This window comes from Actinacidiphila acidipaludis, from assembly GCF_019890725.1.
Classification (GTDB): domain Bacteria; phylum Actinomycetota; class Actinomycetes; order Streptomycetales; family Streptomycetaceae; genus Actinacidiphila; species Actinacidiphila acidipaludis.
Map to the genome: position 1 here is coordinate 1 of NZ_JAINZZ010000004.1, position 57,671 is coordinate 57,671.

At 74.0% G+C, this 57,671-nt stretch carries 43 protein-coding genes and 2 tRNA genes (1 of these 45 running past the window's edge); 13 read left to right on the forward strand and 32 right to left on the reverse strand.

All coding sequences use genetic code 11. The features are described 5' to 3' along the window. The first annotated feature begins 274 nt into the window (after positions 1–274). Positions 275–688 (forward strand): Fur family transcriptional regulator, encoded by a 414-nt coding sequence (locus K7862_RS04685; protein ID WP_222960934.1) that lies wholly within the window; start codon positions 275–277, stop codon positions 686–688. On the opposite strand, the gene K7862_RS04690 is transcribed toward K7862_RS04685, so the two are convergent. The 5 genes from K7862_RS04690 to K7862_RS04710 all read right to left on the reverse strand — a co-directional run bounded on the left by K7862_RS04690 (position 655) and on the right by K7862_RS04710 (position 7,388). Further along, positions 655–1,977, reverse strand: a complete 1,323-nt coding sequence (locus K7862_RS04690) for a HEAT repeat domain-containing protein (RefSeq protein WP_308011840.1) — start codon at positions 1,975–1,977, stop codon at positions 655–657. The genes K7862_RS04685 and K7862_RS04690 overlap by 34 nt on opposite strands. A 174-nt stretch (positions 1,978–2,151) precedes the next feature. Next, positions 2,152–2,225: transfer RNA gene (locus K7862_RS04695), tRNA-Met, on the reverse strand. A gap of 118 nt (positions 2,226–2,343) precedes the next feature. Next, complete coding sequence (locus tag K7862_RS04700; protein ID WP_222960941.1) at positions 2,344–4,221, reverse strand: tetratricopeptide repeat protein; 1,878 nt, start codon at positions 4,219–4,221, stop codon at positions 2,344–2,346. A gap of 168 nt (positions 4,222–4,389) precedes the next feature. Then, a tRNA-Met gene (locus tag K7862_RS04705) sits at positions 4,390–4,463 on the reverse strand. Positions 4,464–4,505: 42 nt separating this feature from the next. Beyond that, positions 4,506–7,388: a UPF0182 family membrane protein gene (locus tag K7862_RS04710; protein ID WP_222961330.1), complete on the reverse strand. Its 2,883-nt coding sequence runs from the start codon at positions 7,386–7,388 to the stop codon at positions 4,506–4,508. A 129-nt stretch (positions 7,389–7,517) separates the two neighbouring features. Between K7862_RS04710 and K7862_RS04715 the strand changes: the two genes are divergently transcribed. Continuing rightward, positions 7,518–8,069 carry a PPA1309 family protein gene (locus K7862_RS04715; RefSeq protein WP_222960942.1) on the forward strand — a complete coding sequence of 184 codons (552 nt, stop codon included), beginning with the start codon at positions 7,518–7,520 and terminating at the stop codon, positions 8,067–8,069. A gap of 87 nt (positions 8,070–8,156) precedes the next feature. On the opposite strand, the gene K7862_RS04720 is transcribed toward K7862_RS04715, so the two are convergent. From K7862_RS04720 to K7862_RS04735, 4 genes are all read right to left on the reverse strand, one after another. Then, complete coding sequence (locus K7862_RS04720) at positions 8,157–9,230, reverse strand: YlbL family protein (protein WP_222960943.1); 1,074 nt, start codon at positions 9,228–9,230, stop codon at positions 8,157–8,159. A 52-nt stretch (positions 9,231–9,282) separates the two neighbouring features. After that, the gene (locus K7862_RS04725) at positions 9,283–9,669 is read right to left on the reverse strand and encodes a hypothetical protein (RefSeq protein ID WP_222961363.1); all 387 of its coding nucleotides are present in this window, start codon (positions 9,667–9,669) and stop codon (positions 9,283–9,285) included. 274 nt (positions 9,670–9,943) lie between these two features. Further along, complete coding sequence (locus tag K7862_RS04730; protein ID WP_222960944.1) at positions 9,944–10,405, reverse strand: molybdenum cofactor biosynthesis protein MoaE; 462 nt, start codon at positions 10,403–10,405, stop codon at positions 9,944–9,946. Between the two features lie 225 nt (positions 10,406–10,630). Next, the gene (locus K7862_RS04735; protein WP_222960945.1) at positions 10,631–11,734 is read right to left on the reverse strand and encodes an SDR family oxidoreductase; all 1,104 of its coding nucleotides are present in this window, start codon (positions 11,732–11,734) and stop codon (positions 10,631–10,633) included. A 115-nt stretch (positions 11,735–11,849) separates the two neighbouring features. On the opposite strand from K7862_RS04735, the gene K7862_RS04740 reads away from it, so the two are divergent. Then, a complete protein-coding gene (locus K7862_RS04740; protein ID WP_222960947.1) occupies positions 11,850–13,445 on the forward strand; it encodes a zinc-dependent metalloprotease in 1,596 nt (531 codons plus the stop codon). After that, positions 13,442–13,972, forward strand: coding sequence for an NUDIX hydrolase (locus tag K7862_RS04745; protein WP_222960949.1), 531 nt, complete (start codon positions 13,442–13,444; stop codon positions 13,970–13,972). The genes K7862_RS04740 and K7862_RS04745 overlap by 4 nt, the downstream gene beginning before the upstream one ends. A 61-nt stretch (positions 13,973–14,033) precedes the next feature. Here K7862_RS04745 and K7862_RS04750 read toward each other — a convergent pair whose 3' ends face one another. From K7862_RS04750 to K7862_RS04765, 4 genes are all read right to left on the reverse strand, one after another. Further along, the gene (locus tag K7862_RS04750; RefSeq protein WP_222960951.1) at positions 14,034–14,798 is read right to left on the reverse strand and encodes an AIM24 family protein; all 765 of its coding nucleotides are present in this window, start codon (positions 14,796–14,798) and stop codon (positions 14,034–14,036) included. A gap of 15 nt (positions 14,799–14,813) precedes the next feature. Beyond that, positions 14,814–15,497, reverse strand: coding sequence for an AIM24 family protein (locus tag K7862_RS04755; protein WP_222960953.1), 684 nt, complete (start codon positions 15,495–15,497; stop codon positions 14,814–14,816). A gap of 6 nt (positions 15,498–15,503) precedes the next feature. Then, on the reverse strand, positions 15,504–17,186 hold the full coding sequence (locus K7862_RS04760; RefSeq protein ID WP_222960955.1) for a TerD family protein: 1,683 nt from the start codon (positions 17,184–17,186) through the stop codon (positions 15,504–15,506). Positions 17,187–17,402: 216 nt separating this feature from the next. Further along, positions 17,403–17,984, reverse strand: coding sequence for a M48 metallopeptidase family protein (locus K7862_RS04765; RefSeq protein WP_222960958.1), 582 nt, complete (start codon positions 17,982–17,984; stop codon positions 17,403–17,405). A 453-nt stretch (positions 17,985–18,437) separates the two neighbouring features. Here K7862_RS04765 and K7862_RS04770 point away from each other — a divergent pair, with 453 nt between their 5' ends. Both K7862_RS04770 and K7862_RS04775 read left to right on the forward strand, forming a co-directional pair. Next, entirely contained in the window at positions 18,438–19,871 is a 1,434-nt protein-coding gene (locus K7862_RS04770) for a TOMM precursor leader peptide-binding protein (RefSeq protein ID WP_262412681.1), read from the forward strand. Positions 19,872–19,895: 24 nt separating this feature from the next. Further along, entirely contained in the window at positions 19,896–21,245 is a 1,350-nt protein-coding gene (locus tag K7862_RS04775) for an ABC1 kinase family protein (protein WP_222960960.1), read from the forward strand. A gap of 40 nt (positions 21,246–21,285) precedes the next feature. On the opposite strand, the gene K7862_RS04780 is transcribed toward K7862_RS04775, so the two are convergent. From K7862_RS04780 to K7862_RS04800, 5 genes are all read right to left on the reverse strand, one after another. Continuing rightward, positions 21,286–21,477: a hypothetical protein gene (locus K7862_RS04780; RefSeq protein WP_222960962.1), complete on the reverse strand. Its 192-nt coding sequence runs from the start codon at positions 21,475–21,477 to the stop codon at positions 21,286–21,288. A gap of 190 nt (positions 21,478–21,667) precedes the next feature. Then, positions 21,668–21,994 carry a putative WhiB-interacting protein gene (locus K7862_RS04785; protein WP_222960965.1) on the reverse strand — a complete coding sequence of 109 codons (327 nt, stop codon included), beginning with the start codon at positions 21,992–21,994 and terminating at the stop codon, positions 21,668–21,670. Next, positions 21,991–22,350, reverse strand: coding sequence for a WhiB family transcriptional regulator (locus K7862_RS04790; protein WP_372461502.1), 360 nt, complete (start codon positions 22,348–22,350; stop codon positions 21,991–21,993). Before K7862_RS04790 ends, K7862_RS04785 begins: the two co-directional genes overlap by 4 nt. Before the next feature lie 136 nt (positions 22,351–22,486). After that, complete coding sequence (locus K7862_RS04795) at positions 22,487–22,825, reverse strand: hypothetical protein (protein WP_222960968.1); 339 nt, start codon at positions 22,823–22,825, stop codon at positions 22,487–22,489. A 196-nt stretch (positions 22,826–23,021) separates the two neighbouring features. Then, positions 23,022–25,220, reverse strand: a complete 2,199-nt coding sequence (locus K7862_RS04800) for an ATP-dependent DNA helicase UvrD2 (RefSeq protein WP_308011841.1) — start codon at positions 25,218–25,220, stop codon at positions 23,022–23,024. Positions 25,221–25,367: 147 nt separating this feature from the next. Between K7862_RS04800 and K7862_RS04805 the strand changes: the two genes are divergently transcribed. Then, positions 25,368–25,625, forward strand: coding sequence for a mycoredoxin (locus K7862_RS04805; RefSeq protein ID WP_222960969.1), 258 nt, complete (start codon positions 25,368–25,370; stop codon positions 25,623–25,625). A 33-nt stretch (positions 25,626–25,658) separates the two neighbouring features. Here K7862_RS04805 and nudC read toward each other — a convergent pair whose 3' ends face one another. The 6 genes from nudC to K7862_RS04835 all read right to left on the reverse strand — a co-directional run bounded on the left by nudC (position 25,659) and on the right by K7862_RS04835 (position 36,959). Further along, complete coding sequence (gene nudC / locus K7862_RS04810; protein WP_262412682.1) at positions 25,659–26,597, reverse strand: NAD(+) diphosphatase; 939 nt, start codon at positions 26,595–26,597, stop codon at positions 25,659–25,661. A gap of 103 nt (positions 26,598–26,700) precedes the next feature. Then, positions 26,701–28,125 (reverse strand): M20/M25/M40 family metallo-hydrolase, encoded by a 1,425-nt coding sequence (locus tag K7862_RS04815; protein ID WP_222960970.1) that lies wholly within the window; start codon positions 28,123–28,125, stop codon positions 26,701–26,703. Between the two features lie 184 nt (positions 28,126–28,309). Further along, on the reverse strand, positions 28,310–31,663 hold the full coding sequence (locus K7862_RS04820) for an ATP-dependent helicase (RefSeq protein ID WP_222960972.1): 3,354 nt from the start codon (positions 31,661–31,663) through the stop codon (positions 28,310–28,312). A gap of 131 nt (positions 31,664–31,794) precedes the next feature. Next, on the reverse strand, positions 31,795–32,589 hold the full coding sequence (locus K7862_RS04825; RefSeq protein WP_222960973.1) for a hypothetical protein: 795 nt from the start codon (positions 32,587–32,589) through the stop codon (positions 31,795–31,797). A gap of 241 nt (positions 32,590–32,830) precedes the next feature. Continuing rightward, positions 32,831–36,367, reverse strand: a complete 3,537-nt coding sequence (locus K7862_RS04830) for an ATP-dependent helicase (RefSeq protein ID WP_222960974.1) — start codon at positions 36,365–36,367, stop codon at positions 32,831–32,833. Between the two features lie 205 nt (positions 36,368–36,572). Continuing rightward, positions 36,573–36,959, reverse strand: coding sequence for an MGMT family protein (locus tag K7862_RS04835; RefSeq protein ID WP_372461503.1), 387 nt, complete (start codon positions 36,957–36,959; stop codon positions 36,573–36,575). Positions 36,960–37,222: 263 nt separating this feature from the next. Here K7862_RS04835 and K7862_RS04840 point away from each other — a divergent pair, with 263 nt between their 5' ends. Both K7862_RS04840 and K7862_RS04845 read left to right on the forward strand, forming a co-directional pair. Next, positions 37,223–40,093, forward strand: coding sequence for a flippase-like domain-containing protein (locus K7862_RS04840; RefSeq protein WP_222960976.1), 2,871 nt, complete (start codon positions 37,223–37,225; stop codon positions 40,091–40,093). A 193-nt stretch (positions 40,094–40,286) separates the two neighbouring features. Next, positions 40,287–42,887 (forward strand): ligand-binding sensor domain-containing protein, encoded by a 2,601-nt coding sequence (locus K7862_RS04845; protein WP_222960980.1) that lies wholly within the window; start codon positions 40,287–40,289, stop codon positions 42,885–42,887. A gap of 112 nt (positions 42,888–42,999) precedes the next feature. On the opposite strand, the gene K7862_RS38165 is transcribed toward K7862_RS04845, so the two are convergent. Beyond that, complete coding sequence (locus tag K7862_RS38165) at positions 43,000–43,938, reverse strand: FG-GAP repeat domain-containing protein (RefSeq protein WP_308011842.1); 939 nt, start codon at positions 43,936–43,938, stop codon at positions 43,000–43,002. Positions 43,939–44,375: 437 nt separating this feature from the next. Here K7862_RS38165 and K7862_RS04855 point away from each other — a divergent pair, with 437 nt between their 5' ends. From K7862_RS04855 to K7862_RS04870, 4 genes are all read left to right on the forward strand, one after another. Next, positions 44,376–45,047 (forward strand): hypothetical protein, encoded by a 672-nt coding sequence (locus K7862_RS04855; protein ID WP_222960982.1) that lies wholly within the window; start codon positions 44,376–44,378, stop codon positions 45,045–45,047. Next, positions 45,035–46,105 (forward strand): hypothetical protein, encoded by a 1,071-nt coding sequence (locus tag K7862_RS04860; protein ID WP_222960985.1) that lies wholly within the window; start codon positions 45,035–45,037, stop codon positions 46,103–46,105. Before K7862_RS04855 ends, K7862_RS04860 begins: the two co-directional genes overlap by 13 nt. Positions 46,106–46,229: 124 nt before the next feature. Beyond that, entirely contained in the window at positions 46,230–46,808 is a 579-nt protein-coding gene (locus tag K7862_RS04865; protein ID WP_262412683.1) for a carbonic anhydrase, read from the forward strand. Between the two features lie 57 nt (positions 46,809–46,865). Then, the gene (locus K7862_RS04870) at positions 46,866–47,918 is read left to right on the forward strand and encodes an MBL fold metallo-hydrolase (protein WP_222960988.1); all 1,053 of its coding nucleotides are present in this window, start codon (positions 46,866–46,868) and stop codon (positions 47,916–47,918) included. A gap of 89 nt (positions 47,919–48,007) precedes the next feature. Here the strand turns inward: K7862_RS04870 and moeZ are convergent, their stop codons facing one another. The 7 genes from moeZ to K7862_RS04905 all read right to left on the reverse strand — a co-directional run. Next, positions 48,008–49,186: an adenylyltransferase/sulfurtransferase MoeZ gene (moeZ, locus tag K7862_RS04875; protein ID WP_222960990.1), complete on the reverse strand. Its 1,179-nt coding sequence runs from the start codon at positions 49,184–49,186 to the stop codon at positions 48,008–48,010. A gap of 192 nt (positions 49,187–49,378) precedes the next feature. Beyond that, a complete protein-coding gene (locus K7862_RS04880; RefSeq protein WP_222960992.1) occupies positions 49,379–50,227 on the reverse strand; it encodes a spherulation-specific family 4 protein in 849 nt (282 codons plus the stop codon). Next, positions 50,215–51,126 carry an NAD-dependent epimerase/dehydratase family protein gene (locus K7862_RS04885; RefSeq protein ID WP_222960994.1) on the reverse strand — a complete coding sequence of 304 codons (912 nt, stop codon included), beginning with the start codon at positions 51,124–51,126 and terminating at the stop codon, positions 50,215–50,217. Before K7862_RS04885 ends, K7862_RS04880 begins: the two co-directional genes overlap by 13 nt. Before the next feature lie 115 nt (positions 51,127–51,241). Beyond that, positions 51,242–53,032: a hypothetical protein gene (locus tag K7862_RS04890; protein WP_222960996.1), complete on the reverse strand. Its 1,791-nt coding sequence runs from the start codon at positions 53,030–53,032 to the stop codon at positions 51,242–51,244. A gap of 152 nt (positions 53,033–53,184) precedes the next feature. Next, complete coding sequence (locus K7862_RS04895) at positions 53,185–54,855, reverse strand: DUF3492 domain-containing protein (RefSeq protein ID WP_222960999.1); 1,671 nt, start codon at positions 54,853–54,855, stop codon at positions 53,185–53,187. Positions 54,856–55,025: 170 nt separating this feature from the next. Then, positions 55,026–56,855 carry an ABC transporter ATP-binding protein gene (locus tag K7862_RS04900; protein ID WP_222961001.1) on the reverse strand — a complete coding sequence of 610 codons (1,830 nt, stop codon included), beginning with the start codon at positions 56,853–56,855 and terminating at the stop codon, positions 55,026–55,028. Continuing rightward, a protein-coding gene (locus K7862_RS04905) for an ABC transporter permease (RefSeq protein ID WP_372461511.1) crosses the window boundary here: on the reverse strand, positions 56,852–57,671 show its 3' portion. The gene runs 170 nt beyond the window's last position; the window shows 820 of its 990 coding nt (coding positions 171–990); its start codon lies beyond the right edge, outside the window; the stop codon is at positions 56,852–56,854. The genes K7862_RS04900 and K7862_RS04905 overlap by 4 nt, the downstream gene beginning before the upstream one ends.

The window sequence follows — 57,671 nt, forward strand, 5'->3', positions numbered from 1 at the left end:
GGCCTCGCGCCTGACCGGCGCCGCCCCGCGAACGACCCCGCGACCGGCCGCGACAACGGACGATGGGGCCGGAGCCCTCTGGCGTCCGGCCCCATCGGCCTGGTCGGTCAAGCGGTTGGTCAGGTGCGGAGGGCCTTGGACCGCGACCTCCACTCACTTGCCGTTGTCGGCTCTCGCCGTGAACACGATCCTACGATAGACACTGTCTAAGTCAAGAGGCTGACCAGTCACAGATCTATTCGCTTCCAGGACCTGCGCTGTTAAGGTGATACACATGAGCGACCTCCTGGAACGCCTGCGCGAGCGCGGATGGCGCATGACCGCCCAGCGGCGTGTCGTGGCCGAGGTCCTCGACGGCCAGCACGTGCACCTCACCGCCGACGAGGTCCACGCCCGGGCGACCGAGCGGCTCCCGGAGATCTCCCGGGCGACCGTCTACAACACGCTCGGCGAGATGGTCAGCATCGGCGAGGTCATCGAGGTCGCCACCGACGGCCGGGCCAAGCGCTACGACCCCAACGCCCACCGGCCGCACCAGCACCTGGTCTGCTCCCGCTGCGGCACCATCCGCGACGTCCACCCGCAGGGCGATCCGCTCGCCGCGCTGCCCGCGAGCGAACGGTTCGGCTTCGCGGTGTCCACCGTCGAGGTCACCTACCGCGGCGTCTGCCCGGACTGCGCCGCGTAGGGCTCCGCGACCCGCGCCGAACGCCGCGCGCCGATCCGCTCGGCCAGCCTCCGCACCGCCGGTTCGGTACGGGTGCGGCCGATCCACAGCGTCTCCGGCGGCACGTCGTGCGGCACCCGGCCCAGCCCCTCGAACGCCTCCCGCGCCACGACCGCGTCCGGATCGTTGGCCAGCGGACCCAGCAGCGCCACGAGTTCGCCCAGCGCGGCCAGCCGGGCCACACCTCGCGCCGCCGCCCGCCGCACCTGCGGATGCGGGCTGCCCAGCAGGCCGGCCAGCAGCCCGGCGTCCGAGGCGTCCCCGCACTCGCCGAGCCCCACCGCCAGTCCCGCCACCAGCCGCGGCGCCGCTCCCCCGGCCTTGAGCGCCTTGCGCAACTGCGCCCGGTAGACCTCCACCGGCGGCTCGCCGCGCTGGTACAGCGTCCAGCGGGCCTGCACCCGCACCATCCTGGCCCGGTCCGCCAGCAGCGGCACCAGGTGCTTGGCCGGGACGTCCGCCGGCAGCGCGGCCACCGCCAACTCCCGGACTCCGGCGCCCTTCGCGGTCAGCAGCCGGCCCGCCTGTGCGGGGTCCAGCTCCAGCAGCCGCTGCGCACACAGCCGCCGGCACACCTGGTCGCCGTCGTACAGCGCTGCCCGCAGCAGATCGCCGGGCACGTAGTCCCCCAGGTCCAGGGCGAGTTCGACGCCGAACCGGCGGGCCGGCGGATCGGCGTCCGCCGCCAGGGCGCGCACCGCGCGGCGGTGCGGGGCCGATCCCAGGGCGGTCCGGTAGTCGGCCAGCAGGCCACCGGCCCGGCTGCGGCCCTCCAGGCGCAGCAGCACCCGGACCGCCGCGGCCACCTCGTCGGGGGCGCTGCGCACCATCAGGGCGGCCGCGGCCCGCCGGCGGACCTCCGGCGTCCAGTCGTCGGTGCGCAGGGCGAGCGCCGCGGCGGCGAGCGGCCCGCCGCAGCCGGCCAGCCCCTCCACCGCGGCCTGCCGGGTCCGGCCGCGGGCGTCGAGCGCGTCCAGGAACAGGTGCAGCGGTCCGGGCGCGCCGGTCACCGGCGGGCCGGGGCGGGCGTGCCGGTCGAGCAGCAGGAGCAGCCGGGCGGGAGCGGCGGACAGGGCGTCCAGCGCCGCGCCGCGGGCGGCGGAGGGGCCGGTGGTGACCACCGCGCGCAACTGGGTGAGGAGGTGGCGCACGTCCTCGGGCCGACCGGCGGTGGCCGCGGCGCACCAGGCAGCCCAGCTCCCGCTGTCCACGGTCAGGGCCGTGGCCCGCCCCCGCCGTCTGCGCAGCACTACCGCCTCCAGGCTCGGCCCGGCCGTCGTACGTTCCCAGGATCGCGCGCCGCACCGCCCCGGGCCAGGCGGGTTGCCCGGACTTTGCCCGAAGTGTGACGAAGGAAAAGACAGAAGGGGCAGAAGGAACGGAGAAGGCCCGGAAACCTGGGTTTCCGGGCCTTGTCCTTGCAGTAGCGGGGACAGGATTTGAACCTGCGACCTCTGGGTTATGAGCCCAGCGAGCTACCGAGCTGCTCCACCCCGCGTCGTTGTGTGTTCACTGTATCCCACCCCGGAGCGGGGGCCAAATCCCTTTCCCCGGGGCCAGGACCCGCTGCCAGGACCCGCGGCCAGGACCCGGGCCCCGGAGCGGCGCCCCGGGGCTCAGGCTGTCAGCTCGTGGGTGACCGCCTCGCGCAGACGGGTGGCCCGCTCCGCGACGGGAGCCGGCCCGCAGGCGATGGCCCGCGCGCACCACGACTGCGCCTCGGCCAGGGCCCCGCGCCGGGCGGCCAGCAGCGCCAGCCGCAGTGCCGCCCTGCCGTGCCCGGCGTCGGCCGCGCGGGTCCACCACTCGGCGGCCTCGCGCTCGCTCCCCGCGCGCGCCAGCAGCAGCCCGAGGTTGAACGCGCCGTTGCGCGATCCGGCCTCGGCGGCCAGCCGGTACCAGTGCCCGGCGTCCTCGGCGTCCCCCCGCTTGGCCGCGCGCATACCGAGCCGCACCTGGGCCCGGCGGTGTCCCTGGCGGGCCGCCCGCTCGTACCACTCCTCGGCCTCCTCGCCCACACCTTCCGCGGCGCCCTCGCCCGCCTGCTCCAACGCGGCGTCGAGCAGCGCGCCCAGCCGGAACGCCGCCTCCGGGCTGCCGCCCCCGGCCGCGCACCGCAGGTGGCGCTCGGCGCCGTGGTGGTCGCCCTCGCGCTGCAGGGCGATGGCCACCTGCAGGGCCGCCTCGGCGTGCCCGGCGGCCGCGGCCCGCTCGTACCAGCCGCGGGCGGCGTCGTCCTCGCCCCGGCCGGCGTGCAGGATGCCCAGGTTGAAGGCCGCGTCGATGCTGCCCGCCTCGGCCGCCTTGGAGAACCACGGCTCGGCGCCCGCCGCGTCGCCGCGCTGGAGCAGCAGCACCGCCAGCGCGTTCGCCGCCTCGCGGTGCCCGGCGTAGGCCGCCTTGCGGTACCACTGCTCGGCCTGGGTGCCGCGGCCCTGGCCCGCGCAGAGCAGGCCGAGGTTGTACGCGCCGTTGACGTCGCCGGCCTCCATGGCCGTGCGGTACCACCGCTCGGCGGTCTGCGTCTCGCCCTCCTGGGCGTGCAGCGCGCCGAGCGCGTTCGCGGCCTGGCCGTCGCCGGCCTGGGCCGCCCGCCGCCACCAGGTGGCGGCCTGGTCGACGTCGCCGGCGTCGCGCAGCAGGAAGCCGAGGGCGCAGGCCGCCCTGGCCTCGCCGTCGCGCGCCGCCGTGAGGTACCAGCGCTGGGCCTCGGCGGTCTCGCCGCGCTCCTCCAGCAGCGTGCCGAGCCGCAGCGCGGCCCTGCGGTGGCGGCGCGCCGCGGCCTGGCGGTACCACTGCTCGGCCTCGTGGGTCTGCCCGCGGTCCGCGCAGATGCGGGCCAGCCGGTAGGACGCCTCGCGGTGGCCGTGCTCGGCGGCGACCCGGAACCACTGCTCCGCGCCGTCCTCCTGGCGGTGCTCGATCAGGTCGGCCAGCGCGTAAGCGCCGAGGGTGTGCCCGGCCTCGGCGGACTGCCGCAGCCAGTACTCCGCGCCCGGCTCGTCGCCGCGCTCGCGGTAGTGGCGGCCGAGCGCGTGGGCGGCGGCGGCCGAGCCCGCGACGGCCGCTATCCGCCACCAGCCGGCCGCCTCGTCGGCGTAGCCGCGCTGGTGCAGGAGCAGGGCCAGGTTGTTGGCGGCCGCTCGGTCGCCGTGCTGGACGGCGGCGCGCAGGAAGGGCTCCGCGCCGTCGAGGTCGCCGCGGCGCAGCAGCAGGGTGCCCAGGGCGCTCATCGCGGCCGGGTCGCCCTGCTCGGCGGCACGGCGGTGCCGCGCCTCGATCTCGGCCTCCTCGCGCATGGCGAGGGTCTCCTCGTCGGGCAGTTCGCTGATCAGCGCCGGAACGGCGGTGTCGTCACCGCCGGCCTCGGCCGTGCGCGGTGCGGGAAGCAGCTCGGCCACGGTCGCGGGCAGCGACGGACCGCCCGCCGACCCATGACCTCCATGGATCTGACGAGTGTTCAGCAGCCTTGCACCATCCCCCATGAGCTCCATCGTCGCACCACCCGATACCGGCGTACACCCGGTATACCGCATGCCAGTCAGTCTCTTCGGCGTTTTGTCGACTTCCCGATATGACGTCACGTCAAACCCTTGACGCCGAAGATCCCCCAGAAAAGTGAAGAGGCCCGGAGTCAGTTGACTCCGGGCCTCTTCATGCAGTAGCGGGGACAGGATTTGAACCTGCGACCTCTGGGTTATGAGCCCAGCGAGCTACCGAGCTGCTCCACCCCGCGTCGTGTGCGACAACTGTACCACGACGCGGGGATGAGCCCTGGTCAGCGCTTGATCGCGCCCTTCTCCGCGGCCTGCGCCCGCTTCAGCGCGTCGGCCAGCCGCTTCTGGGCGTCGCCGTACGCCGACCAGTCGCCCTTCTGCATCGCCTTCTGCCCGTCGTCGTACGCCTGCTGCGCGTCGGCCAGCGCCTTCTGCAGGTCCGAGGTGCTGCCGGCGGGCGCGGACGGCGGCGGTTGCGCGGTGCCCGCGCCGGGTGAACCGGCTTCCGTCGGCGGCGACCCGCCGGCGGTGAAGACCGTGTCGAGGGCCTCGTCGAGGGTGTCCTTGAAGGCCATCTGGCCGTCGAAGTCCACCAGGACCTTCTGCAGCGACGGGTAGTTGGTGTCCGCACCGCGTACATAGACCGGCTCCACGTAGAGCAGGCCGCCGTCGAGCGGAATGGTGAGCAGGTTGCCGTACTCGACCGTGGAGTCGCCGCGTTTGAGGAGGTTCAGGTCGGGGGCGAAGTTCCGGTCGGAGTTGAACTTGCTCTGCACCTGCTGGGGACCCTCGACTCCCGAGTTGAGGGGGAGTTTGAGGATCCGCATCTTCCCGTAGTCCGGGCTGGTGGCGTCCGCGTCGACGGCCATGAACGACGCGAGGTTGTCCCGGCTGGTCGGCGTGAACGTCGTCGTCAGCGAGAACGTCTGGCTGTCCTGCCCGGGCATCTTCATGCTCAGGTAGTACGGCGGGACGGCCTTGCCCGACTTCGACGCCGGGTCGTCCGGCACCTGCCAGACCTCGCTGCCGCTGTAGAACTGGCCGGCGGTGGTGACGTGGTACTTCGCCAGCAGCTGCCGCTGCACCTTGAACAGGTCCTGCGGGTAGCGCAGGTGGGACAGCAGGTCCGGCGAGATCGCGCTCTTCGGCTTGACGGTGTGCGGGAACGCCTTCATCCAGGTCTTGAGGACCGGGTCCTTGGTGTCCCACTGGTAGAGCGTGACCGTGCCGTCGTACGCGTCGACCGTCGCCTTGACGGAGTTGCGGATGTAGTTGACCTGGTTCTGGTGGGAGACCACAGCCCGCTCGTCGTCGGTCAGCGAGTCGGCGGTGGTGTCGCCGAGCGTGGTCCGCGAGGCGTACGGATAGCCGTTGGTGGTCGTGTAGGCGTCGACGATCCACTGCACCCTGCCGTCGACCACCGCGGGGTACGGGTCCCCGTCGATCGTCAGCCAGGGGGCGACCGCCTCCACCCGCTCCTTGGGCGTGCGGTTGTACAGGATCTTCGAACCGTGGCCTATCGCCCCCGAGTAGAGGATCTGCGGCTCGCCGAAGGTCACCGCGTACGCGGCCCGGGTCACCGGGTTGTCGAGGCTGACCCCGCCCTTGCCGCTGTAGCTGGTGGTGCGTTCGCCGTTCTTGTCGGCGAAATCCAGCTCCTTGGTGGGCCCGCCGACGATCGAGTACTGCGTCGTCTGCTCGCCGAAGTAGATCTGCTGGTTGTACGGGCCGAAACTGCCCTTGGTCGGCAGGCTCTGCTCGGTGTACACGGGCTGGCCGACGGGGTCGGTGCCGGTGGCGGTCGTCCCCTTCGCCGCTATGACGCCGTAGCCGTGCGTGTACTTGAAGTGGTCGTTGATCCAGTTGTTCTCGGGGATGCCGCTGATGTTCAGCTCCCGCGCGCCCACCACCGTGTCCTGCTCCTTGCCGTCGACGGTGTACCGGTCGACGTCGAGGGTGGAGGGGAACGAGTAGTACCCGCGGGACTGCTGCATCTGCTGGAACGTCGGCGAGACCACGTTCGGGTCCAGCACGCGGACCGAGGCGGCGCTCGCCACGTCCTTGCGCAGCGACGCCTTGTCCGTGCCGCTCTTGCCGGAGTAGTCCGACACCTGGCTGCCGTCGATGCCGTAGGCGGCGCGCGTGGCGTCGATGTTCTTCTGGATGTACGGCGCTTCCTTGGCCGCCTCGTTGGGCTGCACCTGGAACTTCTGCACGATCGCCGGGTACAGCCCGCCGATGAGGATCGCGGACAGCACCATCAGGCCGAAGCCGATCATCGGCAGCGACCAGGTGCGGCGCCACAGCGTCGCGAAGAACAGCAGCGCGCAGATCACGGCGATGCAGAACAGGATCGTCTTGGCCGGCAGGTACGCGTTGGCGTCGACGTAGCGCAGCCCGGTCCAGTTGTCGGTGGACCTCAGGCCACTGGACTTCACCGCGAGGCCGTAGCGGTCGAGCCAGTAGGCGACCGCCTTCAGCGAGACGAATAGGCCGAGCAGCACCGACAGGTGCCCGGTGGCCGCCGCGGTCGCCCGCCCGCCCGGCGAGGTGATCCGCAGGCCGCCGTACAGGTAGTGCACGACCGCGGCCGCCACCAGCGACAGCAGCACCGCGGCGAAGCCGAAGTCGAGCAGGAAGCGGTACCAGGGCAGGTCGAAGGCGTAGAAGGAGACGTCCTTGTGGAACTGCGGGTCCTTGAGGTGGAAGGACGTGGCGTTGGTGGTGAGCAGCCACAGCCGCCAGTGCGCCGAGGCCGCGCCGCCGGCGATGAGCCCGACCACCGCGCAGACCGCCAGCAGCACCCACGTCTTGTACGGGGCTATGCCCATCCGGTAGCGGTCGAGGCTCTGCTGCTCCACCGACATCGCGCTCAGCGGCGGCCGCAGCCGGTGCGCGAGGTAGATGTTCGCCCCGACCACGAGCGCCATCAGCAGGCCGAAGACGCAGAACAGCCCCACCTTGGTCCACAGCATGGTGCTGAAGACCGACGAGAAGTGCACCGAGCGGTACCAGAGCCAGTCCGTCCAGATCCCGGCGAACATCACGAACGCGATCATCAGGACGGCGAGCAGGCCCACCGTGACGAGCAGCGACCGTGCGCCCCGGGACGGGCGGCCCACCCTCACCCGGGGTCCGGACGGCCCCCCGCCGCGGTCCGGCATCTGGAATACCAACGTGTGCACCTCGACGTGTCGTGACAAAGGCGCCCCGGGTCGGACGCCCACTGGTGCAACTTACCCACGCTTTGGCCGGTTCCCGATTCGGGTAACGGAAGAGGCAGGATGGGGGCCATGTCCAACACCCCCTCTGAGGGCACGCCGCTCGCGGCGAACCCGCTGACCCGTGCCGTTCTGGAGATCGACAGCTATGCCTCCGGGCTCGGCTGGGACCAGCCGGCCCGGCTGTTCGCCCTCGTCGACACCGACCACCTGCGGGCCCACGAGCCCGGCCTCGCCGACCAGCTGGGCCTTGACGACGCCACCTCCGGCGGGCTGACCCCGATCGAGCAGGACGAGCTGCCGTCCGGCACCGCACTCGACGAGTTCCTGGCCACCATCGCCTGGCCCGAGGTGATCGCCGGCTGCGCGCTCACGGTGGAGCGGCTGATGCTGCCGCCGTCGGCCGAGGCGTCGATGCCGGAGGGTCTGGACGACGCCGCGCTGGCGGCGTGGGTGGCGCGGCACCCCGAGCGCCAGGAGGTGCGGATGACGGTCGCGGTGCTGCGCGACGGCACCCGCGAGTCCGCGCTGCGCCTGCGGGAGAAGGACACGCCGAGCGAGGTGCTGACCGGCCCGGAACTGGTCCCGGGCCTGGCCGACGCGCTGTCCGCGACCTTCTCCTGAGACCTGGCAGAACCGTCCGGGGCACGCCCGGGGCACGCCTGAGCGACGTCTGAGGCGTGCCCGCGGCGGGACCCGCGGCGCCGGGGGTCAGCTCTTGCAGCTGGGCAGCGCCGCGGTGTCGCCCGCCTTGATCTCCTTGAGCGCCGTCATGGCGTCGTCGAGGGTCTTCACCTTCACCAGGGTGAGGCCCTTGGGGACGTCCTTGGCGGCCTCCTCGCAGTTGTCGGCCGGGGTGAGGAAGTACTGCGCGCCCTTGTCACGGGCCCCGATCGTCTTGAGGCTGATGCCGCCGATCGGCCCGACCGCGCCGTTGTCGTCGATGGTGCCGGTGCCGGCCACGAACTTGCCCCCGGTCAGGCTGCCGGGCGTGAGCTTGTCGACGATGCCCAGCGCGAACATCATCCCGGCGCTCGGCCCGCCGACGTCGGCGAGCTTGATGTCGATGTTGAACGGGAAGAGGTGCTCGATCCCGGCCTGGATGCCGACGACCGCGCGGGACGGGCCCTGGTCGTGCGACTGGCGTGTGGTGATCGTCACCTGGTGGGTCGCCGGCGACTTCGCCTTGACGTCCGCGGCCCGCACGACCGTGAACACCACCGGCTCACCGGGCTTGTGCTTGGTGACCTGCTTGGCGACCTGGTCGGCCTCGGTCACCGTCGTGCCGTCCACCGCCTTGATGACGTCACCGGCGTGCAGCGTGCCCTCGGCCGCGCCGCCCTTGACCACGGCGGCCACGATCACCCGGGACTGCACGGGGATGTGCAGCTCGTCCAGGGCGGCGACCTTGGCGCTGTCCTGGGACTGGCTGAACTCCTCGGCGTTCTCCTGGTCGGCCTGCTGCGCGGTCTGGCCCTGCGGGTAGAGCGTGTCGTGCTCCACCACCTTGTCGTCGTGCCGCGCCCAGCCGAGCAGCGCCTCGACGAGGTTCATCCGGTAGTCGGCGCCGGTGACGCGGACGGTCGTCATGTTGAGGTGACCGTCGGCGGGATACGTCTGGTGGCCCGAGATCTGGATCACCGTGTCGCCCCCGTAGTCGCCGAGGGTGTTGACCGTCGGCCCGGGCGACATCTCCGAGTACGGAGTCGGCGTCAGCAGCGCCACGCACAGCAGCGCTATGAGCGTCAGAGTCGAGGCGATCAGCGTCGCTGTGCGGCGTGGCATGGGTCGACCCTACGGGAAGGAAGCAGCAGTCGGCCCCCCGAGACAGCGGCGGCTAGTCCTCCCCGCCCCCGTCGGCGGCAGTCTGTGCGGAGGCTGTGCGGGAGGCGTGCGCGCGCTTGCCGCCGTGCCCGGACGGGATGATCCGCCGGCGGCGGCCCGCAGGCGCGGGCGCGGGCCGCCCGGAGCCGTCCGCCGCCCGGCCCTCGGAAGCGCCCTCGGCGGTGTGGCCCTCTTCACCCGCGGCCGCGTTCGCCTCGGAGGGACCGGCCGCCGGCCGGTCCGAGGCGCCCGGGACGGTCTCCATGGCGGCCCTGAACCGCTCGTAACCGGCCAGGGAGGCGCCGTCACGCGTGACGCGCCGCCGGGCCGCCCAGCGGGCCCAGACAGCGGCCAGGGCGACCGCGACGACAGGAATGAGCAACCACACGAGTGCTCCCACAGCGAACTCCCGACCCCGTATCGAGCCCAGATGCACCAAATCAGACTTATGAGCAGATTAACCACCCGGTCCGTCAACGGTCGGGCGGGGCACCGGGTTACGCAACCGGAAATCCCACTAACGGACGGTTACGTCATCAGAGTGGGTGCGGGGGCACGGAAGCTGCGCGGCGTCGCGTGGCTTCGGGTGACGGCGGGGGTCATCGGGGGGGCATCGCGTGGCTTCGGGTCGCCTCGGGTGAAGGGGATCGCTCGCCGGAGCGGCGCCGGCGCGGCTACTGGGCGCCGACCCACTCCTCGGTGCCGTCGTCGAACGTCTGGTGCTTCCAGATCGGCACCTCGCCCTTGAGGTCGTCGATCAGCCTGCGACTGGCCTCGAACGCCTCGCCGCGGTGCGGGCAGGAGACCGCCACGACCACCGCGAGGTCCCCCACCGCCAGATCGCCCACGCGGTGCACCGCGGCGAGCGCGCGCACCGGGAACTCCGCGGCGACCTTCTCCGCGACCCGGCGCAGCTCGGCCCCCGCCGTGGGGTGCGCAGAATAGGACAGTCCGGTGACCCGCGCATCCTGGTGCCCGTCGTGGTCGCGCACGGTGCCGACGAAGAGCGTGGTGCCGCCGGCCTGGTCGTCGCCCACGGCGGCGAAGACCTCGTCGACGGACAGCGCGGTGTCGCGGATCGCCAGCAGCCGGATCGGGCCGTCGCCGGGGTCCCGGTCCTCGTAGGTGGATGCCATGCCGTCCCTGCTCCTCACTGTTCCGCCTCTGTGTTCCGCCTCTGTGTTCCGCCTCTGTGGGGTCGCCGTCCCGCCGCGGTCCCACGATACGGAAAGACGATTCCATTATCGGCCGTCCGCCGTCCCCGATCGAGCCCTCAGCCGCTGAGGCCTCTCCCGACAGCCTCGCGCATCCGCGCGGCGAGCGGCGCCGAGCGGTCCGAGGCCGCTGACCGCTGCCGCGGCTCAGAGCCCGCGGCGCTTGCGGGCCCGCCGGACCACGGCGGCCGCGCCCACCAGAGCCACGGTGGCGCCGGCCGCACCGAGCGTCGTGGCGTCCTTACGCCCCAGGCGGCGCCCGGCGACCGAGTTCCGTCCGGCGACCTCCTCCAGGAGTTCGGCCAGCACCTCCTCGTTGGTCCACTTCGGTCGCCAGCCCGCGTCGTGCAGCCGGCTGCCGCTGACCACCCACGGATGCATGGTGTAGGCGAGGTCCCCGGCGGGCGACGGTGTGAGGCCCAGGCGGTGCAGCCGGGAGGCGGCGCCGAAGGCGATGGCGGGCGGCAGTTCCATGCGCCGGATCCCGGACAGCTCCTCCACCTCCTCCTGCTCCAGCCAGCCGTCGCAGCCCACCGCCATCTCGCCGTCGACCTTCTCCAGCACCGCGTACTCCAGCGCGGACACCAGGTCGTCGACGTGGCAGAACTGCCAGCACGGACGGCTGCCCGCCACGACCAGCAGCCGCGGCGACTCGAAGTAGCGGGTCAGCGCGGTGTCGGTGCCGCCGACCAGGACCGCCGGCCGCAGGATCGTCACGTTCAGGCCCGGGTGGGCGCGCGGCGCCCGGCGGCCCAGCCGCTCGATCTCCAGCAGGTCGTCGACGAAACTGGCCTCGGAGGTGGCGCGCAGCGGCGCGTCCTCGGCGAGCGGCACGTCGTTGTCCGCCTGGGCGCCGTAGACCATGGCCGAGGTGCAGAGCACGACCCGGTGCACCCCGGCCGCGGCCGCCGCCGTCAACACGGTCTGCGTCCCGCGCACGTTGAACGCCGAGCGGGCCTTGGGGTCGGAGTCCAGATCCATGTCCAGAGCGAGGTGCACGACGACGTCGGCGCCGCGCAGCTTCTCCGCGATGGCCGGGTCCCGTACGTCGAGCACCCGCCAGGTCGCCCCGGGCACGTCACCGCGCCGCTCGTCGATCGCCAGGACCTTCCTGACCTGCTCGGACTCGACGAGACGCAGCGCCAGGGCGTGCCCCACCCCGGACGCCGCACCCGTGATCGCGACCACCGGGCCGGACGGGCCGCGGCCCGCGCTCCGCTCTGGGCGAACGTGTGCTTCTGGGGAACTCACCGGGTGTCTCCCACGGTTGTCTCAGATACGTACGCAGCCATCCTGCCGGACAGGTGTCTAGGCTGGAGGTACAGCCCGCAACACACCCCATCACGACACAGAGCCGAGGAATCCCGTGAGTGACATCCCATTCGGATTTGGCGTCCCTCCGGAGGAGCCCGAGGACGGGGACGAGGGCAAGCAGGGCAAGGGCGGCGCGAACCAGGGCGGCAATCAGGGCGGAAACCAGGGCGGCCCGCCCAATCCGTTCGGATTCGGCGGCGGCAACCCCTTCGGCCCGGGCGGCGGGGACAACCCCTTCGCGGCGATGTTCGGCTCGCTGAACCCCAACGACCTGGGCGCCGCCTTCCAGCAGCTCGGCCAGATGCTCTCCTACGAGGGCGGCCCGGTGAACTGGGACATGGCCAAGGACATCGCCCGCCAGACCGTCGCCCAGGGCACGCCCGACGGCGTCAAGGACGCCAGTGTCGGCCGCGCCGACCGCGACTGGGTCGCCGAGGCGGTGCGCCTGGCCGACCTGTGGCTCGACGGCGTCACCTCGCTGCCGTCCGGTGCCAACACCGCCGTGGCGTGGAGCCGCGCGGAGTGGGTCGAGGCCACCCTGCCGGTCTGGAAGGACCTGGTCGACCCGGTCGCCGAGCGGGTGGCCGGCGCGATGGGCGACGTCCTGCCCGAGGAGATGCAGGCCATGACCGGCCCGCTGCTCGGCATGATGCGCTCCATGGGCGGCGCGATGTTCGGCTCGCAGATCGGGCAGGCGCTCGGCACCCTGGCCGGCGAGGTCGTCGGCTCCACGGACGTCGGTCTGCCGCTCGGTCCCGCGGGCAAGGCCGCGCTGCTCCCGGCGAACATCGCCGCGTTCGGCGAGGGCCTGGGCATCCCGCAGGAGGAGGTGCGGCTGTACCTGGCGTTGCGCGAGGCCGCCCACCAGCGGCTCTTCGCCCACGTGCCGTGGCTGCGCGCCCACCTGTTCGGTGCCGTCGAGGGCTACGCCCGCGGCATCAAGGTCGACACCGCGCGCCTGGAGGAGGCCGTCGGCCAGCTCGACCCGACGCAGCCCGAGCAGCTCCAGGAGGCGCTGCAGCAGGGCATGTTCCAGCCCGAGGACACCCCGGCGCAGAAGGCCGCGCTGGCCCGGCTGGAGACCGCGCTGGCCCTGGTCGAAGGCTGGGTGGACGCGGTGGTCCACGAGGCCGCCGCCCCGCACCTGCCGTCGGCCGGCGCGCTGCGCGAGACGCTGCGCCGCCGCCGTGCGACCGGCGGTCCCGCCGAGCAGACCTTCGCCACCCTGATCGGCCTGGAACTGCGGCCGCGCCGGCTGCGGGACGCCGCCCGCCTGTGGGCGTCGCTGTCCGACGCCCGCGGCACGGAGGGCCGGGACGGCCTGTGGGCCCACCCCGACATGCTGCCGACCGCCGCCGACCTGGACGACCCCGACGGCTTCGTGCACCGCGAGTCCTTCGACTTCTCCGAGCTCGACAAGATCCTCGGCGAGGCCGCGGACGACACGGTGGAGCGCAAGGCCGGGGAGAAGGAGGGCCCGTCGAAGGACGCGGCGGACCCCGCCCCGGGCGGGAAGACGTCCGCCACCGGTGAGGACGCGCCGGGCTCCGGCACGGACTCCGGCCCGCGCGACTCCGGCCCGGAGCCGGGTCCGAAGCCGGGTCCGGACTCCGGTCAGGACGGCACGGAGGGCGACGCCGGCAAGTGAGCGCCCTGCACGACGACGCGGTCGGTGTCCTCGAGAACTGGCCGGCGCCCACCCCTGACCAGGAGAAGCTGCGCCAGGAGTACCTGGCGCACCTGGCCGCGCACCCCGACGGACACCTCAAGGCCTGCCGCGACGGGCACGTGACCGGCAGCGTGCTGGTCGTCGACCCGCCGCGGGAGCGCGTGCTGCTGACCCTGCACGCGAAGCTCAAAATGTGGCTGCAGATGGGCGGCCACTGCGAGCCGGGCGACGACGCGCTCGCGGACGCAGCGCTGCGCGAGGGCGTCGAGGAGTCCGGCATCGACGGGCTGCGGCTGCTGGCCCCTGAGCCGGTGCGGCTCGACCGGCACCTGACGCCCTGCGCCTGGCACCTGGACGTCCAGTACGCGGCGGTGGCCCCCGAGGGCGCCGTCGCCTCGATCAGCGACGAGTCGCTCGACCTGCGCTGGTTCGGCTACGACGAGGTCGCCGCCGTCGCGGACGCGTCGGTGGTGGCTTTGCTGCGCGGGACCCGCGCGCTGCTGTAGCGCGCCGAGCCGCAGGGCGCGGGTGGCGGCCGCCTCCGCGCCCTGCGTCCGGGCCGCCGCCTCAGCGGTTGGACCAGATGTTGCCGGGGTTCTGGCCGTGGGCGCCCTGCGGGCCCATCCCGTACGCCCCGCGCAGACCCCCGAGCTGAACGTTCTGCGGCGGCATCAACTCGCTGGGCTGGACCAGGACATACCCCTGCCCGACGAAGTTCAGCTCCCAGCCCTCGCCGGTGTTCCCGCGCCGGCGGAAGACCGACGAACTGCTGGTCTGCGCCTGCATCTGCACCCGCAGACCGGTCGACCACGCGACGACCGCGTCCGCGTCGCAGGACACGTACTTGTCGGGCGTGACCGGCATCATCAGCGGCTTGCCCGACGTCATCAGGGCCACCTTGCCGCTGCCGGCGATGTTGAGGTTGTACTGCCCGGTCACGGACAGGCCGAACTGGCTGTCCACCGCGATGACGTCCCAGTGCAGACCGGAGTCCAGCGCCAGCACGTACGCGCTGTCGACGGTCAGGCCCTCGTGGTCGACGTCGAGGATGTGGATCTGCTGCGCGAGGTTCGCCAGATAGACGGTGCCCTGGCCGGAACAGCGCATCAGGTCCAGGCCCTCGCCGGTGTGCCGGCGGGCGCTGCGCTGGTGGTGCGACTGGTACTCGCCGTCGAACTCGATCATGCCCTGGTACGCGACCATGGACCCCTTGCGGGCCAGGCAGTCGGGGCCGGTGTTGCCGTCCAGCCGCACCCGCAGAAGATAGGAGTTCTGCAGGCTGTAGTGGTCCTGGTTCTGGACCTCGGTGAAGGCGAAAAGCGGGCTCTGCATGATGTTCGCTCCCCCTCAGCCCCGGATCCGGAGCCGGTCAGTGCTGTCCTCGCTCGGCTGGACGACCACGAATCCCTGGCCGGAGAAGCCGATCTGGAACGCCTCGCCGCTGCCGCGCCCGATCAGCGACGACGCCTTGAAACTGCGCTTGGCCTTCATCTTCAGCCCCGACGACCAGGCGACCAGGGCGTCCGGGTCCACGTACGTCTCGTCGGCGCCGCTGCCGCAGTCGACCACGATCGGCGTCCCGCGCGAGGTGACGGCGACCCAGCCGGTGCCGGACACACCCACGTTGAACAGGCCCTGCCCGGCGAACTTGGCGAGCCCCTTGACCCGCTCGACGCCCCACTGCAGGTGGGCGTCGAAGGCCAGCAGGTTGCTGCCGTTGACCGACACCGACTCGTTGGCGAGGTTCAGGCACACCACGTCGGCGCCGTAGTCCGCCAGGTACAGCAGCCCGTCGCCGCTGCACTTCATCAGCGGGGTGCCCTCACCGGTCAGCCAGGCCGAGGCCATCTGCCGCACGGCGGGCGGGTTGGGCTCGTACTGCACGAAGCCCTCGTAGGCGATCATCGAGCCGGTCCTGGCGAACAGGTCCTGGCCGGTCCGCATCGCGACCCTGAGCATCGCCGAACCGTGGTTCTCCATACGGGCGGCGACCGGCGTCGGCGCGTAGCCCGCGATCATCTGCTGGTCCATGGCGGGTCACACCTCGTAGGGCTGGACGACGATGAAGTTGCCGGGCGCGCCGCGGAACTGCAGGTTCACGGTCTCACCGCTGTGGCCGGGGTAGGCGGTCCTGCGCAGCCGCACCTGGCTGGAGACGATCACCTGCGAACCGGCCGACCAGGCCACGATGGCGTTGCTGTCGGCGTAGGTGGTCGGCGTGACCGGCAGCACCACGGGCGTGCCGTGGGTCTTCACGATCACGGTGCCGGTGCCCTGGAACTGCATGGTGAACAGCGCCCCGCCGGGGATCCCGTGGCCCTCGATCCGGCGCACCTCGTGCTGCAGGCTCTCGTCGAACGCGAGCACGTTCTCCGCGGAGACGCACAGCGCGTCGCCCTGCAGCTCGACCGGGTGCAGATAGGCGGCGTTCTCCGCGAAGAAGACCTGGCCGTTGCCGGTGCAGCGCATCAACTGCATCTCCTGGCCGGTCATGTTGCCCACGATCCGGCCGGTGAAGCCCGCGCCCTTGTAGGCGAAGTCCACCTTGCCCTGGTACAGCACCATGCTGCCCTGCCGGGCCAGCACCGGCTGGCCGCCGGCCTGACCGAGGTCGGCGCGCATCAGCTTGGGGTTCTGCTGCGTCCACCGCTGACCGGTGGGCACCTCGCGGTACTTCTGCATGGCGGCGGCCAGTCCCGGGCCCTGCGCGGGCATCGACGGCAGGCCGTAGTTGGCGGGCGCACCGGGCGGGCCGGGCTGCGGGTAGCCGGGCGGCGGCTGCTGGCCGAACGGGTTGCCCGGAGCGGGCGCTCCGGGCGGGCCGGGCTGACCGGGGAGCGGCGGCGGGGTCGTGCCGCCGGTGCCGAACGGCGGCGCCTGACCGGGCGGACCGGCCAGCGGCGCGACCATCGTGGGCGCGTGGTGGATGTCGGGGCCGCCGGCTCCCGGTGGCGGTGTGAAGCCGGGCTGCTGCGGTGCGACCGGCGGCGGACCGGCCGGTCCGCCGAACGACGGCGCTGGGGCGGGCGGCGGCGTCGGGGCCGCGGGCGCGCCGAAGGACTGAGCGGGGACCGGGGGCGGCGTCGGCCCGCCGGGCGGCGGGGCGAACCCGGGGGCGGGCGCCGGGCCCGCGCCGGGCGGGGGCGCGAAGCCGGGCGCGGCCTGCCGCGGCGGCTCGGCTGCGGGCTCCTCCTCGGCGACCTCGCCGCCGAAGTTCCGCAGCAGCGCGGCGAGTCCGCCGTCGAAGCCCTGGCCGACGGCCGCGAACCGCCACACGTCCTTGAGGTAGAGGTCGGCGAGCATCACCGCGCGCTCGGTGGTGAACTCCGCGCCGGTGAAGGCGTAACGCACCACCTCCTCGCCCCCCGCGACCAGCCGGATGTAGCCGGGACCGACCTGCGACATCTGCCCGTCGCCGTCGATCGTCGCGGTGAAGCTCAGCCGCTGCACGGCGGCGGGGACGCGGTCGAGAGTGACGCGGAAGGACTCGGTGTCACCGGCCTGCGGGCCGAGCAACTGGATGGATTCCTCAGGCGACTTGGGCTGGTTGAAGAAGACGAAGTAGCGGTCGTCGGAGAGCTTCTCGTCCGCGTCGAGACCGAAGCAGCTGATGTCGAAGGCCAGCCCGGGGGCGGCGATCTGCACCCCGACGTAGAGGTCGGTGCCCGCCGTCATGTCACTGAGCTTGGCCTTGTGGCCGCGTTGGAATTCCCTGGCCATCGTGCGACCTTCCCCCATCCCCTGTGCTGCCGGTGCGTTGCGACAGGCTAACCGCTCGGCCCGACGGCGGGCCATTCCCCTCAGGTCACCGCTCCGTCACCGTTCCGCGCGTGCGGCGTGCGCGGACGCGTGCGGACGGGGAGGGTGGGGCGGGGGGCGCGGAGGTTCCGCATGGGGGCGGTAGCGAGGGGTGCGGAGGTTCCGCGCCGGGCGGGGTCAGTCTTGTGGGCCGGGCGCGTGCGGCAGGCGGTCCGCGGCGACCACGCCCTCCAGGAAGCCACGGGCCCGCTCGGTGCGCGGGTAGCTCTCCAGCAGCTTCCAGAAGCGGGGGCCGTGCCCGGGCACGAGCAGGTGGGCCAGTTCGTGCAGCAGCACGTAGTCGATGACGTACTCGGGCATCCCCTGCAGGCGGTGCGAGAGGCGGATGCTGCCCTCGGACGGCGTGCACGAGCCCCAGCGCGAGTTCTGGTTGGTGACCCAGCGGACGGTGTCCGGCACCGCCCGGCCGTTCAGGTACTGCTCGGAGAGGTGCTCGGCGCGCGTGGCCAGCTCCTCGTCGCCGGGCATCCTGCGGCTCTCCTGGGCCGCCAGCTTGTCCAGCATCACGTTCACCCAGCGCTGCTCCTCCGCCGCGGACATGCGGGCCGGGATCAGCACGATGGTGCGGTCGCCGTCGCGGTACGCGGACACCGTCCGGCGCCGGCGGGCACTGCGGCGCACCTCCACCGCGCCCGACCCGCTCGTCGCGAGGCCGCGGGCGGTCTGGCCGGCGAGATTACGCACTGGATCGGCGGACACGGCTCGACCGTACCGGTTTCACCTGTGCGAAGTCCCGCCTCCGAGCCGTTCGGATCGCGAATCACCTCGGTACGCACACATCTGGAATGCCGGTGTTCACCTGTGCGCGGCCTCCGCAGAGGGGGCGGCGCGGGGGCGCTGACCTGCGAGGACGCGGGGAGCGGGCGGGGTGCCGGGCCGACGCGGGCATATGAGATGACCATCCCCCACAGCCTGTGGATAACTCTTCGGCATCTCGGGACGGATCGGGCATGCTGACGGTGTCGCTCACGGAGAGTGAGCGGTCGGGCGGGTGACGCGACGGAAGCGGCGCGCCCGCGCGGCGGGGACCGTGCCGGGGACCTCAGCGGGACTTCGAGGTCGTCGGCGGGGACCTCGGCAGGGACCCCGGCAGGGACCCCGGCGGGGACCTCGGCAGGGACGAGACAGAGGGGCGTGAGGATGATGCGGCCGATGCTGAAGACGGCGCTGCGGCGCAGCTGGCGGGACGGTGAGAGCGTGCAGTTCGGCGTGGACCCGGCCCACGCGGTGGTGCTGGAGCCGGTGGACGGCCCGGCGGCCGGTTTCCTCGACCTGCTCGACGGCACGCGGGGCACGGACACGCTGACCCGCGAGGCGAGCGCCCTGGGCCTGGGGCCCGACCGGGTGCGGCGGCTCCTGGGCCTGCTGGCCGAGGGCGGAGTGCTCGACGACGCGGCGGGGCATGCCGCGCTGTCCGCGGCCGTACGGCACCGGACAGCGCTGCTGGACCGGCTGCGGCCGGACCTGGCGGCCCTGTCGGTGGTGCACCCGGGTCCCGGTGGCGCGGCCCGGCGGATGGGCGGGCGGCGGACGGCCCGTGTGCGGGTGCTCGGCGCCGGGCGGGTGGGGGCCCAGGTGGCCACCGTGCTCGCGGCGGCCGGAGTGGGCTCGGTGGAGCTCGTGGACTCCGGGCGGGTCGAACCGTGGGACACCGCACCGGGCGGCATTCCGGCCGAGCAGGCCGGTGAGCGCAGGGACGCCGCCGGGCGTGGCGCGGTCCGCCGGGCGGCGCCCGAGGCCCGGCGGGTCGCCGCCGGCGGCGGTGGAGGCGGACGCGGCGGCGGAGGGGGCGCCGGACCGGGAGGGACGGTGACCGTGCTCGCTCCCCGCGACGGACTGCACGCCTACGCGCCGGACGCCGAGGAGGCGGAGCGGCTGGTGGCGGCCGGGGTGCCCCACCTCTACGCGGGCGTGCTGGAGGGCACGGGCGTGGTGGGTCCGCTCGTCCTGCCCGGCCGGAGCGCGTGCGGGCAGTGCGTGGCCCTGCGACTGGCCCGGCGGGACGCGGCCTGGCCGCGGATACTCGCGCAGCTGCGGTCGGGACGGCAGCCCGCGGTGCCGGCCTGCGACATCGCCCTGGCCACGACGGTCGCGGGACTGGCCGCCGCTCATGTGCTCGCCCATCTGGACGGCGGGACGCCGCCGAGCGCCGGGGGCCGCGTGGAGCTGTCACTCGGCCGGCTGACGTCCCGGGTCGGACCGCTGCCGCCGGAACCCGGGTGCTCGTGCGGGGCGGCTGCCGGGAGCGGCAGGGCCGATGGTGACCGTGGAGCCGGCGCAGACACGCCCGCCGTCCTGGATCCCGCAGAGGATCACCCCTCCCGTCCGGTCCGAGGGGCCGCCCCGGGGCGGCGTGCGGGGCCCGTCCCGGCCCGGGCATCCGGCGCGGCGCGCGGGCCGGGGCCGGTTCCACCCGGGAATCGGGAGGAGGTTCCATCCAGGGCGGTGTCCACGATGCGGTCCGGAACACCCCCCACACGCCCGGTCACCACGCTGACCAGGACGGTCGGCACGGCACTGTTACGGTCGCCAAGTGACGGTCCCTCCCCCGGGCCGCCGCGGGAGCGGGGCACAATGGCCGTGTGACCTACCGGAAATGAGGGGCGGCGCATGGCAGATCTTCCGCGCAAGGCTGTGACCCGGACCGCGAAACTGGCCGCGCTCCCTCTGGGGTTCGCCGGGCGGGCCACCGTGGGGCTCGGCAAGCGCCTCGGCGGCCGGCCGGCCGACGAGGTCGCCGTCGAGATGCAGGAGCGCACCGCGGAGCAGCTCTTCAAGGTGCTCGGTGAGCTCAAGGGCGGCGCGATGAAGTTCGGGCAGGCCCTGTCCGTCTTCGAGTCCGCACTCCCGGAGGACATCGCCGGCCCCTACCGGGCGGCGCTGACCAAGCTCCAGGAAGCGGCCCCGCCGATGCCCGCCCGCACCGTCCACCGGGTGCTGGCGGAACGACTGGGCAAGGACTGGCGCTCGCTCTTCGCCGAGTTCGAGGACACGCCCGCGGCGGCGGCGTCCATCGGGCAGGTGCACCGGGCGGTGTGGAGCGACGGCCGCAAGGTCGCGGTGAAGGTCCAGTACCCGGGAGCCGGGGAGGCTCTGCTCTCTGACCTCGGTCAACTCGGCCGGGTGGCCCGGCTGTTCGGACCGCTGATCCCGGGCATGGACGTCAAGCCGCTGCTCGCGGAGCTGCGCGAGCGGGTCTCGGAGGAGCTGGACTACGCCCTGGAGGCCAAGGCCCAGCACGCCCACGCGGTGGAGTTCGCCGACGACCCCGACGTGGTGGTGCCGGACGTGGTCCACCAGGTGGACCAGGTGCTGGTCACCGAGTGGCTGGACGGGGTGCCGCTGTCCGAGGTGATCTCGTCGGGCAGTGAGGAGCTGCGGAACCGGGCCGGGCAACTGCTGGCGCACTTCCTGTTCGCCGGACCCGCCCGCACCCGGCTGCTGCACGCCGACCCGCACCCGGGCAACTTCCGGCTGCTGGTCGACGACGGCCCGGCGGAGGGCTGGCGGCTGGGCGTGCTGGACTTCGGCACGGTCGACCGGCTTCCGGAGGGACTGCCGCGGCCGATCGGCACCGCGCTGCGGCTGGCGCTGGAGGACGACGCCGACCAGGTCTACGCGATGCTGCGCACGGAGGGCTTCGTCAAGCCGACGATCACCCTGGACGCCGACGCGGTCCTGGACTACCTGCGGCCGATCATCGAGCCGGCGGCCCGCGAGGAGTTCCGCTTCGAGCGGGCGTGGATGCGGTCGCAGGCGGCGCGGATCGCCGACCCCCGCTCGCCCGCGCACCAGCTGGGCAAGCAGCTGAACCTGCCGCCGTCGTATCTGCTGATCCACCGCGTCACGCTGAGCACCATCGGGGTGCTGTGCCAGCTCGGCGCGACGGTCCGGCTGCGCGACGAGCTGATGGAGTGGCTGCCGGGCTTCGATCCGGAGGGCACGGCGGAGTCCGCCTGAGCGGCGGGCGCCGCCTCCGCTTGACCGGAGGGCCCGCCGGCTACCACCAGGCGGAGTCCAGCCGTCCCTCGATGCTGCGCAGGTGTCTGCGGGCGCAGCCGTCGCAGAAGTAGACACGGCGGCCGTTCTCCACGGAACAGGTCCACGTCACGGGCAGTCCCTCGCGGGTGACGCCGCAGCGGGCGCACGTGGTCGTGGCCTGAGACGTGGCCGGGGAAGACTTCTGATCCACTTGTTGACGATACCTCCGCCGGCGCCGGGTTCGCGGGCAGAACGCACCGCGGGGCCGGCCCTTTCGGACCGGCCCCGCGGGGTCGTCTTGGTGGTCATGCGCTGGTCGTACGCCTACGGGGTACTGCCGCGATCCCGGTGGGGACCGTTACTGCATCACGGCTACCGCAGTCACGGTTACCGCATCACGACTACTGCATCACGGCCATGGCCAGCGCGCGCCGGGCACGCAGGGACGCGCGTTCGGCACGGCGCTGCAGCCGGCGAGCGGCGAGAAGGTGCAGTGACCTTCGTTCGTGCTCGGCCTCCTGCAGGCGCTGTTGCATATGGGCACGTGCCAGGGCTTCTGGCATGAGTTGCATCTCGAGGTTCCTGTTCTGGCGCGACGCGAACGCGTCGGATTCGCGGGCGGGGAGTTCGCTGAGCATGGGAGTGGGAGTCATCGGGTCCTGCTTCTTCGGGTCGTGCGTCAGTGGGCGGTCAAGGGTGCCGGGGATCGTGGACTTCCTGATGGTCATGCCACGACCGCGTTCTTGCGCGGACGGCCACGCGGGCGCTTGCGGGGTACCACGACGCCCTGGATGAACAGCTCGCCGCCCCAGACACCCCAGGGCTCGCGGCGGTCCTTGGCACCCGCGAGACAGGCCTCGCGGACCGGGCAGGTCTGGCACAGCGACTTGGCGTACTCGACGTCCGCCGGGGACTCCGCGAAGAAGACCTCGGGGTCGTAGGTGCGGCAGGGGACGGGCACGCCGAGGCGCTCGATCTCGTCGTCGAGCTCGGTGAGGGGCAGCAAGGTGTTCTCCGGGGGCTGTGCGGGCGGGTGGGTCGGGCCGGGTCGGGATCCTGACGGTGCGTGCGGGGCGGTGTGCACGGTTGGTTGGTTCCTCGTCTGTCGGTCCGGCCGTTCGGGTTCGGCCGGGACATGTCCTGCAGGTCTGAAGAAAACAGAAGGGCCGCGGATCCCGGTCTGGGATTCCGCGGCCCTGAGGTGCCGACCTGATGCCGTATCAGGCTGGATCACTCCAGGGTTCGAGCCCGCGGAAGGCCCACTTGCCGTGCTGCTGCGTCTTCTGCTGTCCGATCGCGTGTCCATTGGCGCCTGCTGCGCCCGTGGCGGTACCAGCGCCGGCGCCGTTGGCCGCCGCCGCAAAGGCATAGGCCTGCGCCTGAGCCTTCGCCGCCGCTACCGCGGGCGCCTGGGTCGGTCGCTCGCTCCGCTCACGCACCGGGGAAATCGGCAGGAGAGCGGCGGCGGACAGACCGGTGGCAGGAACAGAGACGCGGCGCGAGCAGGCAAGGGTCACCGAGCGATCGGTCATTTTGACGGTGGTCATCAGGCTGATCATCGGGAACTCGCCTCCTCTCGGCGTCTCGTAAGGGCATTGGAACGGACGTGCCTAGTACATCACGATCCGGTGGGCTCGGGGAAGAGCCGTTCCCGACCGTGCTCGTGAAGGCTATGGGGACCTCCGCGGGATGCGCAAACTATTTTTCGGCTTCTTCCGCAGAAGATTTTCCGGGCAGGTCAGAGGCCGGGTGCGGTCACTCTTCCGCTTCCTCGTCGGGCAGTTGACCCGCGCCCTGAACCGGAATCCCGAGTTCCTCCCCGGAGCACAGCGCGAGCACGTCCGCGCCGAACTTGTCGAGCTTGCGCGCCCCGACTCCGGCGATCTGCGACAGCTCCCCCGCGTCCGACGGCCGGACCTCGGCGATGGCCAGCAGCGTCTTGTCGGTGAACACGCAGTACGCGGGCTGTCCCAGCTCCTTGGCCTGGTCCATCCGCCAGGCCCGCAGCCGCTCGTACAGCGCCTCGTCGAGATCCGAGGGGCAGTCCTCGCAGCGCATCAGCTTGATCTCGCCCGCGTCCGACAGCGTGCGCCCGCACACCCGGCACAGCACCGGCCCGCGCCGCCTGCGCCCGCCCTGACCGCGCTCAGCGCCACCGCCGCCGCCCGCCCCGGTGCCGCGGGCCCCACGGGCCGTCGACCCCGGCCGCAGGCCGTCCAGGAAGCGCGAGGGCCGCCGGCCGCCGCGGCCGCCCGGGGACCGCGACAGCGCCCAGGACAGCGCCAGGTGGAACCGCGCCCGAGTCACCCCGACGTAGAGCAGCCGGCGCTCCTCCTCGACCTGCTCGTCGGTCTTGGCGTAGGTGATCGGCAGGGTCCCCTCGGTCAGGCCGACCAGGAACACCGCGTCCCACTCCAGGCCCTTGGCGGCGTGCAGCGAGGCGAGCGTGACGCCCTCGACGGTCGGCGCGTGCTGCGCGTTGGCCCGCTCGTCCAGCTCCGCGACGAAGTCGCCCAGCGTGGCGTCCGGCCGGGCCGCCGCGAAGTCCTCCGAGAGCCGCACCAGCGCCGCCAGCGACTCCCAGCGGTCGCGCACCGCGCCGGAGCCGGCGGGCGGCTCGGAGGCCCAGCCGCGGGAGCTGAGCACCGCGCGCACCTGCTCGGGGACCGGCACCGGCTCGCCCGGCTCGGCGGCCGCCCGGGCCGCGCCGCGCAGCAGCAGCCCGGCCTCGCGGACCTCGGGCCGCTCGAAGAACCGCTCGGCCCCGCGGAGCTGGTAGGGAACCCCGGCGTCGGCCAGGGCCTGCTCGTACACCTCGGACTGGGCGTTGATCCGGTAGAGCACGGCGATCTCGCTGGGCCGCACCCCGGAGTCGATGAGCTGCCGGATCCGCCGGGCGGCGCCCTCGGCCTCGGCGGGCTCGTCGGAGTACTCGGTGTAGGACGGCTCCGGGCCGCCCTCGCGCTGCGAGACCAGTTCCAGCCGGTGGGCGGCCGCCTGGCCGCGGGCCTGGCCGAGCAGCCCGTTGGCCAGCGCGACGACCTGCGGGGTGGAGCGGTAGTCGCGCACCAGCTTGACCACCGTGGCGTCCGCGTACCGGCCCCGGAAGCCCAGCAGGAAGTCCGGGGTGGCGCCGGTGAAGGAGTAGATGGTCTGGGAGGCGTCCCCGACCACGCACAGGCTGTCCCGGCCGCCGAGCCACAGCTCCAGCAGCCGCTGCTGCAGCGGGCTGACGTCCTGGTACTCGTCGACGACGAAGTGCTGGTACTGCGAGCGGACGGTCTCGGCGACGTCCGGGCGGTCCTGAAGGACGCCGACGGTCAGCAGCAGCACGTCCTCGAAGTCGATCACCCCGCGGTCCCGCTTGAGCTGCTCGTAGGTGGTGTAGATCCGGGCCACCTCGGCCGGGTCGCGCGGCACCTCGCGGCCGGTCTTGGCGGCGGCCGTCGCGTACTCCTCGGGGACGGTCTGGGTGACCTTGCACCACTCGATCTCGCCGGTGACGTCCCGCAGCTCGTTGCGGTCCAGCCGGATGCGGCAGCGCGCGCCGGCCTCGGCGACCAGCTGGACCTTGCGCTCCAGCAGCCGCGGGATCTCGCCGCCGACCGCGCGCGGCCAAAAGTACTGGAGCTGGCGCAGCGCCGCGGCGTGGAAGGTGCGCGCCTGCACCCCGCCCGCGCCGAGCTGCCGCAGCCGCCCGCGCATCTCGCCGGCGGCCCGCGCGGTGAAGGTGACGGCGAGCACGCTGGCCGGCTGCAGGATCCCCGCACGCACCCCGTAGGCGATCCGGTGGGTGATCGCCCGGGTCTTGCCCGTGCCCGCGCCCGCGAGCACGCACACGGGCCCGTGCAGGGCCGTGGCCACGGCGCGCTGCTCGGGGTCGAGACCGTCGAGCACCGCGTCGGCGGAGTCGGGCACCGCGGGGAAGAGCGAGTCGTGGAGTGTTGCAGTCACCCCGCCACTCTGCCACTTCCGCCCGGCACCCCGGGAAAGTTATCCACAGCCCGGGCGGTACGGTCCGGAATGCGGCACGCGCCCGGAGCGTTCCCCCACCGGCAGCGACCCGCCGCCACGCCGTCCCCTCACCAAGGAGCGAAACCGATGTCGGGCACCGTGACCATGTACAGCACCACCTGGTGCGGCTACTGCCGCCGGCTGAAGTCCCAGCTGGACCGCGAAGGCATCGCGTACACAGAGATCAACATCGAGCAGGACCCGGCGTCCGCCTCGTTCGTGGAGAAGGTCAACGGCGGCAACCAGACGGTGCCCACGGTCCAGGTCGTACCGGCCGGCGGCGCCCCCGAGGTGGTCATGACCAACCCCAGCCTCGCGCAGGTCAAGCAGGCCCTCGGCGCCTGACGCCGGGAGCGCTCGGCGCCGCACGCGCCCGGGTCAGCGGCTCACGCCCGGCCCGGGCAGCGGCTTGCCGTACCAGCGCTCGATCAGGCGGGCCGCGATCGAGATGCCGGACGGCGGCAGCACCTCGCCGGAGGCGTACGCGGCCTCCAGCTCGTCCCGGGAGAACCAGCGCGCCTCGTGGATCTCCTCGCCGTCCACCACGACCTCGGTGGACGTCGCCCGCGCGTTGAACCCCAGCATCAGGCTCGACGGGAACGGCCAGGGCTGGCTGCCCATGTACTCCACGTCGCCGATGCCGACGCCCACTTCCTCCTGCACCTCGCGCCGCACCGCCTGCTCCAGCGACTCACCAGGCTCCACGAAGCCCGCGAGCGTGGAGAAGCGGCCCTCGGGCCAGTGCACCTGGCGGCCGAACAGCGCCCGGTCGTCGTCGTCGGTGATCAGCATGATCACCGCGGGGTCGGTCCGCGGGTAGTGCTCCGCGCCGCACGCCGGGCAGCGCCGGATGTGCCCGGCGGCCGCGATGACCGTCCGCTCGCCGCAGCGCGAGCAGAAGCGGTGCATGCGCTGCCAGTTCTCCAGCGCCACCGCGTGCACCATCAGCCCGGCTTCCAGCGGTGACAGCAGCCCGCCGACCTCCCGCAGCCCGGCGGCCCTGGCCTCGTCGTCCATCCGGCCCGGCAGGGCGTCCTTCTGCAGCGCGAAGTAGCGCACACCGTCCGGGTCGATGCCCAGGAAGTACCGGTGGGTCTCGGTCTCCGGCGCGTCGAAGGCCGGGGTCATGACGAGTTCGGTCCGGCCGTCCTCGGTGTCCTCGACCAGCACCTGCCCGCCGGAGACCACGAAGACGCGGGTCGTGGGGTGGCTCCAGGCGGCTGCCAGCCACGCCTCGTCCATGCGGTGGTGGGCCGCCCGGTCCACGCCCTGGTGGGTCAGGGCGATCGGCTGCGATGTCGCGTCGAGTCCGGTCAAGGTGGTTCCTACTCCCCGTCGTTCACGTGCGTACGCGGTGGCTGCGGTGGCTGGGGTGGCTGCGGTGGTGGCTCGGGTAGCTGGGGTAGCTGGGGGACACCGCTCAGCGGCCGGCCGCCGGCCAGGGTTCGGCCCGCCAGTCGGCGGCCAGGTCGGCCCACAGGTGGGCGGCGGTCTCGACCCCCTTGAGGAGCAGGTCGAGCTCCACCTTCTCGTTCACCGAATGCCAACCGTCGGACGGCACGGAAATTCCCAGGAACAGCACGGGAACGCCCAGCACGTCCTGCAGGTCGGCGGCCGGCCCCGAACCGCCCTCCCGCGTGAAGCGGATCTCCTGCCCGAAGGCCCGGCCCATCGCCCGCACCAGCGAGCGCAGCGCGGGGTGGTCCAGCGGGGTCAGGCACGGGCGGGTGCCGCCGCCCCAGAAGCGGATCTCGTGCCGGATGCCGGCGGGCAGCCGCTCGGCCACCCACGCGGTGACGAGCCGCTGGATCGCGGCGGTGTCCTGCCCGGCGACCAGCCGGAAGGAGAACTTCACCTGGGCGCTCGACGGCACGATCGTCTTGCCGCCGGGACCGCCGTAGCCGCTGTGGATGCCGTTGACCTCGGCGGTCGGCCGGGCCCAGATGCGCTCCAGGGTGCTGTGGCCGCTCTCGCCCAGCGCGGCGTGCGATTTGGCGGTGCGCAGCCACGCGGCCTCGTCGAAGGGCAGCTCGGCGAGCAGCCGCCGCTCCCGTTCGGTGAGCTCGACGACGCCGTCGTAGAAGCCGGGGATCGTCACCCGCCGGTCGTCGTCGTGCAGGGCGGCGACCAGCCGGGCCGCCTCGGTCGCCGGGTTCGGCACCGCGCCGCCGAAGGAACCGGAGTGGATGTCCTGGTCCGGGCCGTGCAGCACGATCTCGCCGTCGACCAGGCCGCGCATGCCGGTGCAGACCGTCGGGGTGTCCTCGGCCCACATGCCGGTGTCGGAGACGATCACCGTGTCGCAGGCCAGCCGGTCGGCGCGCTCCCTGATCAGGTCGAGGAAGTGCGGGGACCCGGACTCCTCCTCGCCCTCGACGAGGAACTTCAGGTGCACCGCGGGGGTGGCCCTGCCGGTCGCCGCCAGGTGCGCGCGCAGGCCCAGGGTGTGCAGGAAGACCTGGCCCTTGTCGTCGGCCGCACCCCGGCCGAACAGCCGGCCGTCACGCTCGACGGGCTCGAACGGGTCGCTGTCCCAGCCGTCGGCGAGCGCGGCGGGCTGCACGTCGTGGTGCCCGTAGACGAGGACGGTCGGCGCGTCCTCGTCGTCGCTCCGCCACTCGGCGAACACCGCGGGCGCCCCCTGGGTCGGCCACACCTCGGCGACCGGGAAACCCGTCTCCTTCAGGGCCGCGGCCAGCCATTCCGCGCTGCGCCGGATGTCGGGCGCGCGGTCGGGGTCCGCGGAGACCGAGGGGATGCGCAGCCACTCCGCCAGGTCCGCGAGGAACGGCGTGCGGTGGGCGCGGATGAACGTCTGGACGGCGTCGTCCGGGGTGGAGCTCATGGCTTGCAGCCTAGCTTGGGCCGCTCGGTGGCATCCCCGGCGGGTCGCGGGCCCCCGCCCATCGGCCCCGCCTATCGCACCCGCACCCGCACCCGCCGCGGACGTGCCCGGCGCCGGACGGGCGACGGCTCCGCCCGGCGGACCCGGCCCGCACCGGGCCGCGGCGTGAGACCCGGCCGCGGCGTCAGACCGGGCCCAGCAGCCGTTCGAGTTCCGCGCGGCCGGGCAGTCCGGGCGGGTGGACGAGGTCCCCGGTGCGGACGTAGAGGAACGCGGCCCGGACCGCACTCGGCGGCACTTCCTGGCGCTCGGCCCAGGCCAGCCGGTAGACGGCGAGCTGCAGCGGGTCGGCGGGCGACACGTCGGGGTGCCCGGTCTTCCAGTCGAGCAGCTCGTAGGTGTCGCCGTCCCGGTAGACCGCGTCGATCCGCCCGCGCACCACGCGCCCGCCCAGCGCGAGCTGGAACGGCACCTCCACCGCGTACGGCACCCGGTCGGCGAAGGGCGTGCGCAGGAAGGCCTCCTTGAGGGCGGCCAGGTCGCGTTCGTCGGCGATGTCCAGGTCGTCGCGCGGTTCGGCGCCCGGCAGCTCCTCCAGCCCGAACAGCGGCCCGGTCGCGAAGCGGGACTCCAGCCAGGCGTGGAAACGGGTGCCGCGCCGGGCGGCGGGAGCCGGCCGCTGGGGCAGCGGCCGGGCCAGCTCCCGGGCCAGCCCGTCGGGGTCGGCGGCGAGCCGCTGCAGCTGGGTGGCGGTCAGCGACGGTGGCAGGGGGACGTCCCGGACGGTCGCCCGCGCCCGGCGCAGTTCACCGGCGAGCGCGTCCAGGTCGCGGTCCCAGGACGCGGCCAGCCGCGCCTCCTCCGTGACGAGCCGCTCGTCCTCGCCGTGCCGCGACGCGTCCTCGCCGGGGCGCCGCACGTCCTCGCCGTGCCCGTGCCCGTCGCCGGTCCGCTGCCGGACAACGCCGTCCGCGGCAGCGTGCGCAGGCGCGCCCTTCGCCTCGCCCGCGGCTTCGGCCTCCTGCCGCGCCCGGTCCCGGACCGCCTCCAGGTGCGCGACCACCGACGTGGCGGCGTGCCGGCGGCGGGCCAGCGCCTCGGGGTCGAGCGGCAGCGGCCACGGCTGCTCGGCTGCGTCGGCCAGCGAGGGGTTGACGTCACCGGGCGCCGGGGCCTCGGCCCAGTGCTCGATCTCCCCGTCCCCCGCCTCGCAGTGCCTGCGCAGCGCGTCCAGGAACGCGGACGGGCCGAAGGGCGACTTCTGCGTCGGGCCCCACCAGTGGCCCGATCCCAGGAGCAGCGACCGGGGGCGGGTGAACGTGACGTATCCCAGGCGCAGTTCCTCGATCCGCTGGTGCTCCTTCATCGCCCCGCGGAACTCCTCGACGCCGGCCCGCGTCCACTCGGCCACGTCGGGCAGGGTCGCCGCGTCGCCGCGCAGGCCGTGCGGCAGCACCTTCGCGTTGACCGGCCACAGCTCGCGGCCGCGCTCGCTGGGGCAGCCCTTGGCGACCAGGCCGGGCACCGCCACGACGTCCCACTCCAGCCCCTTGGACTTGTGCGCGGTGAGCACCTTGACGGTGTTCTCCCCGCCGGGCAGCGAGCTGTCCAGGCCCTTCTCGTAGTCGGCGGCCGTCCGCAGGAAGCCCAGGAAGGCGAGCAGGGTGGCCTCGCCGTCCAGGGAGGCGAAGCTCGCGGCGATGTCGAGGAAGGTGTGCAGGGTCTCGCGGCGGCGCGCGGCCAGCGCGTGCGGCGAGGCCGACAGCTCCACCTCCAGGCCGGTGACGGCCAGGACCCGGTGCAGGACGTCCATCAGCGGGTCGGCCAGCGACCGACGCAGATCGCGCAGTTCGGTGGCCATCCGCGCGAACCGCACCCTGGCCTCGGCCGAGAACGGCAGGTCGTCCCCCGGGTCGGCGTCCAGGAAGGTCTCCAGGGCGTCGGCGAGCGAGACGACCTCGGCCGGATCGACGCCCTCGACGGCCGCCGCCAGCGCGTCGCCGTCGCCCGCGCCGTCCCCGCCGGCGCGGACCAGCAGCCGGGCGCGGCGGCCGAGCAGGGCCAGGTCGCGCGGGCCGATCCGCCAGCGCGGGCCGGTCAGCAGCCGTACCAGGGCGGCGTTGGCGGTCGGGTCGTGCAGCACCTCGCAGGTCGCGACGAGGTCGGCCACCTCCGGCAGGTGCAGCAGCCCGGACAGGCCGACGACCTCGACGGGCACGTCGCGGGCGACGAGCGCCGCGTGGATCTCCGGGAAGCGCGCGGCGGTGCGGCAGAGCACGGCGATCTCGCCCGGCGGGGTGCCGGTGCGCACCAGGTGGGCCAGGGTGTCGGCGAGCCAGGCGGTCTCCTCGTCCTGGGTGGGCAGCAGCGCGCAGCGCACCACGCCGTCGCGTTCGGCGCCCGGCGCGGGCCGCAGGGCCTCGACGCCCTCGTGGAGCTCGCGCAGTTCACCCGCGAGGGTGTTGGCCAGTTCCAGCAGCCGGCCGCCGGAGCGGCGGTTCTCACTGAGCGCGTAGCGGGCGGCGGGCTCCCCGCCGGCCTGCGGGAAGTGGAGGGGGAAGTCGTCGAGATTGGCCACCGAGGCGCCGCGCCAGCCGTAGATCGCCTGACACGGGTCGCCGACCGCCGTGACCGGGTGGCCGCTGCCGCCGCCGAACAGTCCCGCCAGCAGCAGCCGTTGTGCGACCGAGGTGTCCTGGTACTCGTCGAGCAGCACCACCCGGTACTCGTCGCGCAGGATCGCGCCGACCTCGGGCCGGCTCTGCGCGAGGGTCGCCGACAGCGCGATCTGGTCGCCGAAGTCCAGCAGGTCGCGGCGCTGCTTCTCGTCGCGGTAGGCAGCTGCGAGTTCGGCCAGCTCGCGGCGGGCGGCCACGGCGGCGGTGACGTCCCGCACCCAGGCGTTGCCGCGTCTGGCCGGGTCGACGCCCGCGAGCCGCTCGTGCAGCCGGGTGTCGTGGGCGCGCAGCCGCTCGGCCGGCACCAGGTGCTCGGCCAGCTCTCCGGACAGGGCGAGCAGGTCGCCGACGAGGGTGGGCAGGCCCTTGGTCAGGGCCGGGTAGGGGCCGGGCGCGGTGCGCAGCACCCTGGCGGCGAGCTGGTAGCGGGTCGCGTCGGCCAGCAGCCGGGCGCCCGGCTCCAGGCCGATCCGCATCCCATGGTCCTTCAGGAGCTGCCCGGCGAAGGCGTGGTAGGTCGAGATGCGGGCGTCGCCGGGCGGCTCCGCGCCGGGGTCGTACGCGCCCTCGGCGTCCCGGCCGGTGATCCCGGCCTTCTCCAGGGCCCGCCGGACCCGCTCGGACAGTTCGCCCGCGGCCTTGTTGGTGAAGGTCAGGCCCAGCACCTGCTCGGGCGCGACCTGCCCGGTGCCGACCAGCCAGACCACGCGCGCGGCCATCACCGTGGTCTTCCCCGACCCCGCCCCGGCCACGATCACCGCCGGGGCCGGCGGCGCGGTCGCGCACGCCAACTGCTCCGGGGTGAAGGGGATGCCCAGCAGCTCCTTCAGCTGCTCGGGTCGGGTGATGCGCGCGGACACCCTGGTGAGGCTATCCGTCCTCGCCGACACCTGACGCCGGGTCCGCGCCCCCGGCACGCCTCCGCCCGTCGCGTCGGGCGGCGGGCCGGCGGCGGGCCGAGCCGTGCCGGGCGCCCGCCGGCGCCCCGCGATCAGACCGAGAGGTGCTGGGACGCGCCGAGTTGGGCCGGCTCGACGGTCCGGTCGGCCGGCGGCGCGGATATCGGCGGGATGTGACCAAATCCGCTGAACTTCTCCGTCGCCCGGCCGCCGCCCGTCGTCGGCACCACGCATTCGAGCAGGTACGGCCGGCCGGTCATGGCGACGTACAGGGTCGACGTCGCTGTGGGCTTGACGTGGACCAGCGGCAGCGCGGGGGCGCCGCCGACCGTGGTGGGCCGGTGCTTGGCGATGGTGCCGACGTCCACCTCGGAGGTCATGTGGTCCATGAACCGGTCCTTGTCGCACAGCAGGCCGATGGTGCCGGCGTCGGCCGCCGCGTCGGCGGGCACCCGGAGCCACGAGCCGTTGAGCAGCCTGAGCGCGCCGCCGGGGACGCCGGCGCCCTCCCAGAAGCTCCGCGTCCCCTTGAGGTAGTACGCCGAGCCCGTGCCGAGGACCTGGACCTCCACGCCGCTGTCGTCGCGCATGGTGGCCGTGCAGCGGCCGCTGCCGGTCATCACGGACGTGATGTGCACGGTCCGGCCCCCGCTGGTGCCGTCCTCGTGGAACGTGAAGGCGCTGGCCGCCCGCATCGCCGCGTTCGCCTTGATCAGGACCTGATGGCCGGTCAGGCCCGCGAAGGGCCCTTCGTCGGACACTCTGCTGGACATCGGGCGGACCAGCGGCGCGTCCGCCCCGGCCCGGTCGCCGCCGCAGCCGGCGAGGCCGGCCGCCGCCGCTCCCGCGGCGAGCACCGCCGCCAGCATCCTGCGTGTGGCCCTCATGGCCGCCCCCGGTCCTCCACGCCTCCGGCGCGCGCCGTCGCGCACCTGCCCCTCGTGGTCGTACGGCCAACATAGCGCCGCGGTAGGACAGGAGTGCGGCGGGTGCCGCCCCGGCCCGCCTCGCCCCCGCGAGCCCGCCGCCGGGAAGCGCCCGGAGGGCCGGTTTCGGAGGTTTTGTCACGAAGGGCCGGGGTCGAGGGGCGACGCTCCGAGGGCCGCGCCCGGACGGCGTGTTCCGGCCTCACTCCACGACGTGCCGCCCCTCCGGGCGGGCCGTGCAGGAAGCACGGAACGCGCAGTGCTCGCAGTGGCGGCCGGTGGCCGGGGTGAAGCGCTCGTCGAGGACCCGGCCGGCCGCCTCCGCGAGCAGGTCCTGCGCCCAGTCCCCGTCGAGCGCCTCCTGCCGCTGCACCGCGGGCACCGCCTCGCCGCCCTCCTTCTGGGTGGCGCCCAGCCTGAGGTGGACGAGCTCCGCACCGCCCGGCCGCGGCCGGGCGCCGCCGAAGAGCGGGTCGACCGCGCCCTCCCGCACGGCGAGCTGGTAGACGGCGAGTTGGGGGTGGCGGGCGACCTCGGCGGCGGTCGGCTTGGCGCGGCCGGTCTTGAAGTCGACCACGTACGCCTGGCCCTCGGCGTCGGTCTCGACGCGGTCCATGCTGCCGCGGATCCGCACCTGCACCTCGCCCGCGTCCAGGGTGACGTCGAAGGACTGCTCGGTGGCGACGGTGGTCCGGCCGCGCTCCATGACGTGCCAGCGCAGGAAGCGTTCCAGGGCCGCGCGGGCGTTCTCCCGCTCCTGCCGGGACTTCCACGGCGCGTCGAAGGCCAGCGCGTCCCACACCGAGTCCAGCCGCTCCATCAGCACGTCCAGGTCGGCGGGCGCGCGGCCGGAGGCGACCTCGTCGGCCAGGACGTGCACCACGTTGCCGAAGCCCTGCGCGGCGGTGGACGGCGGTTCCGCCTTGACCTCGCGGCCGAGGAACCACTGCAGGGCGCAGGTGTTGGCGAGCTGGTCCAGCGCCGACCCCGACAGGGCCACCGGCCGGTCGCGGTCGCGCACCGGCACGGCCGAGCGGGTCGGCTCGTACAGGCCCCACCAGCGCTCGGGGTGCGCGGCCGGGACCAGCGGGTACCCGTCGTCGGTGAGCGCGGCCATCCGGGCCAGCCGGCGGGCGGCCGCCTCCCGCAGCGCCGGGGACGCCTCGGGGTCGACGGTGGTCGCCCGCAGCTCCGCGACGAGGGCGGCCACCGCGAGCGGACGGCGCGGGCGGTGGCTGACGTCCTGCGGCTCCACGCCGAGTTCGGCCAGGAACCGGGACGGCTGGTCGCCGTCGTCGGACGCGGACTTCACCGCGGTGACGAGCAGGCGCTCGCGGGCACGGGTCGCCGCCACGTAGAACAGGCGGCGCTCCTCGGCCAGCAGCGCGCCCTGCGACATCGGCGGCGCCAGGCCGTCCCGGCCGATCCGGTCGGCCTCCAGCAGCGAGCCGCGGCGGCGCAGGTCGGGCCAGACGCCCTCCTGCACCCCGGCGACCACCACCAGCCGCCACTGCAGCCCCTTGGAGCGGTGCGCGGTCATCAGATGGACGGCGTCGGGCCGCACGGTGCGGCCGCTCAGCGTGTCCGCCGCTATGTCGAAGCCGGACAGCTCCTCGATGAGGTTGAGGGCGCCGCGGCCGCCGGTGCGTTCCTCGGCACGGGCGGCGGTGTCGAAGAGCGCGCACACCGCGTCGAGATCGCGGTCGGCGTTGCGTCCCGCCGGACCGCCGCGCAGGGCCGCGCGCTCCAGCCGGGTGCTCCAGCCCGATCCGGCCCACAGCCCCCACAGGGCGTCCTCGGCGGTGCCGCCCGCGGCGAGCGTGGCGCGGGCGGTGGCCAGCAGCCGGCCGAGCCGCAGCGCCCCCCGGGCGTATCCCTGGTCGTGGGTGACCAGCCGTTCCGGTTCGGCGAGGGCCTCGGCGATCAGCACGTCCGACGGACGCGGGACCGCCGCCCCGGCCGCCCGCTCCTCCTCGCGCAGCGCCCGCCCGAGCTTCCGCAGGTCGGCGGTGTCCATGCCGCCCAGCGGGGAGACCAGCAGGTCGGTGGCCTCCTCGACGCCGATGGCCCCGGCGGCCTCCTCCACGCCGCCGGCCCCGGGGCCGTCCGCGGGGCCGGTCGCTGCCTCCCTACGGGGTCCGGGGGCCTCTGCGTCCGCTGCGTCCCCTGCTACGGCTTCCACGTCCTCCTCGCCGGGCCCGGGCGGCGCCGCTGCATCCGCCTCCTCCGGGCCGGACCGGCGGGTGGGGACGTCCGCCTCCTCCGGGCCGGGGCCCGGTTCCGCTGCCGGCGCCAGGGGGCGGGCGGCGATACGGAGGGCCTGCAGGAGGGTGGCCACCGCGGGCTCGGCGTGCAGCGGGGCGGCCCCGGCCTCGAGGTCGACGGGCACGCCGGCCGAGGTGAGGGCGCGGCGCAGGGCCGGCAGCGGGGTCGCGCTGCGGACCAGGACGGCCATGTCCCGCCACGGGAGGCCGTCCTCCAGGTGGGCGCGGCGCAGGGCGTCGGCGACGGAGTCGAGCTCCGCGCCCGGCGACGGGTAGGTGCGCACGGCGACCGCGCCGCCGTCCCGGACCGGGGTCAGGGCGCGGTGGGCGCGCACGGCGGACGCGGGAAGCCGGGGCAGCGGCATCCGGCCGGTCAGGTGCCGGGTCGCGGCCAGCAGCGCGGCGCCGGACCGCCGGGAGGTGCCGAGGACGACGACCGGCGCGTCCGACCCGTCGCGCCGCGGGAAGGTCTGGGGGAAGTCGAGGATGCCGTTGACGTCCGCGCCGCGGAACGCGTAGATCGACTGGTCCGGGTCGCCGAGGACCACGAGGGTGCGGCCCTGCCCGGCCAGCGCCCGCAGCAGGCGGACCTGCGCCGGGTCGGTGTCCTGGTACTCGTCGACGTACACGGCGTCGTAGCGCGCCGCGAGCTCCGCGTGCACCTCGGGGCGTTCGATCAGCCGTACCGCGCGGTGCACCAGCTCGGTGTAGTCGACGACGCCCTGCAGGTCCGTGACGTCCAGGTACTCCTGGAGGAACGCGGCCGCGGCGAGCCAGTCCGGGCGGCCGGCGCGGCGGGCGAATGCGGCCAGGTCGCCCGGCGCGAGGCCCAGCTCCCGGGTGCGGGCCAGCACGGCCCGCACCTCGTCGGCGAAGCCGCGGGTGCCGAGGGCGGCCCGCAGGTCGTTTGGCCACCGCACCCGGGCCCGGCCCTGGCGGGCCAGCGCGGCCTGCCCGGCGAGCAGTTCCCGCACGACGAGGTCCTGCTCGGGCCCGGACAGCAGCCGCAGCGGCTCGGCGAACAGCCCGGACCCGCCCGCGCCCTGCTGCGCGCGGACCAGGGCGTGGCAGAACGAGTGGAACGTCACAGCCCGCGGGGCGGGGGACGGCCCGGCGCCCTGCCCGGGACCCGCAGGCCCGCCCTCGCCCACCGCGGGGGCGGGCTGGGGCGCCGGGGCGCCGGCCCGGGCGGCCATGCGGTCGCGCAGTTCGGCGGCGGCCTTGCGGCCGAAGGTGAGGACGAGGATGCGGTCGGCCGGGGTGCCGGCGGCCACCCGGGCGGTCACCGCCTCCACGAGCGTCGTGGTCTTGCCGGTGCCGGGTCCGGCCAGCACCAGCAGCGGCCCGTCGCGGTGCTCAACCACCGCGCGCTGTGCCGCGTCCAGCACAGGGGGCGCCGCGGGCGCCACGGAGGTGTGGACCAGCCGGTAGCCGCCGGACCCCGCTCCCCCGGCCGCCGCGCGGGCCCTCGGCACGCCCCCGGCGCCGGGCGCGCCGGGCGCCCCCGGGGCGGGCGCCGGTGCCGGGGCGGTCGTCCCCGCGGGGCTCGGTCGGGAAGAAGAAGTGGGGTTCACGTGGTTCGCCGGTTTCGTGGTGGTCGAGGAATGTACTCCGTACGGAGAGCCGGGGGTATGTCAGGCGCCCGGATGCCGGAAGCTGGATGACATGAGCGTCCGGCTGTCACCCGCCGACGGCGCCTCCCGGGGCGTCGGCGGCACCCTGCCCGTCCCAGCGGGCTCGGCGCATGTCCACGCGCGGCACATGGCCCCGTTGCGTATCCGCGGCCGGGCCGCTCGTGCGCAGCGGGGTGCCCTCGGCGTGGTACTCCGCGAGCGCGTCGCGCTCGTGCCCGGGCAGCAGGACGCCGTCGGACCGCACGACCCGCCACCACGGCACGCCGCTGCCGTACAGCGCCATGACCCGGCCGACCTGGCGCGGGCCGCCCTCGCCCAGCCACTCGGCCACGTCGCCGTATGTCATCACCCGCCCGGCGGGGATCAGCTCGACCGTGTCGAGCACGCGTTCCGCGTAGGCGCTGGGGGCTCCCGGGTCGTACTCCTCGCTCATCCGTCCCATCCTGCCCCAGACGTCCGACACCGGGGGGTTCCGGTGCGTTCCCCGGGTCCGTCGTGCCACCATCGTGCGGGCGGTGACTGGTGATACGAGACCAAGAAGACCAAGAACAGGCGACAGGGGAGCCGACGGGTGCGCGGGAGGCCGGAGCGGCCGCCGCCGCCCCCGACGGCGTGCCCGCGCCCGCTCCCGCCCCCCGCGGCCGTGAGAACGCCGGCGACGGAAAGCGTGACGGTGACGATCGCGACGGCGGCCCCATGAGCGACCGCGAGGGCGCCTCCCACGGCAACCACAGCGGCCGCGGCGACCACCACGACGACGGGCACCACCGCGACGGCCGGGACCACGGCCGCCGCGGCGGGCCCGGCACCGGCAAGGACCCTGACACCGCCGACGGCACCGGCACCGAAAACGGCACCGGGAACGGCAAGGACGCCGGCAGGGGACGCCGCTTCGGACGGTTCCCGGCCGGCGCCTCGCGCTCCGACACGGTCCCCGGCCCGCCGGAGTCCGGTGGCACCCGGAACGCCGTCTCGGGCGACGAGCCGCTGCTCGCCGCCCGGGTGCACCGGCCCGCCGACCTGGTGCGCTTCCTGTTCGGCGTGCTCGGCATCGCGGTGGTGCTGGCCGTCGCCGGGTTCGCGCACGCCACGACCACCGGCCTGGACACCGACATCGCCAAGGGCGCCAACCACGCGCCCGGCTTCCTGTCGTCGTTCACCGGCCTGACCGCGAGCGTCGCGGTCCTGATCGTGCCGGTGGCCTTCGCCGTGGAGCGGCTGGCCAAACGGGACGGCCTGCGGATCGCCGACGGCGTGCTGGCCGCCGTGCTGGCCCACGGGACGGCCCTGGCCACCGACCTGTGGGTGACGAACTCGGCGCCCGCCGCCATTCGCGAGGCCCTCTCGCACACCTCGCCGGTCGGCAACGGCATGACCGACCCGGTGCACGGCTATCTCGCGCCGGTCATCGCCTACGTCACGGCGGTCGGGATGGCGCGGCGGCCACGCTGGCGCGTCGCGGTGTGGTTCGTGCTGCTGCTGGACGCCTTCGCGGTGCTGGTGGGCGGCTACACCACACCCTTCTCCATCGCCCTGACCGTGCTGATCGGCTGGACGGTGGCGCACGGCACGGTCTACGCCGTCGGCTCGCCGAACGTCCGGCCGACCGGCCAGAACCTGCTGGCGGGCCTGCGGCGGGTGGGCTTCGCGCCGCTGACCGCCCGCCGGGTCGGCCTGGACGAGCCGGAGACCCCGGACTCCGACCGCGGCCGGGCGTACCTGGTGACGCTGGAGGACGGCCCGCCGCTGGACGTGACCGTGGTGGACCGCGAGCAGCAGGCCCAGGGCTTCTTCTACCGGGCCTGGCGCCGGCTGTCGCTGGTCGGCGGCATCACCCAGCGGCGCAGTCTGCTCTCGCTGCGGCAGGCCCTGGAGCAGGAGGCGCTGCTGGCCTACGCGGCGATCGCGGCGGGCGCCAACGCGCCGAAGCTGATCGCCACCTCCGAGCTGGGCCCGGACGCGGTGATGCTGGTCTACGAGCACATCGGCGGCCGGCGCCTGGACGCGCTGTCCGACGAGGAGATCACCGACGGACTGCTCCAGGAGACCTGGACCCAGGTGCGGGCGCTGCACTCGCGGCGCATCGCCCACCGGCGGCTGGTCGGTGAGTCGCTGCTGGTGGACCGCGGCGGCCGGGTGTTCCTGACCGACCTGCGGGGCGGCGAGATCGCGGCCGGCGACCTGGTGCTGCGGATGGACATCGCGCAGCTGCTGACCACGATGGCGCTGCGGGTGGGCCCGGAACGCGCGGTGGCCTCGGCGCTGGCGGTGCTCGGCCCGGACACCGTCGCCGACTCGCTGCCGCTGCTGCAGCCCATCGCGCTCAGCCGGGCGACCCGCGGCCGGCTCAAGGTGCTGGGGCGGGCCAGGGCCCAGCGCGAGCGCGAGGCGGTGCTGGCGGCGTCGGCGAAGGAGAAAGAGGCCCGGGAGGAGCACCGCGCCCTGGAGGCGCGGCACTCCCGGCCCGGTGGCGAGACGTCGGCCAAGGTGCCGTCGAAGGCCGAGCGCAAGGCCGAGGACAAGGCGGAGAAGCGCGCGATCGAGGACGCGCTGGAGGAGGCCCGCGAGGAGGACCTGCTCGCGCGGATCCGCCGGCAGGTGCTGCTGATCCGGCCGCAGGCTCCGGTGGAGCCGGTGCGGCTGGAGCGGATCAAGCCCCGCACGCTGATCACCGTCATCGCGGGCGCCTTCGCCGCGTACTTCCTGCTCTCGCAGCTCAGCTCGGTGCCGATCGGCCACGCCATCGCGAACGCCGACTGGCAGTGGGCCGTGATCGCGGTCCTGGGGTCGGCGGCCAGTTACGTGGCGGCCGCGTGCGCGCTGTCGGGGTTCGTTCCGGAGCGGCTGTCGCTGATGCGCACGGTGATGGCGCAGGTCGCCGGGTCGTTCGTGAAGCTGGTGGCGCCGGCCGCGGTCGGCGGTGTGGCGCTGAACACCCGCTATCTGCAGAAGGCGGGGGTGCGGCCGGGCCTGGCGGTGGCGAGCGTGGGCGCGTCCCAGCTCGTGGGCCTGGGCGCGCACGTCCTGCTGCTGATGACGTTCGGCTTCATCACCGGCACCGAGAAGACGCCGTCGCTGTCGCCGTCGCGCACGGTGATGGCCGGGCTGCTGACCGCGGGCGTGCTGGTGCTGGTGGTCACGGCGGTGCCGGCGCTGCGCCGGTTCGTCTCGACCCGGGTGCGGGCGCTGTTCGCGGGTGTGGTGCCGCGCATGCTGGACGTGCTGCAGCGGCCCGCGAAGCTGCTCACCGGCATCGGCGGCACGCTGATGCTGACGGTGTGCTTCGTGATCTGCCTGGACGGCTGCGTGCGGGCGTTCGGCGGGCACCTGAGCTACGCGGCGATCGCGGTGGTCTTCCTCGCGGGCAACGCGCTGGGGTCCGCGGCGCCCACGCCCGGCGGTGTCGGCGCCGTCGAACTCGCCCTGACGGGTGGTCTGATCGCGGCGGGCCTGCCCAAGGAGGTGGCCACGCCGGCGGTGCTGTTCTTCCGCCTGCTGACCTTCTGGCTGCCCGTGCTGCCCGGCTGGCTCGCCTTCACCCACCTCAGCCGCAAGGGCCAACTGTAGGATCCATCAGCCCTGTCGATGCTTCGCCCGGGAGGTCCGACAGGAGCGCCCCGGCCCGGTGAACGTGGCCAGTTCCTTGCCAGGTCCTTGCCAAAATTTAGGCCAAATCTCCCGCGCCTGCGCCTCCTTGATCCCTCCGACGTGATCGGGTGCCGTGCGAACGGCTCATTCCATGCACGTTCGGGGAGGATCTGTGAACGCACCATCCCGCAGGAGACGCTGGCTGACGATCTCAGCCGCCACTGCGCTGGCAGCACTGTTCGCCATACCTGCGGCCGCCGCGCCCGGTCACCCGGCCACCCACCCGCGGGCCTTCACGGCACAGGCGACGGCCTCCGACGGGGGCGGCGACGACGGCGGCGAGGAGTCCGACGAGATCGCGGAGGGCGCGGACCAGTTCGCCGAGGCGCGTACCTCGCCCGGCACGCTGCTGCCCGGCGCCTTCAGCGCCGCCTGGAACCAGATGAACGCCCTCACGAACACCGGCGGGCACTGGCAGCACGTGACAGGCCTGCCGTACAACTCCGACGACCCGCGCTACCGCGACTACGACTCCAACTCCAGCGGCGGCGCCGGACTGGTGACCGGCCGCGCCTCGGCGCTGGCGGCGGACGACGACGGCTATGTGTACGAGGGTTCGGCCGGCGGCGGCGTGTGGCGCTCGTCGACCGGCGGCGGCCACTGGCAGCCGATCAGCGACGCCCTGCCCGCGCAGGCGACCGGCGCGCTCGCGCTGGACGGCGGCGGCCGGCTGTGGCTGGGCACCGGCGAGGCCACCACCAACGCCGACGCCTACCTCGGCAGTGGCGTGTACGTCCTGGACCACCCCCACTCCGGGACGTTCAGCCGGTACGACCGCGTCGGCGGCGCCGAGCTGGACTCCACCTCGATCCACACCCTGCGGTTCGGCGGCGACAAGGTCTGGGCGTCCACCACCCGCGGTGTGTGGAGCCACTCCACGAAGGACCTGCGCGGCCCGTGGAAGCTGGAGTTCGCCCCCAACCCGGCCTATCTGCCCGGGGGTTCGCTGGCCACCGACCCGAACGCGCCGTACAAGAACATCGCCAACGACGTCGCCATCGACCCCAGGAACCCGTCGAGGGTCATGCTGGCGGTCGGCTGGCGCAGCGGTGACGACTACAACGGCTTCTACCAGAAGGTCGGCGGCACCTGGACCCGCGTCAGCTCGCTGGGCGCCCTGCCCACCGACGCCGGGACGGTCGGCAACGTCACCTTCGCCCGGGCCGCGAACGGGTCGCGCTACTACGCCATCGTGCAGTCGCCGACCGCACTGGCCACCGACCCGGACAGCAACCTGGACGGCATCTACGTCTCGCGGTCCGGTGACCCGTTCGGCTCGTGGACGCGGATCGCGGACACCGAGACGCTCGTCGGCTCCGGCTCCGCGCTGACCGATCCGGGCTACATGCCCGGCGTGCAGGCCTGGTACAACGAGTTCCTGCAGGTCGACCCGACCGACGCGAACCACGTGTACGCCGGTCTCGAGGAGGTCTTCGAGACCAAGGACGCCGGTTCCTCCTGGTCGGCCGTCGGCCCGTACTGGAACTTCGGGTTCCCGTGCTGGAGCATCGACCCGTCCAAGCAGACCGGTGACTGCAACCCGACGACGCACGCCGACCAGCACGCGGTCGCCGTCGGCAGCTACCACGGCAAGCCGTACGTGTTCGTCGGCGACGACGGCGGGGTCTACAAGCGCCCGCTCAACGGCCGCACCGACGCGGACGGTCACGCCACCGACTGGGTGTCCACCAACGACGGCACCATCGACACCCTGCAGTACTACTCGGTCGGCATCGGCGTGGACCCCGCGGCCCGCCACGGTGTCGCCGTCAACGGCGGCCTCCAGGACAACGGCCAGTCGATCCTGCGGCCCGGCGACAAGGTGATGGGCTCCAACTTCGGCGGTGACGGCGGCGACACGCTCACCGACCCGGCCAACGGCTGCAACATCGCCCAGGAGTACGTCTACCTGGCGGTCAACGTCACCCAGAACTGCGCGGTCAACGACGGCGCCTGGGTGAACGACCCCTCGAAGATCACGAGTTACTCGGTGGCTCCGCCGGACAACGCGACCAGCGAGGCCCGCTTCACCGCCCCGCTGACCGTCGACACCAAGGACGGCAACACCTGGATCGCCGGCGGCCGGCACGTGTGGGTGCAGACCCACGGCTACGCCATCCGCAGCTCCAGCGAGTGGACGAACGCCTTCGACCTCGGCGCGGGCCACACCGCCACCGCCGTGGCCGCGCAGGGCGGCAAGGTCTACGCGGCCTGGTGCGGCCCCTGCAACAACCAGGGCTTCACCCGCGGGCTCGCGGTCGGCAACGCCGACGGGACCGGCTGGCACCAGGTGAACCTGCCGGCGACCGGGGCGAACGGCACCGTGCCGAACCGCTACCTGGCCGGCCTGGCCATCGACCCGGCGAACTCCTCGCACGTCTACCTGGCCGTCAACGGCTTCTCCCGCCAGTGGACGGAGGGACCGGGCGCCGGCTTCGGCCACGTCTTCGAGTCGACCGACGGCGGCACCACCTGGAAGGACGTCTCCGCGAACCTGCCGGACGTGCCCTCCAACGCGCTGCTCACCCTGCCGAACGGCGGCCTGATGCTGGCCACCGACCTCGGCGTGGTCTACCGCGCGCCGCACCACACCGCCTGGGAGCGCGTCGGCTCGCTGCCCGCGGTGGCGGTGCTGCAGCTCAAGCCCGGCCCTGACGGCCGGATCTACGCGGCCACCCACGGCCGCGGCCTGTTCGCCATCCGCCTGCACTAGCCGCGGCGGCCGGGGAAACACCGGGGGCCCGGTGGCCGCGCGCGACGCGCGGCCACCGGGCCCCCGGCTTCGGACTGGTCCACCGCGCGGTCCGCGGCGGCCACCGGTCCGGTCAGAACAGGTAGTTGTAGGTGTTCCAGCTCGTGCCGATCTTCTGGCGCGGGCCGAACGGCGCGGCGGCGTTGCCGGTACCCGGGTACAGGTACAGGTTGCCGCTGCCGTCGCGGGCGATCAGGTCGTTGCGGCCGTCGCCGTTGCTGTCGCCCAGGCCGAGGATCTTGTTGTAGATGTTCCAGCCGGCACCGATCCGGGTGCGGGCGAGGAACGGCTTGTGGTAGTCGCCGGTGCCCTTGTAGAGCCACAGCACACCGGACCCGTCGCGCGCGACGATGTCCGCCTTGCCGTCACCGTTCAGGTCACCGCGGCCGGCGATCTGGTTGTAGATCTGCCAGCCGGCGCCGACCTTGGTGCGGGCGGTGAAACGGCCGTTGCTGTAGGACAGGTAGACCCACAGGGTGCCGCCGGTGTCGCGGGCCAGCAGGTCCGGGTACGCCGCGCCGCCGATGTTGCCCGGCGTCACGAAGGAGTTGTAGACCTGCCAGCCGCTGCCGATGACGTCGCCGGAGCTCACCGAGCTGCCGTACATGCGCAGCGTGCCGCCGAACCGGGCGTACAGGTTGACGTACTTGTCGTTGTTCGAGTTGTTCTGGAAGAACGCGTTGGCGCTGCCGAAGCCGGTGCCGATCTGGTCGCGCGCGCCGAAGCCGCCGCCGGACTTGGGCGGGTAGGCCCAGACCGTGCCGCCGGAGTCGCGGCCGTTGATGCTGAACGACCAGCCGACGTTCGGGTCGGTGCTGTCCTGGGCGGAGCTGAAAGTGGACTTCGCCGGGGCGAAGTGCTGCGCCTGCTGCGTCCCGCTGACCGTTCCCGTCGCGCTGTCCGCGCTGGCGGCGACGGTGGCGCCCAGCGTCACGGCGAGCGCACCTGCCGCGACGGCCACGGCGCGGGCCCGGAGGCCGCGCTTCGCACGACGAGGGTGAAGCGATGTCACCTGTGGTCCCCCTTGATGCCTGATGTCTGTTGCCCCGCGGCAATCACACGCGGGAAGCCCTGACCGTATCGCGCGGCCGACCACATTCACCGCACAGAAGTGTCATCGTCCCGTCACAGTTCTCACCGGCGAACTACAGCCCGGGCACCTGTGCGAACCCCGTCCGGCCCGGCGCACGGGCGCAGGTGACACCTCGTGAGCTCACCTTCCGCGCGGGCCGGTCGGCCTCCGCTTGCCGCCACGCGGCCCGGCCGGAGGAGGTCCGCCCGCGTGACATGCCCGTGACGCAATCCGCACGCTCCGGGACTCGATGCCGCCACCGCCCTTTCGGTACGGTGGTTTTCAGCCTGGATACGGGGACCAGCGGGAGTGATCAAGCCATGCCTGTGCGGTGTCCCCGGCCATCACGGATCGGGGAGCCCACGACGATGCGAGCCATGCGAGCCACTCCGGTTTCCCCGGTTCTCGCCACCGCCCTGGCGGTTGTCGGCGCTCTGGCACTGAGCGCGTGCGGCTCGGACTCCGGCGGCTCCGCCACCATCGACAAGGGCGGCCCGGCGACCACGGCCCCGGTCTCCGCCTCCCCGACGGCCGCTCCCACCGGGCCGCCGCCGACGGTCGACGCGCTGCTCGCCCTGCCGGCCGGTCTCCGGGTCGTCTTCGACTTCGGGACGCCCGCCGACCACGCCCCGGCCGCGGCGCTGACCGGCGCGGCCGACTACATCCAGGCGATCACCCACGCGGTGGTCGAGCAGAACCCGCACGACGCGTCGCTGAGCGCCTACGCGGCGGGCGGCGCGCTGTCCTACGCGCAGAACTACGTGCGGCAGAACGTGCAGCGCCGGCTCACCCTCACCGGCACCGATCGGTACTACCGGCCGAAGGTCGCGGTGAGCAAGAGCGGCGAGGCCGTCGAGATCACCCTGTGCAACGACCAGGGCAAGCTGTACAGCAAGGAGATCCCCACCGGGAAGGTGCACATCACCCCTGCCGACGACGCGAGTTACTCGCTGTTCGACATCGTGATGGCGAAGCTCCCCACCGGCAAGGAGCTGTGGCAGGCCAACTCGATCACGGTCAAGGGGAAGGCACTGGAATGCGAGCAGTGATACCGATGTCGCTGATCGGCCGGGGGCTGGTGCTCGCCGGGGTCGCCGTGGTGGCGACCGCGGGCACGGCCTTCGCCAACAGCGACGTCTCGAAGACCACCTCGGGCAGCAGCGGCAACGGCACCATCGGCGCCCAGGTCAGGGGCGTGACCGTCACGTCCTCCAACAAGGCGGGCAGCACCTCGAAGCCGCTCACCTCCTCCGGCGCGAGCTGGACTCCCCCGCCGTGCTGGATCGGGCCGATCGGCGGGCCGGCCGACTTCAAGAAGATGGTCGAGAAGCAGGTCAAGGACACCGACGCCTATCCCGGCCAGCCCAGTTACGCGATGCAGGCGATGGACGAGTACCGCCGTCACTACGAGGAGGGCTACACCTGGAGCGGCGGCGGCGACGGCTACAAGAACTTCAACCTCGACCAGGAGGGCAAGGGGCAGTTCTGGGGCCCGTTCGAGAACCCCGACTCGACCAGCCCCGACCGCTTCAACTGCAACTCCACGCTGCCGATGTGGGTGCCGAACGGTCAACTGCCGCCCGCCGGAACGCCGAACGTCATCACCACCGACATGCTGGCCAAAATCGCGGCCGCCAGCACCGAGGTCCCGGGCGTCGAGATCACGACCAACCCGCGGGGCACCCAGACCGTCAACCTGCCGACGTGGGTGAAGCTCCAGGAGAATCTCGCGCCGGTGGTGGTCCGGGCCAGCGTCGACCTCGGGGGCGGCGCCACGCTCTGGGCCGAGACCACCGCGGAAACGCACGGCGTCCACATCGACCCGGGCACGCCCGACGCCCAGGTCTTCCCCGGCGGCGGTGACTGCCCTGTCGGTGCCAACGGCACGGTCGGGGCCGACTACAACGGCGACCCCGGGGCGACCCCGCCGTGCGGTGTCACCTACCAGCGTTCCACGCAGAACCGCGGCCCGTTCCAGCTCAACGTCACCGCCGTGTGGAACGTGACGTGGCGGGGCTCGGACGGGAACACGGGCGGCTTCGACCCCGCGACCGTCAGCGACCCGACACCGGTCACCGTCCGGGAGATCCAGGCCGTCAACCGCTGACCCGCGCTCCGGGCCGGCCGGCATTCGGCGCCGGCCGGACGGCACGCCTCGGCGCCGACGCGCCGTGTCGGACCACGCCGGGGAAGTGGCGGCAGGCCAGGATGGACGGCACCCGGGAGTGCTCATGGGCGTCACCGGGGTCCCGGCCCAGCGCCAGAAGGGTGCCGTCACAGTGCTCACCACGGACGAACTGGCTCGGCGGAACGCCGGGTTCGCCGACGGCGGAACCTTCGCCGGCCTCAAGCTGCTGCCGAGCGGCGGTCTGACGGTCATCGGATGCGTCGACCCCCGGGTCGACCCGTCCCACGTGCTCGGACTCGAACTCGGCGAGGCGGCGGTGATCCGCAACGTCGGAGGGCGGGTCACCCCCGCGACACTCCGGATGCTGGGGATGCTCGCGAAGGTGGTGGAGGCCCGCACGGGCGGTTCCCGCACGGGCGCCACCCACTACGCGGTCCTGCACCACACCGACTGCGGGATCACCGACCTGGCCGCGTTCCCCGAACTGCTGGGCGACTACTTCGAGGTTCCGGCCGGAGGCGTGGACGCCAAGGCCGTCACCGACCCGCGCGCCGCGGTCGCCGTCGACGTCGGCGTTCTGCGGCGCGAACTCCCGGCCGGGATCCTCGTCTCGGGGCTCGTGTACGACGTGGCCACCGGGACCGTCGAGGTGGTCGTCCCGCCCGAGCGCGGGCAAGGATGACTCCGCGCGGCACCTGTGCGCCGCTCGCGGTCCGGACCGGAGGAGGGGCTTTCCCGTATGTGTGACGATCACGGGCACTCGGCGGCCGAGGCGGCCTGGTCGGCGCCGCGCGCCGCGGAGGGAACGGCGGTCGACCCGGTGACGCTGCCCGAGGTCGACGAGGTCAGGATCACGACGATGGTCGACAACAGCTTCGACGCCCTGCTGCCCTCCGCCGAAGGGGTCGCCCGGGCGTCGATCGGAAGCGGGCGGACCGCCGCGCGGCAGTTCGCCGGCGGCGAGACGGTCGCGGGGCTGCGTGCCGAGCACGGCTTCTCCGCCCTGGTCGCCGTCCGCACCGGGAACGCGAGCAGCACGCTGCTCTTCGACACCGGCGCGTCGGCCGACGGGCTGGCGGTGAACGCCGAGCGGCTCGGCGTCGACGTCGGCGGCATCCAGGGCGTCGTGCTCAGCCACGGGCACTTCGACCACGCGGGCGGCTTCGACGGCCTGGCCCGGCTGCGCGGACGCTCCGGCCTGCCGCTGACCGTCCACCCCGCGGTCTGGACCCGCCGCCGCCTGAATCTGCCCGCCGGCCAGGGTCTGGAGATGCCCACGCTGTCGCGGGGCGCCCTGGAACGTGAAGGGTTCGAGGTCGTCGAGCGGCGGCAGCCGTCGCTGCTGGCCGGGGGCGTCCTGATCACCGGCGAGGTGGACCGCGTCACCGAGTTCGAGCACGGCATGCCGCCGGCGCATCAGGCCTGGGACGGCGACGGCTGGCGGCACGACCCCCTGGTGATCGACGACCAGGCGCTCGTCGTCCATGTGCGCGGCCGCGGGCTCGTGATCGTCACCGGGTGCGGCCACGCCGGAGTGGTCAACATCGTCCGGCACGCGATGCGGCTGACCGGCGTCGGCAGGCTGCTGGCCCTCGTCGGCGGCTTCCACCTGAGCGGTCCCGCCTTCGAGCCGGTCATCGCCCCGACGGTGGCCGCGCTCACCGAGCTCGCCCCCGAGCTGATCGTCCCCGGCCACTGCACCGGCTGGCGCGCCCAGCACACCCTGGCCGCGGCCCTCCCCGACGCCTGGGTCCAGACCAGCGTCGGCACCACCTACACCCTCACGGCCTGACCCCCGCCCCCGGCCTGACCCCGCCTCACCGGAGCACCCAACGAAAAGGCGGGCCGCGGCACATCGCCGCAGCCCGCCGGATCAGCCGCTCAGTAGACCGGCTTGTGGGGCTCGATGGTGTTGACCCAGCCGATGACGCCGCCGCCGACGTGGACCGCGTCCGAGAAGCCGGCCGACTTCAGGACGGCGAGCACCTCGGCGCTGCGGACACCGGTCTTGCAGTGCAGCACGATCCGCTTGTCCTGCGGCAGCGACGACAGCGCGGTGCCCATCAGGAACTCGTTCTTCGGGATCAACTTCGCGCCCGGGATGGACACGATCTCGTACTCGTTCGGCTCGCGGACGTCGATGATCTCGATGTTCTCGCCGTCGTCGATCCACTCCTTGAGCTGCTTCGGAGTGATCGTGGAGCCGGCCGCGGCCTGCTGGGCCTCCTCGGAGACGACGCCGCAGAAGGCCTCGTAGTCGATGAGCTCCGTGACCGTGGGGTTCTCGCCGCACACCGCGCAGTCCGGGTCCTTGCGGACCTTGACCTGGCGGTACTGCATCTCCAGGGCGTCGTAGATCATCAGCCGGCCGACCAGCGGGTCACCGATGCCGGCCAGCACCTTGATCGCCTCGGTGACCTGGATCGAGCCGATGGACGCGCACAGCACGCCGAGGACGCCGCCCTCGGCGCAGGACGGGACCATGCCCGGCGGCGGGGGCTCCGGGTACAGGCAGCGGTAGCAGGGGCCGTGCTCGGACCAGAAGACGGACGCCTGGCCGTCGAAGCGGTAGATCGAGCCCCACACGTAGGGCTTGTTGAGCAGCACACACGCGTCGTTGACCAGGTAGCGGGTGGCGAAGTTGTCGGTGCCGTCCACGATCAGGTCGTACTGGGCGAAGATGTCCATCACGTTGTCGGCCTCGAGCCGCTCCTCGTGAAGGACGACGTTCACGTACGGGTTGATGCCCAGCACGGAGTCGCGGGCGGACTCGGCCTTGGAGCGGCCGATGTCGGCCTGGCTGTGGATGATCTGGCGCTGCAGGTTCGACTCGTCGACCTCGTCGAACTCCACGATGCCGAGCGTGCCGACGCCCGCCGCGGCCAGGTACATCAGGGCCGGCGAACCGAGGCCGCCGGCGCCCACACACAGCACCTTGGCGTTCTTCAGCCGCTTCTGCCCGTCCATGCCCACATCGGGGATGATCAGGTGACGCGAGTACCTGCGGACCTCGTCAACGGTGAGCTCGTCGGCCGGCTCGACCAGGGGTGGCAGCGACACAGGGACCTCAGCAATACGGTTGGTCGGTCATCAGACAGGACACGCACGGCCCGGCCCGGGAGCCGGCACGCACACGCTTTCGTGCAACACTGCCACGCCCGTCTTCATTCCAAGACACCCGGTCCGAGGACCGAGACATTTCCCGGCCACATGGTGGGCGGACGGCCGTCCCTCGCCGCCCACCCGCCAGGCTCACACCTTTCGCACCACTTCGTGCCAGTAGGCGGGTAGACCCGCCCAGGGATCGGCGCCCTCCAGCGCGCTCCGGTCGGTCATGCAGACCGTACCGGCGCCCTGCCAGCGGGCGATCCGCAGCGCTTCGTCCAGGTGGGCCGCGGACAGGCCGTGCACCAGGTGCGCGAACCGGGACGCCGGATAGGCCGCCGACCACTCCGGGGCCTCCGACCAGCGGTAGCGGGTCCAGGCACCGTTGAAGACCACGACCTGGTCGGCGATGTCCGCGTAGCCCGGGTAGGGGTAGACGCCGGGCGACAGCACGATCCGGGGCACGCGCCGAGCGGGACCCCCCGCCGCGTCCGGGCCCGCGACACCGTCCGGCTGCCCGTCGGCACCGTCAGCACCGCCGGCACCGTTGTCGTGCCGCCGCTCGTGCTCCTTCTCCAGCAGGGCGCGCAGCGTGCTGACCACCCGGCGGCACTCGGACGTCTCCACCCGCAGGGTCGGCGCGCGGTCCAGGTAGAAGCCGTCCACGCGGTACCAGTCCAGGTAGTGCGAGGCGTCGGAGACCAGCTGACCGAAGGGCCGCGTGCCGTGCGCGCAGTCCAGCAGTCCGAGGACCGGGACGCCGTTCTCACGGACGCGGGTCAGCGCCTCGGTGTACAGCGGGTCGCTGCGGCTGCCGGGGCCGCGCGACACGTCGAACGCGACCCAGTCCAGCGGCGTGCCCGGCCGGGCCAGCTCGGCCCACTCGGCGGGCGCGACCAGCGGGTGGGCGAAGGCGGGCACGCCGAAGCCGGTGCGGCCACCGCCGTCGCACCCGGCGGCCGGGAGCGGGGTGCGGGAGGGGATCAGACGCGGCATGCCGCCTCCATCCACACGTCGGCCAGCGACTCCTCCAGGCCGATCCGGGGCCGCCAGCCGAGCCGGTCGCGGGCCGTGCGGACGTCCGCCTGCTGCCACAGCCCGCAGCCGTCGGGGTACGGCGGCTGCACCGGCGGGGTGTGCGGCTCGTCCACCTCGTGCAGCACGCCGTCGAAGCCCGCGACGTGCGCGAGCGCCGCGGCCATGTCCCGCATCCGGACCGCCCGGCCGCTGCCGATGTTCACCACGCCCTGCGCCGCCGACAGCGACGCGGCGTGCACGGCGCGTGCGACGTCGCGCACGTCCACGAAGTCGCGCTGCACCGCCAGCCCGCCGAGCTTCAGCTCGCCGTCACCGTTCTGCATGGCCCGGCGCAGCGCCTCGGCGATCCGGCCGAGGGGCGCGCCGGTCGGGGTGCCGGGGCCGACCGGGCTGAACACCCGCAGCACCACCGCGTCCAGCCCCGAGCCGAGCACCAGCTCGGTGGCGGCCAGCTTGCTCACCCCGTACGGGCCGCCGGGCCGCGGCGCGGCGTCCTCCCCGGTGGACGCGCCGACCGGCGAGGGCCCGTACTCCGAACCGCAGCCGACCTGCACCAGCCGCGCGCCGATCCCGCTGCGCCGCAGCGCCTCGCAGATGGTCGCGACGGCGACGGTGTTCTGCCGGGTCAGGTCGCGCGCGTTGCCGCGGGTCGAGCCGGCGCAGTTGATGACGACGCCCGGGTGCACGGCGTCGAGGAACCGGGCGAGGACCCCGGGGGCGCCGGACGACAGGTCGAACCGCACGTCGGCGTCGTCGCTCCTGCCGAGCGCGGTGAGCTGGACGGCCGGGTCGGCGAGCAGGCGCTCGGCGACATGGCGCCCGAGGAAGCCGTCGGCTCCGAGCAGCAGCGCTCTCATCGGCTGCCTCCGGGCCTGCGGTGCGCGCCCGCGGCGCGCGGGGTGGTCGGGGTGGCTTGCGTGGTCACGGGTCGTTCTCCTGGGTGGCTCGTACGTCGCGTACCGGGGTACGGAGTCAGTTCGGTCGATGGGCCGCGGCGCGGGGCAGGACGCGGAACGCCTGCACGACGGCCACGGCGGCGGCGGCCGCGCAGACCAGGGCCTGCGCGGTGCCGTGCGGGCCGCCGGTCCCGAGGGCGGCGGCCAGCCGGAACGGCGCCTCGGCGGCGCAGGCCGCGGCGAGCACCGCCGCGGCGAAGGCGGCCCGGCCGTGCAGGGCCAGCAGCCGGGCGGTGAACAGCAGCAGCCCGAGCGCGGCGGGCGTGGCCACCGGTCCGGCCACGCCCAGCAGCGCGACCAGGACGACGGTGTATCCGGCGAGAGCGGCGCCCAACCGCGGGCGGACGGCGTCGGCGAAGTCGTCCAGGCTTTGGCTGGGGGCGAGTTGGGCCCGGGAGCGGACCGCGAACCAGTGCGCGCAGTACGCCGCGGGCAGCAGGCTCGCGGCGAGGCCGGGCGCGGTGGGTGTGGTCAGGGCCAGCAGGACGCAGGCCGCGAGGGCGGCCAGCGGCCCGCGGGCGTGCAGCGGGCCGCGGCGCAGGACCGCGTACCCGGCGAGCAGCACGAGGGCGGTGACGGCCGGGTCCGGCAGGAAGCGGGACGCCACCGCGCACACCGCGCCCGGCAGCAGGTAGCGGGCCGCGCCGGCCGGGTTCAGCCAGGCGCTCTCCCGCTTCCCCCGTACCGCCGCGGCGGCCTGGCCGGCCCGGGGCACCCGGGCGTACAGCTCCTCCGCCAGCCCGAACACGTCACGGTGCCGCAGTCGGCGCGCGTCCACGTCGGTCACGCCGTGGGCCTCCAGCCCGGCGGCGATCTCCCACACGTCCACGGCCCCCGCGATCAGGTCCTGATGCCGGTGCATCACCTGCCGCACCGGGTCCGCGGGGCCTCGCCTGCGGGGAAGTCCCCCGGAGGCGGGAGCAGTCGGGGGTGCGTCCCGGGACGACGCGCGGGAGGGGGCCGCGTCGCGGGAGGAGGCCGCGTCCCCGGAGGGCGTGCGCCCGGGCGGCGCCTTTCGGGGTGCCGCCTTGGCGGAGGCCGGGCTGCCGGGAGCCGCCGCGTGAACGGACGCCGCGGTCCCGGGGTCCGCGGTGCGTACGCCCCCGCGATCGGGCGTCGCGATCCCGGAGTTCGCGGTCCCGGCCTCCGCGATCCCGGCGCCCGCGCTCCCTGCCACCGCGGGCCCGAGGTCCGCGCTCTCGGTCGGCCCCTGGGCCGGCGCCGGTACTGCAGGGGTCGCGGCCGGTGTGGCGGGCTGCCAAATCGATTCGGCACATCCGGGTCCACCGTCTGCGGCGGCGGTTGTTCGTTCGCGCGCCGCCCCCGCGGGGCCGGTCGCCCCGGCCGACGGGATCTCCTGCGCAGGCGCTTCCGCCGTCGCGGCGTCCGCCGGGCCGCCGTCCGGCCGGGGCTCGTCCGTCGCACACCGTCCGGTGGGCGTCTCGGGGACCGTGACCGGCTGCCCGGTGGCCGTCGTGCCGCCCGCCGCGGACGTTCCCGCCCCGGGAGCCGGGCCTTCGGGTGCGGCCGCAACGGCGTCGTCGTCCCGCGGCCCGGCACCGGCTTCCGCATGCTGGGACGCGGCCTCGGCCTCGGCCTTGGCACCGGACGGCTCCGGCTCCAGCACCTCGGCGGCCATCTTCCACAGCTCGGCGAACCCGGCGCCCGCCGCCGCGGGCTGCTCGTCGCCCGGCTCGGAGACGTCCTCGGTCTCCACCTCGACCTCGACGCCGGCCTCCGCCTCACCGCCCGCCTCCGCCGCAGCGCCCGCCTCCGCGGACGAACCGCCGTCGGATGCCGGCCGCACAGGCCTCCCCCACAGCTCGGCGAAGGCCGCGGACTCAGCGGACGCTGCGGACTCAGCGGGCGGGGCCTCCACCGAGGACGTCGAGGGCGCGGACGCAGGCGCGGGTGAGAGGTGGAGGGGGGCGATGTCCGCTGGGGTCGCGGGGCGAGGACTCATCGGGGGACGTCTCCGGAGAGAAGGGAGGGGGCCAGGCGGGTGGGTGACCAGGACTCGGCGGGGCTGGTGAAGGGGCGGGGCTCGCCCGCGGACGACCAGAACGGCTCACGCGGGACGGGGTGGTGGGCCACCACGTCCAGGTAGCTCTCGCGGAACGCGTCCACGCACCGCCCGACCGTGAAGAGCGCCAGCGCCCGCTCCCGGGCCGCCGCGCCGAGCCGGGCCGCGCGTTCCGGCCCGCGCAGCAGCGCCAGCGTCGCCTCGGCGAGCGCCTTGGGGTTGCGCGGCGCCACGACCAGGCCGGTGCCGCCGATGACCTCGCGGACCGCGCCCACGTCGGTGGAGACCGTGGGCCGCCCGCAGAGCATCGCCTCGACGAGGGTGAGCGGGAAGCCCTCCGCGGTGCTGGACAGCACCACGACGTCGCCCGCGGCGTAGGCGTCGGCGAGTTCCGCGGCGCCCGGCGAACCGATCTCCTCGAAGCTGACCGGGCTCTCACCGACCGCGTGGGCGTGGGCCGCCTCGTCGGGGAAGAGCTGGGCGGCGAGCGAGCGGCAGTGGTCGAGGTAGCCGGCGGCGTCGGACGCACCGCGGAGGTGGAAGACCCGCAGGCGTGCCTGCGGCTCCTCCTTGCGTATCGCGTGGAAGGCGTGCAGCAGAGCGATGAGGTCCTTGGCGGGCTCGGCGCGGCCGACCCAGGCCACGGTCGGGTCGGCGTGCGCGGCCGGCGCCGCGGCCTCCGCCTCGGCCGCCTCCCCGGCGCGTTCGAAGCGGGTGGCGTCGATCCCCGGGTACACCGTCCGCATCCGCTCGCGCGGCGCGCCGCAGCGCTCCTGCCAGCGGCGGACGTGGGTGGAGCCGGGGGTGACGAGGGCGGCGGTCCGGTAGCCCTCGCCGGCCAGCAGCCGGTGGTAGGTGCCGAGCAACGCGCGGACGGCGGGGGTGAATCCGGCGGCGCGGTGGGCCAGCAGGGCCTCCCGCAGCCGCACGGTGTACTCGGTGACCATGAGCGGGGTGCCGCAGAACCGTTTGGCCAGCAGTCCCGGCAGCATCGCGGGACCGCCGGACACGGCGTGGCACACGTCGGCGGCGCCGAGTTCGCCGGGGCCGTACCAGGGCAGGGACAGCGGCCGCAGCTGGCGCTCCAGCAGGGCGGTGACGGTGAGGAGTTCGGACACCGTGGCGTCGCCGATCAGGGGGCGTACGCCGGGCGCACGGCACGCCGTCTCCAGCAGCACGAGCGCGTCGTGGCCGGTGAGCAGGGCGGGCAGGCCGCCGTGTTCCGCGGCGGACTCGGCCAGTCCGTAGAGCCCGGCGGCGAACCGTTCGGCGCGCTCGTTGGGGTGGGAGGCGTCCCGGCCGCCGGCCAGCGCGGCCGTGAACTCGCCGAAGTGCCAGCGGAAGGCGGCGTCCCGTGCCCGGCGCGCGGCCCGGCTGCGGTCGGCCGCGCCGCCGGCCGGCGGGGCGCCCCACAGCCGCTCGGTGAGCACCCGCCGCACCTGTTCGGGCGGCGCGACCTGCCCGCCCTCCTCGCCGCGCGGCGAACGGCTGAGCGCGTAGACGTCGAAGTCGTGGTGCGGCAGCCCGCGCACGAGCCGGTCGCACCAGGCGCCTCCCTCACCTCGCGCATACGGATACCCACCCTCGGTGAGCAGTGCGATCCGCACGGGTACGCCTCCTTTCGCGCCGTGTGCCCGGTGTTGCGGTCATCTGCCAGGCGTTGCCCGGCCCGACGACGGTATGCCGGTACGGCAGTGGCGCGACGGACGGTTGTCCGCCGCGCCACCAAAAGGGGTGAAGCGACGTAACTTCTCCCAGCGGGAGACGTTGTGGCGATCTAGTGTGCGGTCACCATCACGTCCCGCAGGGCGCGGCGGCTCTCCCGGCGGCCGGCCGCCTCGGCCGGATCGAGCACCGGCACGGCGGCCAGCAGGCCCTTGGTGTACGGGTCCTGAGGCGCGTCGTACACCTCGTCGACGGTGCCGGACTCCACGATCCGGCCGCCGCGCATCACCGCGACCCGGTCGCTGACCTGCCGCACGACGGCCAGGTCGTGGGCGATGAAGACCAGCGCCAGGCCGAGGTCGCGCTGGAGTTCGCCCAGCAGTGCAACGACCTGCGCCTGCGTGGTGACGTCCAGCGCGGACACCGGTTCGTCGCAGACGATCAGCTTCGGCTCGGGCGCCAGCGCCCGAGCGATGCCGACGCGCTGGCGCTGGCCGCCGCTGAACTCGTGCGGGTAGCGGTGGTACCAGTCCGGGTCGAGGCCGACCCGGTCCAGCAGGTCCTTCACCCGGGCCACCACGGCCGCGTCGGTCAGCCGGCCCTCGGCCCGCAGCGGGTCGGCGATCGACTCGCCGATGCTGCGGCGGGGGTTGAGCGAGGAGACCGGGTCCTGGAAGACCATCTGCAGCTCGCGCCGCAGCGGCCGCAGGGCCTTCTCGCCGAGGGCGGCGATGTCCCGGCCGCGGTAGTGGACGCGGCCCGCGGTCGGGTCCAGCAGCCGCACGAGCATCCGGCCGAGCGTCGTCTTGCCGGAGCCCGACTCGCCCACCACGCCGAGGGTTTCGCCCGCGCGCACGGTCAGGGACACGTCGTCCACCGCGGTGAACGCGTGGCGTCCGCGCCCGAACTCCCGCCGGAGGCCCTCGGCCACGAGCAACGCGCCGTCGTCCGCCGCCGGTACGCGACCCGCGCCCCGGGCCGGGGAGGGCTGGTCCTTCACGAACGAGGGCGCCCTAGCGCCGGCGGCCACCGCGGGGGTGTCCTCGGCGGAACCGCTCAATGCCGCGGCCGCGTTCTCGGGCTCACCGTCGGCCTCGACGTCGGTCTCGGTCTCGGCCTCGACGTCGGTGTCGGCCGCCGCCGGCACGGGCCCGTCCAGCCGCGGGACCGCGGTCAGCAGCGCCCGGGTGTAGGCCGCCGCCGGCGCATCGAGCACGCTCGCGACCGGACCGCGTTCGACCGCGGTCCCGTCCCGCATGACGAGGATGTCGTCGACGCTGCCGGCGACGACGCCCAGGTCGTGGGTGACCAGGAGCAGCGCCATGCCGGTCTCGGCCCGCAACTCGTGGAGCAGGTCCAGGATCTGGGCCTGCACGGTGACGTCGAGCGCCGTCGTCGGCTCGTCCGCGATGAGCAGCCGCGGTTCGCACGCCAGCGCCATGGCGATCAGCGCGCGCTGCCGCATGCCGCCGCTGAACTCGTGCGGCCGGGAACGGGACCGGCGGGCGGCGTCGGCGATGCCGACGCGGTCCAGCACCTCCACCGCCCGCGCGCGGGCCGCGGACTTCGACACCCGGTGGTGCACCCGGTACACCTCGGCGATCTGGTCGCCGATCGCGTAGTACGGATCGAGGGCGGACAGCGGGTCCTGGAAGACCATGGCGGCCGCACCGCCGCGCAGCCGCCGCAGTTCGGCGTCGTCCGCGGCGAGCACGTCGGTGCCCGCGACCCGGACGGTGCCGGAGACCCGGGCGCCGGTGCCGCGGTGCAGTCCGAGCAGGGCGTACGCGGTGGCGCTCTTGCCGGAGCCGGACTCCCCCACCAGCCCGAGCGCCCGGCCCGCGCCGAGGGTGAAGTCCAGCCCGTCGACGGCCCGGACGGAACCGCCGTCGGTCGGGAACTCGATACGGAGGCCGGCGACCTCGACCAGAGGCGTCGTCATGCCAGCACCACCCTTCGGTCGGCGAGCGCGTAGAGCACGTCGGCGACGGCGTTGGCCAGCACCACGGCCAGCCCCATCACCAGGACGATCCCGACGACCACCGGCAAATCCTTGAGCTGCACGGACTGCACGAGCTGCTGGCCGAGGCCCGGGATGCCGAAGAGCGTCTCGGTGAGCAGCGCGCCGCCGAACATCGTGCCGAGGTCCAGTGCGGACAGCGCGATCACCGGGGTGAGCGCGCCGCGCAGCGCGTGCCGCCGCACGACCGCTCCCTCGCCGACGCCGTAGGCGCGGAAGGTCCTGATGTGGTCCTCGGCGAGCGTCTCCAGCATCGACGAGCGGGTCAGCCGCGCGTACTTGGCGGCCTCGACCAGCGCGAGCGCCAGCCAGGGCAGCAGCAGGTTCCACGCCCACTGCTGCGGGTCGTCGGTGAGGGAGACGTACGAGGGGTACGGCAGCCACTGCAGCCACGAGCAGAACACGAGCAGCAGCAGGATGCCGGTGATGAACACCGGGGTGGCGACGCCGACCAGGGTGAACCCGGTGAGCAGCCGCTCGGTGATCCCGCCGCGGCGCAGCGCCGACAGCAGGCCGGTGCCGACACCGATGACCAGCCACAGCACCATCGCGCCCAGCGCCAGCGAGGCGGTGGCGGGCAGCTTCTCGGCGATGAGGTGGGTGACCAGTTCGCCGGTGCGGTACGACTGGCCGAGGCACGGCGCGGGGCAGTGCAGCGAGCCGGTGCCGGTGCTGTAGGTGTGGCCGGTGACGATGCCCTGCAGGAAGTGCCAGAACTGCAGGTACACCGGGTCGTCG

Excerpts from the sequence above, each read along its gene's own strand:
- K7862_RS04685 (WP_222960934.1), top strand. The coding sequence starts at position 275 with ATGAGCGACCTCCTGGAACGCCTGCGCGAGCGCGGATGGCGCATGACC.
- K7862_RS04700 (WP_222960941.1), bottom strand. The coding sequence starts at position 4,221 with ATGGAGCTCATGGGGGATGGTGCAAGGCTGCTGAACACTCGTCAGATC.
- K7862_RS04710 (WP_222961330.1), bottom strand. The coding sequence starts at position 7,388 with ATGCCGGACCGCGGCGGGGGGCCGTCCGGACCCCGGGTGAGGGTGGGC.
- K7862_RS04715 (WP_222960942.1), top strand. The coding sequence starts at position 7,518 with ATGTCCAACACCCCCTCTGAGGGCACGCCGCTCGCGGCGAACCCGCTG.
- K7862_RS04720 (WP_222960943.1), bottom strand. The coding sequence starts at position 9,230 with ATGCCACGCCGCACAGCGACGCTGATCGCCTCGACTCTGACGCTCATA.
- K7862_RS04730 (WP_222960944.1), bottom strand. The coding sequence starts at position 10,405 with ATGGCATCCACCTACGAGGACCGGGACCCCGGCGACGGCCCGATCCGG.
- K7862_RS04750 (WP_222960951.1), bottom strand. The coding sequence starts at position 14,798 with ATGCAGAGCCCGCTTTTCGCCTTCACCGAGGTCCAGAACCAGGACCAC.
- K7862_RS04755 (WP_222960953.1), bottom strand. The coding sequence starts at position 15,497 with ATGGACCAGCAGATGATCGCGGGCTACGCGCCGACGCCGGTCGCCGCC.
- K7862_RS04760 (WP_222960955.1), bottom strand. The coding sequence starts at position 17,186 with ATGGCCAGGGAATTCCAACGCGGCCACAAGGCCAAGCTCAGTGACATG.
- K7862_RS04770 (WP_262412681.1), top strand. The coding sequence starts at position 18,438 with ATGCTGAAGACGGCGCTGCGGCGCAGCTGGCGGGACGGTGAGAGCGTG.
- K7862_RS04775 (WP_222960960.1), top strand. The coding sequence starts at position 19,896 with ATGGCAGATCTTCCGCGCAAGGCTGTGACCCGGACCGCGAAACTGGCC.
- K7862_RS04785 (WP_222960965.1), bottom strand. The coding sequence starts at position 21,994 with ATGACCATCAGGAAGTCCACGATCCCCGGCACCCTTGACCGCCCACTG.
- K7862_RS04795 (WP_222960968.1), bottom strand. The coding sequence starts at position 22,825 with ATGATCAGCCTGATGACCACCGTCAAAATGACCGATCGCTCGGTGACC.
- K7862_RS04805 (WP_222960969.1), top strand. The coding sequence starts at position 25,368 with ATGTCGGGCACCGTGACCATGTACAGCACCACCTGGTGCGGCTACTGC.
- K7862_RS04815 (WP_222960970.1), bottom strand. The coding sequence starts at position 28,125 with ATGAGCTCCACCCCGGACGACGCCGTCCAGACGTTCATCCGCGCCCAC.
- K7862_RS04825 (WP_222960973.1), bottom strand. The coding sequence starts at position 32,589 with ATGAGGGCCACACGCAGGATGCTGGCGGCGGTGCTCGCCGCGGGAGCG.
- K7862_RS04835 (WP_372461503.1), bottom strand. The coding sequence starts at position 36,959 with ATGAGCGAGGAGTACGACCCGGGAGCCCCCAGCGCCTACGCGGAACGC.
- K7862_RS04840 (WP_222960976.1), top strand. The coding sequence starts at position 37,223 with ATGAGCGACCGCGAGGGCGCCTCCCACGGCAACCACAGCGGCCGCGGC.
- K7862_RS04855 (WP_222960982.1), top strand. The coding sequence starts at position 44,376 with ATGCGAGCCACTCCGGTTTCCCCGGTTCTCGCCACCGCCCTGGCGGTT.
- K7862_RS04860 (WP_222960985.1), top strand. The coding sequence starts at position 45,035 with ATGCGAGCAGTGATACCGATGTCGCTGATCGGCCGGGGGCTGGTGCTC.
- K7862_RS04865 (WP_262412683.1), top strand. The coding sequence starts at position 46,230 with ATGGGCGTCACCGGGGTCCCGGCCCAGCGCCAGAAGGGTGCCGTCACA.
- K7862_RS04870 (WP_222960988.1), top strand. The coding sequence starts at position 46,866 with ATGTGTGACGATCACGGGCACTCGGCGGCCGAGGCGGCCTGGTCGGCG.
- K7862_RS04880 (WP_222960992.1), bottom strand. The coding sequence starts at position 50,227 with ATGCCGCGTCTGATCCCCTCCCGCACCCCGCTCCCGGCCGCCGGGTGC.
- K7862_RS04885 (WP_222960994.1), bottom strand. The coding sequence starts at position 51,126 with ATGAGAGCGCTGCTGCTCGGAGCCGACGGCTTCCTCGGGCGCCATGTC.
- K7862_RS04900 (WP_222961001.1), bottom strand. The coding sequence starts at position 56,855 with ATGACGACGCCTCTGGTCGAGGTCGCCGGCCTCCGTATCGAGTTCCCG.